This window comes from Qaidamihabitans albus (assembly GCF_016464705.1).
GTDB lineage: Bacteria > Actinomycetota > Actinomycetes > Mycobacteriales > Pseudonocardiaceae > Qaidamihabitans > Qaidamihabitans albus.
Genome location: NZ_JAEHOB010000013.1, coordinates 166,777 through 215,108 on the forward strand (window position 1 = coordinate 166,777; position 48,332 = coordinate 215,108).

The window sequence follows — 48,332 nt, forward strand, 5'->3', positions numbered from 1 at the left end:
ACGGTACAGAGTTGTTGAACAATCCTGCAAGACTCTTGTGGAACTTCGTTGTTAAGCTGGGCTGATGACCACCACGGACCCGTGGGTCGACCTGCTCGCGGGCGACCGTTCGCTGCTCGATCGCACGAGTACCGCCGAGCGGGTGGCCGACGTGCTACGGCAGCGGATCATCGAGGGGGCGCTGCCGCCCGGCACCCGGTTGTCCGAGGAGAGCGCGGGCCGCGCGCTCGCGGTCTCCCGCAACACGCTGCGGGAGGCATTCCGGCTGCTGGTGCACGAACGGCTGCTGGTGCACGAGTTCCACCGCGGCGTGTTCGTCCGGGTGCTGACCGCCGACGATGTGGTGGACCTCTACCGGATCCGGCGCATGCTGGAGACCAGCGCGGTGCGCCGCGCGGGCACCGCGGATGCCGAGCGGGTCGCCGCGCTCGACCACGCCGTCAGTGCCGGTGAGCTGGCCGCCGAGCAGGAGCGCTGGCGCGACGTCGGTACCGCGAACATGCGCTTCCACCAGGCCGTCGCCGGGCTCGCCTGCAGCCCGAGGGTGGATGAGACGATGCGGCAGCTACTGGCCGAGCTGCGCCTGGCCTTCCATGTGATGTCCCGGCCGCGGGAGTTCCACGAGCCCTATCTCGGGCTCAACCGGGATCTCACGGAGCTGATCGTCGCGGGCTCGACCGCCGAGGCCGAGCGCAGGCTGGACGAGTACTTCGACGCCGCCGAGACCCAGCTCGTCGACGCCTACCGGCAGCTCCCCCGCTGACCACCGTGTCCGCGCCCGGCGCGCACGCGTCCGCGTTCCCTGCACACGTGTCGCGCTTTCCTGGCAGGCCGACGTGCACGAAGCGCGGACACGTGTGCATGGCGTGCGGACACGCGTACGTGTCACATGGCGCGGTAGTCGCGCACCGGGTGGCGCGGGCCGAACCGCGGCCGGGTGTGCCCGGCCGTCTCCAGGTAGCGCACCGCCCGGTGCCGGTGCGGCGCGTACGGGGCCAGCACGGCGTGCATGCCCTCGTCGTCCAGCGGCTCGCCCACGAGCGCCCAGCCGACGACGGCGGGCACGTGGAAATCGCCGAAGCTGACGGCGTCCGGGTCGCCCCACGCCCGCTGCGCGATCTCCGCCGACGTCCAGACCCCGATCCCGCGGACCTGCCGCAGCCACTCCCGGCCCGGCACGCCTCGCAGTTCCACGGCCCGTTCCAGCCGCTCCGCCACGCGCGCCGCGGCAATCAACGTCGTGCGCCGGGTCAGGTCCACTCCGGACCGGTGCCAGTTCCAGTCCACAATGGAGCGGATTGCGGCCGGTGTCGGCGGTACGCGCATCCCGGCGGGTGCGGGCCCCGGCGCGGGCTCACCGAAGCGGCGGCACAGCTCCCGCCACGAGCGCCGCGCCTCGTAGCCGGTGACCTTCTGCTCCAGCACGCTGGGCACCAGCACGTCCCACACGCGACCGGTCGCGCCGAGCCGCAGCAGCGGCGACCGCCGCCTGGCCTCGGCGACGGCGTCGTGGTGCGCGACGAAACCCGAGTCGTCATCGTCGGCGCCGAGCAGCGCCGGCACACCCTCGAGCAGCGCTCGCGCGCCGGCGCCCCACGCCTTCACCTCGACCGCGCCGTCCCGGCGTGCCCGCAGCACCAGCGTGCCAGGGCCGTCGGCTGTGTTCGCGGTGAGCCACGCGTGCCCACCGTCGTCCAGCCGCAGGCAGGGATCGCCGCGCCCGCGCCGCAACGGGGCGAGCACCGCCGGGATGTCGACCGGGAACGGCGGCACCCACCGCCGGTAGCACTCAGGCATCGGAGGAGAACCGCACCGAGCCGTCGGGAAGCTCGACACCGGGCCACACCCTCGCCCCGTCGAGCAGCTCGCAACCGGCCCCGACCGAGGCGCCGTCGGCGAGGACCACACCGCGCAGCACGGTGCCGGCCCCGACGCGCGTCCCCGCGCCGAGCACGGAGCGCTCGACGACCGCGCCCTCCGCCACGCGCGCGCCGTCGAACAGCACCGACCCGGCCACCCGGGAACCCGGGCCGACCTCGGCGCAGGCCCCGATCGTCGAACCCCCGGTCACCGCCGCGTCCGCCGCCACGGCCGCGCCGTCGAGGCACAGCTGGTCACCCGCGGGCCCCGGCAGTGCCGAGGTCGGGGCGACGCCGCGCACGAGATCGGCCGAGCCGCGCACGAACGCCTCCGGCGTGCCGACGTCCAGCCAGTACGAGCTGTCGACGAAACCCTGCACGCGCGCGCCGGCGTCGAGCAGCCCCGGAAAGGTCTCGCGCTCCACCGACACCCGCCTGCCCGCGGGGATCGCCTCGATCACCGAGCGGCGGAAGACGTAGCAGCCCGCGTTGACCTGGTCGGTCGGCGGGTTCGGCGTCTTCTCCAGGAACGCGGTCACCCGGCCGTTGTCGTCGGTCGGCACCGAGCCGAACCGGCTGGGATCGGCCACGCGCTGCAGTTGCAGGGTGACGTCCGCCGCCGCCGCGCGGTGCGCGCCGACGAGCGCACCGAGGTCGGCGCCCGAGAGGATGTCGCCGTTGAAGATCACCGCGTCCTCGGCGCGGAGCTTTCCGGCGACGTTGCGGATCGCGCCGCCGGTGTCCAGCGGCTCGTCCTCGACGACGTAGTCGATCTCCAGGCCGAACGCCGAGCCGTCGCCGAAGTGCTCCTCGAAGACCTCGGCACGGTAGGACGTGCCGAGCACCACGTGCTCGATCCCGGCCGCGCGGATCCGGGAGAGCAGGTGCGACAGGAACGGCACGCCGGCGGTCGGCAGCATCGGCTTCGGCGCCGACAGCGTGAGCGGGCGCAGCCGCGTGCCCTTGCCCCCCACGAGAATCACGGCATCGACGCCGGGAACGGACGTCATCGCGAGCATCCCTCCATCTCTGACCCACCGACCGGCGACAAGCCGCGGGAAACGCTGACGGCGTGCGGCCGGAGGGCCTACCCTAGACAGCACAGCGGCGGCCCCGTTCGGAGAGGGCCTCGGGTGAGGTACGGGAGGCGAGGGCATGGACCCCCGCGATCGGGCGGACGCCTTGCTTTCCCGCGCGCAGGCGCGGGACGGCGTCGTCACGCCGGACAACATGACATCACCGATGGATGCCGCGAACACCCAGCAGATACCCAGATCCGTGGTGTCCCGGATCGACGAGCAGGACCCGGACAGCACCACGGTCCTGCCGTCGTCGATGATCGAGCAGTCGATGGCCGAGAGCGGCAGCCACCTGGACGAGTCGGAGCCGACCACCCGGCTGGACCTGCCGCCCTCCCGCGGGCCCGAGCCGGAGGTCGAGCGCACCGAGATCGGCGGGCTGATCCCGACGACCACCACCCGGCGCACCCAGTCGGAGCTCTCCCGCCGCCTCGACGGCCTGTGATCGTGCCCGTGGTCGCCGCCGCGCGGACCGGCGCTCAGCCCCGGCGGGTCTCCAGCCGCAGCCGGATCGCCAGCCCCGCGCGGACCAGCGCCAGCACCGGCCGCCACGCCAGGCCCCGGTGCCGGTCGGCCAGGTAGCGGTAGGCGCTCGCGTGGTGCGCGGCGAGCATCCGCGCGGACGCCTTCGAGGTCGCCTGGCCACCGATGTGCATCACGCCCGCCGACGGCGCGTAGACGTTGAGCCAGCCCGCCCTGCCCAGCCGGTCACCGAGGTCGACGTCCTCGAAGTACATGAAGTAGCGCGGGTCGAAGCCGCCGACCGCGTCGAAGGCGGTGCGCCGCAGTAGCTGGCAGGAACCGGACAGCCAGCCGGCGGTGCGCTCGGCCGGTTCGCCCTGCTCCTGCCGGTAGGCCCGGGTCCACGGATTGCCGCGCCACACCTTGCCGAACAGCGCGTGCCCGATGCCGCGGCCGAGCGAGGGCAGCAGCCGCGCGGACGGGTACACGGTGCCGTCGGGTTCGCGGATCAGCGGCCCGAACGCGGCGCCCCGCGGCCACCGTTCGGCGACGTCGAGCAGCTCGTCCAGCGACCCCGGGTCCCATTCCAGGTCCGGGTTGGCGACGACGACCCAGCCGATGTCGTCGCCGAGCACGGCGACGCCCCGGTTGGCGGCGGTGCCGTAGCCCAGGTTGCCGCCGGTGGACACCAGCCGCACGTTGTCGCGCTCGGCCGCCTTCTCCGGCGCGCCGTCGGTCGAGCCGTTGTCGGCGAGTACGACCTGCACGTCCCGCGTGGTCGCCTTGGCGAGCGTGTCGAGGAATCGCTCCAGGGTCTCCCCTGGCGAGTAGGTCACGATCACCACGGCGACCCCGTCGCCGTAGTTCTTCGGCTCGGTCACGCGGTCATTGTGCACCTGTCACTCACCGTGACTCCGTGGCGGGCAAGATGTGTCGATGACCGTGCACGCTTCCCGCTGCAGGTCACGTGTCGTGAGGGCGTACACGAGTTGGAACACCTGTTACGCAGTCACGAGCGGTGCGCGCGATGGCGATGCCACGCCTTCTCGTACGCCTCCCGGTGCCGCTCGGCGGTGCCGCTCCACGAGAACTCCTTGGCCCGCAGCTGCGCGGCCTCGGCGAGCGTCGCTCGCCGGGTCGGGTCGGCGAGCAGTTCGCCGAGCGCGGCGGCCACGTCGCCCGCACCCACCCCGCAGTAGGCCACCGCGTCGCCGCCGACCTCGGGCAGCGACAGCCTGCGGGTCGTCAGCACGCACGCACCCGAGGCCATCGCCTCCAGCACCGGCAGGCCGAAACCCTCGCCGAGACTCGGGTAGGCGACCAGCTCGGCCCCGCCGAGGAACCCGGCCAGCGTCTCGAACGGCAGGTAGCCGGCCCGGATCACGCGCAGCCGGTGCGGCACCGCGTCGAGTGCCTTCTCGACCTGGCTGTCCCAGCCGGGCTGGCCGGCCAGCACGAGCGCGGGCGGCTCGGCCTGGCCACCGACGGCCTCGGCGAAGCCCCGGATCAGCGCGGGCACGTTCTTGCGCGGCTCGAGCGCGCCGAGGAACGCGACGTACGGCGTGTCGCCGAGGCCGATCACGTCCCGTGCCGCGCGGATCTCCTCCGGCGCGGGCGGGTGGAACCGCTCCACGTCCACGCCGTGCTGGATGATCTCCAGCTCGGCGGTCCGCGTGCCGGTGACCCGCTCCAGCTCGCGCGCGGTCGCCACGCTCGGCACCACGCACAGCTCCGCGCGGCGCAGCGCGGTGACCGTCCACGCCCGGAAGAAGCGGGCCTTCACCGACGAGTGCAGCATCGCGTCGGTGAAGAACGTCGCATCGTGCAGCGTGACGACCGATGCCGCCCGGCCAGCGAGCGGCATCGTGTAGTGCGGCGAGTGGACGACGTCCACGCCCAGTCTGCGCACGAGCATCGGCAACGTCGTCTGCTCCCAGGTCAGCCGGGCCGTCCTGGTGGCGGTGGACTGGGCAGTGGGGACCACCGAGGCGTGCGGCGCGAGCTCGGCGTAGAGCCGGCCGTCCCTCGGCTGGCACACGACCGTGACGCGCGCACCGTCGGCGTCCAGTGCGGCCACGAGCGAGTCGACATAACGACCGACACCGCCTCGGTCCGCGGGTACGGCCGTGGCGTCGATCAGCACGCGTGGTTCAGCCACCCGTGCAGCCTACGACCACGGCCACGTCCGGTTGGTGGGAATCCGGCAAACTCCGCATCAGCGCACACCCAGGTGCAGCTCCCACACCGCCTCGGCCGCGCGGCGCCAGGTGAACTCGGCGGCCCTTGCCCGGCCGGCGGCGGCCAGCCCGGCGGCCAGCTTCTCCGAGCTCAGCACCTCCCCCAGCGCGGTGGCCAGTGCCGCGGCGTCGCCGCGCGGCACCATCCGGCCCGCTCCCCCGGCGACCTCCGCCAGCGCGGGCGCGTCCGAGTGCACGACCGGCACCCCGGCCGCCATCGCCTCCAGCACCGGCAGGCCGAAGCCCTCCGCGCGGCTGGGCGCGGCCAGCACGCTCGCCCCGCGCAGCACCGAGGCCAGCTCGGCGTCCGGCAGCCTGCCCAGCACGCGCACCCGCCCCTCGGGCAGCCCGTGCCGCCGGGCGAGGGCGTGCGGGTCGAGCCCGCCCCAGCCGGGCTGGCCGACGAGCAGCAGCGGCACGTCCGGCGCCGCCGACGACCCCGACAACATCGACATCGCCTCGACGAGCACGTCGATCCCCTTGCGCGGCTCGATCGTGCCGAGCGCGAGCACGTAGCGCGCGGGCACGTCGACCGGCACCGGCGACGGCAGCTCGGTGACCCCGTGCCCGGCCACCCGCACCCGGGCCGCGGGCTGCACGTACCCGGCCAGCTCACCGGCGACGGCCTCCGTCGGGACGACCAGCGCGTCGGCCCGCCGCGCCGCCCTGGCGATCATGGTCCGGTGCCAGCGGACCCCGCGCGGGGTGAGCGTCTCCGGATGCGTCCACGGCACGGTGTCGTGCACGGTGACCGACAGCGTCCGGCCACGGCCCGCACGCGGCGGGGCGAGCGGGGTCGGCGCATGCACGGCCGTACCGCCGGGCCACAGCGGCACCCCGGCCTGCCAGCAGGCGATCAGCGCCCGCGGTGGCAGTGGCAGCACGCGCGGCCCGCCCACGCCGTCGATCCGGGCGGGCCCGGTGTCGGCGTGCCGGGCGACCACGCTGGACACCGTCCAGCCCTCGGGCGTGGTCCTGGCGAGCGCACGCAGCAACTCGGCGGTGTAGCGGCCGGTTCCCCCGGGGACGGGCGCGAGGAGCTGCTCGGCGAGCACGACGAGTTCGGGCACCCCGCTATTCTGCTCCCCGTGCCCTCCACCACCGTCGTCGTCGTCACCTGGCGCGGCGCGGAACACATCGCGGAGTGCCTCGACGCGCTGGCCGCGCAGGATCGTCCACATCGGATCCTGGTCGTCGACAACGCCTCCACCGACGGTACGACCAGGCTGCTGGCGGCACACCCCGCGGCGCCCGAGGTGCTGCGCCTGCCGCGCAACGCAGGCTACGCGGGCGGGATCGCCGCCGCGCTGCCCCGGGTGCGGACGCCGTTGCTCGCCTGGCTCAACGACGACGCCGCGCCGGGCCCTGGCTGGCTCGCCGCGCTGGAGGACGCGATGCGCCCTGGCGTCGCGGCGGTGGCGTCCCGGCTGGAGCACCCGGACGGCACCGTCCAGTCACTCGGCGTGCGGCTGACCGCCGACGGGCACGGGGCCGACCTGCGCGCGCTGCCCGCAGGCACGGACCCGTTCGGCTTCTGCGGCGGCGCGGTGCTGCTGCGCACCGCCGCGCTGCGGAACGCGGGCGGGGTCCCCGCTCGCTTCTTCTGCTACTACGAGGACACCGACACCGCGTGGCGCCTGCGCCTTGCGGGCGGCCGGGTCGTAGCGGCTCCGGACGCCGGGCAGGCGCCGGGGACGGCCGTGCGGCACCGGCACGGCGCGAGCACCGTGCCCGGCTCGGCGCGGTTCCACCGCTGGAACGAGCGCAACCGGCTGCTCATGCTGCTGCGCTGCGCGCCCGCGCCGGTCGCGCTGCGGGAGCTGGCCCGCTTCGCCGCCCGCACGCTCGTGCTGCCCGTGCGCACGAGCAAACCGGACGCGGCCAACTTCCGGTTCGGGCTACGCTGCCGGGTCCTGGCCGAGGTCGGCGCGCTCCTGCCTGCGACACTGCTGGCGCGGCGGGCGATCGGCAGGCGCGCCAACGTGGGCCGGACCGAGGTCTGGCGGACCTGGGCCCGCGGCTAGTCTGAGGACCGGTGGGAAGGAGCGCGGCGTTGGCGCAGGGGGACACGACACATCCGCTGGTCTCGGTCATCGTGGTGAACTACCGCGGCGCCGGGGACACCATCGCCTGCCTGCGCGCACTCGCCGCGCACGACTACCCGCGGCTCGAGCTCGTCTGCGTCGAGAACGCCTCCCCCACCGACGACGCCCGGCGCATCAGGGCCGCGGTGCCGGACGTGCGGCTCGTCGAGTCCGCGCGCAACCTCGGCTTCGCGGGCGGCTGCAACCTCGGCGCCCGCGAGGCCCGCGGCACCGTGCTCGCCTTCCTCAACAACGACGCGCGCCCCGGCCCGGCATGGGTGAGTGCCGCGGTGACCACCCTGCGCGACGAGCCGACCGTGGCCGCGGTGGCCAGCAAGGTCGTCGACTGGGAAGGAACCTCGGCCGACTTCGTGGACGGCGGGCTCACGTGGTTCGGGATGGGCTACAAGCGACACGCGGGCACGCCGCTCGCCGACATCCCGGCCGCCGAGCACGAGGCGGCCAAGGACGTCCTGTTCGGCACGGGCTCGGCGATGTTCGTCCGCGCGTCCGTCTTCGCCGAGCTCGGCGGGTTCGACGAGCGCTTCTTCATGTTCTACGAGGACGTCGACCTCGGCTGGCGGCTGAACCTGCGCGGCTGGCGGGTGCGCTACGTACCGGAGTCGCTGGCCGTCCACCGGCACCACGGCACGATGTCCGAAGTGGACTCGCCGGAGACCGGCCGGGAGACCTTCCTGCTGGAGCGCAACGCGCTGGCCGCGCTCTACAAGAATCTCTCCGCCGAGAGCCTCGCCGCCGCGCTGCCCGCCGCGCTCGCGCTCACCGTCCGGCGCGCCACCGCCCGGGGTGAGCTCGACGCCACGCGGCTCGACCTGAGCCGTGACGCCGGGCCTGCCGAGACCGGTCCGGTGCCGCTGCCCCGTACCGCGCTCGCCGGGGTGCTGGCCGTCGACCAGTTCGTCGAGCTGCTGCCCTCGCTCGCCGCCTCCCGCGCCGCGGAGCAGGAGGCACGCGTGCGCACCGACGCGGACCTGCTGCCGCTGCTGCGCAACGCCATCGAACCGGCCTACCCACTGCCCCGCTACCTCGCGGCACACGACATCCTCGTCGAGGCCTTCGGCATCGAACGGGCCTTCGGCGCGCGGCGGAAGGTGCTGGTGCTCACCGGCGACGCGATCACCGAGCGGATGGCGGGCCCGGCGATCCGGGCGTGGAACATCGCCGGGGCGCTCGCGGCCGAGCACGACGTCCGGCTGGTCACGGTCAACCCGGTCGCCGACCCGCCGCCTGCGCCGTTCGCCGTGGGCGCGGCCCGCCGCCGCGATCTCACCGGGCACGTCGAGTGGGCCGACATCGTGATCCTGCAGGGGCACGTGCTGGAGATGACCCCGGCGCTGAAGAAGGAGCAGGCGCACAAGATCGTCGTCTGCGACCTGTACGACCCGATGCACCTCGAGCTGCTCGAACAGGGCAAGCGGACACCCGACGACCGGCGGGCCGCCGACCTCGCCGGGGTCACGAAGGTGCTCGACGCGCAACTGGAGCGCGGCGACTTCTTCCTGTGCGCGTCGCAACGGCAGCGGCACTTCTGGCTGGGCCACCTGGCCGCGCTGGGCCGGCTCTCCCCCACGCTCTACGACGCGGACCCCAGCACGCGGTCGCTGCTCGCGGAGGTGCCGTTCGGGCTGTCCCCACAGCCGCCGCGGCGCACCGGGCCGGGCCTGCGCGCGGCGTTCGACGAGATCGCAGGCACCGACCGGGTGGTGCTGTGGGCCGGCGGCGTCTACAGCTGGTTCGACCCGCTCAGCCTCGTCCGCGCCGTCGACCTGCTGCGCGAGCGGCGGCCGGACCTGCGGCTGGTGTTCCTCGGCATGCGCCACCCGAACCCCGAGGTCACCGGCATGGACATCGGCGCGCGGACCGTCCGGCTGGCCGACTCGCTCGGGCTCACCGGCAAGCACGTGTTCTTCAACGAGCAGTGGGTGCCCTACGAGCAGCGGCAGAACTGGCTGCTCGACGCCGACTGCGGGGTCACCACGCACTTCGAGCACGTCGAGACCACGTTCGCCTTCCGCACCAGGGTGCTCGACTACCTGTGGGCAGGGCTGCCGATCGTCACCACCGACGGCGACGCGTTCGCCGATCTGGTGCGGGCGGAGCGGCTGGGCGTCGTGGTCCCCGCCGAGGACGCCGGCGCGCTCGCCGACGCGCTGGAGCGCTGCCTCTACGACACCGAGTTCGTGGCCGCGTGCCGGGAACGCATCGCCGAGGTGGCGCAGCGCTTCACCTGGCCGCGCGTGCTCGAACCGCTGCTGGAGTTCTGCCGCGACCCGCGGCCCGCCGCGGACCGGCTGCCGGGCACCGCGGCTCTGGCTCCGGCCGACCCGGTACGCGGCAGGGAGCTCCTGCGCCGCGACCTCGCACTGGTCCGGGAGTACCTCGCCGAGGGCGGGCCCGCCGAGCTCGCCCGGCGAGCCGGTGGGCGGGTGCTGAAGCTGGCGCGCCGCGGACGCCGTCATGCCTGACGGGAAGGACTGACGACATGACGTCCGAGCCCCGTGTCGCGCGCGCTCAGGCGGGCACCGAACGGCCGCTGCGCGTGCTGCTGGACGGCACCCCGCTGCTCGGTGCCCGCACGGGGATCGGCCGCTACACCGCCTCCCTCTCCGAAGAGCTCGCCTCGATGCCCACTGTGGATACTCGTGCGGTGGCCTTCACGCTCCGCGGCTGGCGCAGGCTGCGCAAGGTGCTGCCGCACGGCGCGCGGGCCCGCGGGATGCCGGTGGCCGCGCGGGCGCTGCGCGCGATGTGGCTGCGCTCGACGTTTCCCCCGGTGGAGTTGTTCGCCGGTCCAACCGACGTCGTGCACGGCACGAACTTCGTCCTGCCCGGCACGTTCCGTGCGGCCGGTGTGCTCACGATCCACGACCTGGCGTTCCTCGACGCGCCGGGCGAGCTGCCGCCCGGTGACCGGAGGCTGCCCGAACTGGTGCTCCGGGGCGCCCGGCGGGCCGACGTGATCTGCACCCCGACCGCGGCCGTGGCCGACGCGGTGGCCGAGCGGCTGGACATCGACCGCGGCAAGATCGAGGTCACCCCGCTCGGCATCGACGCGGGCTGGTTCACCGGCAGGCCGCCGAGCGAGCAGCTCCGGGAACGGCTCGGCCTGCCCGCCCGGTATCTGCTGTTCACCGGAGCCGCCGGGCCGCGCAAGGGACTGGACTGGCTCTCCCGCGCGCACGCCGCCGACCCCGGGCTGCCCCCGCTGGTTTTCGCCGGGCCCGGCCCGTTCCCGGCAGGCGGGCGCTCGCACCACCTCGGCTATTTGTCCGATGTGGACCTGCAACGGGTGGTCGCCGGCGCCGCGGCGCTCGTGCTCCCTTCACGGGACGAGGGCTTCGGGCTGCCGGTGCTGGAGGCGATGGCGTGCGACGTGCCCGTGGTGTGCACCGACGTGCCCGCGCTGCGCGAGGTGTCCGGCGGGCTCGCGGCGCTGGTGCCCTACGGCGAGGTGGACGCACTGGTCGAGGCGCTGCGCGCGGCGGTGGACGACCCGCACGCGGCCTCCACCTCGGCGACCCGCCGGGCACACACGGCGAGCTTCACGTGGCGCCGCTGCGCGGAGGCCACCATAACGGCTTACCGCAGGGCCGCCGCGCGCTCGTGACCCCTATCATTCCGCGGGTGAGCACCTACGATGATCTTGACGCGTTCGAGCACCTGGACACCTCCGCCCTGCCCCAGCGTCAGCAGCGAATACTGGCCACGATCCGGGACTGGGTGACGAGGTACGGGTACTCGCCGAGCACCAGGCAGATCGGTGACGCCGTCGGCCTGCGATCGTCGTCGTCGGTGTCGAGGCACCTGACAAGCCTTGAGGAGCAGGGATTTCTCCGGCGCAGCACCACGATGTCCCGGCCGATCGACGTGCGTGCTTTCCTGCGGGGGCCCGGTACGCGCGAGCCTGCCGACGACTCGGTGCCCGTGCCCGTGGTCGGCGACATCGCCGCGGGAAGTCCCATCTCGGCCGAGGAGCACGTCGATGACGTGCTGACGCTGCCGAGGGAGATCACCGGGCGCGGGAACGTCTTCGGCCTGCGTGTGCGCGGTGACTCGATGATCGACGCCGCCATCTGTGACGGCGACATCGTCGTGGTGCGACAGCAGTCCGAAGCGCATTCGGGCCAGATCGTCGCCGCGATGATCGACGACGAGGCCACGGTCAAGGTGTATCGCCGCCGCAACGGGCACGTCTACCTCGAGCCGCGCAACCCGGAGTACGACGTCATCGACGGCGACGGCGCCGTCGTCCTCGGCACCGTTGTCACGGTGCTGCGCAGCGTCTGACGGAACGCGCCGACAGGGTGCGCCGAACGTACCCCGCCGCGAGGAGCGCGGCGCTGGGCAGGAAGTAGAGCCCCAGCAGTGCGATCCCCAGGAATGCCCACGCTGCGAGCGCCACCGCCCCGAGCGCGGCGGCAGGTGACTGGTGGCGCCGCGGCAGCAGCAGAGGGGCGCTGGCGACCAGCGCGGGAGGCGCCACGATCAACAGAGTGCCCGGTTCCAGCAGTACGGTCAGCACGATGGCGGCGCACCACGCGTATGCAGCGGCCGCGACGGTCCAGGGTGCGGCGCGAAACCCACGGACCAGTGCGCTCACCTCCGGCACTCCCCTGGCTGGTCCGGACTCGCGGACAGGTCCTCAGCACCGCGCAGGGCGTCCCCGTGCCGCTCGGCGAACTCGGCCAGCGCCTCCCGCCACGGGCGAAGCGGCGTCAGGCCGGCTTCCCGCCACGCGGTGCCGGAGAGCACCGAGTACGCGGGACGCGGCGCGGACCGCGGGAAGTCCTCGGTGCGGCACGGGCGGACCCGCTCCGGGTCGGCGCCGAGCTCCTCGAAGACGGCACGGGCGAGCGTGTACCACGTCGCCTCGCCGGCACCGGTGCAGTGCAGCACCCGGCGGGCGGGACCGTCGCCGTCCGCGACCCGGCCGGCGAGCTCCAGCAGTCCGGCGGCGAGATCCGCCGACCAGGTCGGCGTGCCACGCTGGTCATCCACAATGGACACCGAGTCGCGCTCACGTTCGAGCCTCGCCACGGTACGGACGAAGTTGCCTCCGTGTGCGCCGTAGACCCACGCGGTGCGCACGATCCACGCCCGCGCACCGGAGCCGAGCACGGCGTCCTCGCCCGCGGCCTTGGTGCGCCCGTAGGCGCTGCGCGGGCCGAGGGGGTCGTCCGGCTCGTAGGGCCGGTCCGCGTCCCCGGAGAAGACGTAGTCGGTGGACACGTGCACCAGCGGCACGCGGCGGGACGAGCAGGCCGCCGCGAGCACCCTCGGCCCGTCGGCGTTGACGGCGAACGCCCGCTCCTCGTCCTGCTCGGCCGCGTCCACCGCGGTGTAGGCGGCGGCGTTGATCACCACGGGCAGCCGCCCGGACTTCCGTGCGCCGGTGGCCAGATCGGCGACCGCCTCGACGACGGCGCCCGTCTCGGTCATGTCCAGCTCGGCCCTGCCCGGCGCTGTGACCTCGGTATCGTCGCCGGACAGGGCCGCGAGGTCCCTGCCGAGCTGACCGGTGCCCCCGGGCACGAGAACTGCGAGTCGGGACAACGTCGATCACCTTCCAGTGAGGACGGCACGGTTCTTCAACGGCTCCCACCACGCCCGGTTGTCCGCGTACCAGCGCACGGTGTCCGCCAGGCCGGTGTCGAAGTCGATCCGGGGACGGTAACCCAGCTCGGTGCGGATCTTGGTGATATCGACCGAGTACCGCCGGTCGTGCCCCTTGCGGTCCTCGACCGGGCGGACCATCTCCCAGCCCGCGCCGACCGCGCTGAGCAGCCGCTGCGTCAGCTCCCGGTTGGTGAGCTCGGTACCACCGCCGATGTTGTAGGTCTCGCCCGCGCGGCCGCCGTCGACGACCAGCTGGATGCCGGAACAGTGGTCGTCCACGTGCAGCCAGTCCCGGACGTAGAGGCCGTCGCCGTAGAGCGGCACCGGCTCGCCGTCGAGCAGGTTGGTGACGAACAGGGGGATGACCTTCTCGGGAAACTGGTACGGACCGTAGTTGTTCGAGCACCGGGTGACACATACCGGTAGCCCGTAGGTGCGGTGGAACGAGCGGGCAAGCAGATCCGACGACGCCTTGGAGGCCGAGTACGGCGAGTTCGGCTCCAGTGCGTGGTCCTCCGACCACGAGCCCTGCTCGATCGAGCCGTACACCTCGTCGGTGGAGACGTGCACGAACCTGCCCACCCCGGCGTTGAGCGCGGCCTGCAACAGAGTCTGCGTGCCGACCACGTTGGTGAGCACGAAATCCGCGGATCCGGCGATGGAACGGTCCACATGCGACTCTGCCGCGAAGTGCACGACGAGGTCCACGCCGGCCATCACCTTGGCGACCGCCGCGGCGTCGCAGATGTCGCCGCGCACGAAGCGCAGGCGGGGGTTGTCGGCGACCGGGGCGAGGTTGTCCTCGCAGCCGGCGTAGGTGAGCTTGTCGAGCACCACGATCTCGGCGTCACGCAGCGTGGCGTACTCACCGGACAGCGCCTGCCGTACATAGTGCGACCCGATGAACCCGGCACCCCCGGTGACCAGGACCCGCATCTTCATCCCTCCCGCGTCGATCCGCGCAGTCTGCCACGCCCTCGTCCCTTGAAAACGCAACATCCAGGCAACGTTTGTCGATCCTACGGACGTGTAATGCACAGATCAGTAATGTGGAGGCCGGAACCGGGGACTGGGAGGAGCGCGCGTGACCGACGGGGCGCGGGAACCGGGCGGCACGACGGTCCACCGCCGGCGGCCGCTGCGGATGTTCGCGTTCCTCACCGGCAAGGCGTTCCTCACCCTCATCTCGGTGACCGTTCTCACGCTCACCTGGTACGGCTGGCAGTTCGTCGGAGACATCAACGAGGGCGTCACCACCACCGATGTCTTCGGCTCGGAGCCGGAGGCCATCCCGCTGGACGGCGCGATCGACATCCTGCTGGTGGGCCAGGACAGCCGCACCGACGCGCAGGGCAACCCGCTGCCGCGCGAGGTGCTCGACATGCTGCACGCCGGCGAGGCCGACGGCGAGCGGCAGACCGACACGATGATCCTCGTGCACATCCCGCAGGACGGCAGGCGGGCCGTCGCGATCTCGTTCCCGCGCGACTCGCTGGTCGAGCTGGCCGGCGGCTACGGCACCCACAGGCTCAACAGCGCGTTCGTCTACGCCTACAACGACACGGCCGAGACGCTCCAGCAGCAGGGCGGGCTGGCGCCGGCCGAGATCGACGAGCGGGCCAAGGTCGCAGGCCGGAAGAACCTGATCGCCACGATCGAGCAGTTCATCGGCAAGCCCGGCATGATCGACCGCTACGCGGAGGTGAACCTCGCGAGCTTCTACGAGATCACCAAGGCGCTCGGCGGCATCGAGGTGTGCCTGAAGGAGCCGGTGAACGAGCCCAAGTCGGGGGTGAACCTGCCGGCCGGGCGGCAGGAGGTGGAGGGCGTGCAGGCGCTGGCGTTCGTGCGGCAGCGCTACGGCCTCGAAAACGGTGATCTCGATCGCATCGCGCGCCAGCAGGCTTTCCTTTCCGGGCTCGCCCGCGAGGTGCTCTCGACGGACGTGCTCACCGACCCGGGCAAGCTCTCCGACGTGGTAGCCGCCGTGAAGAAGTCCGTCGTGCTCTCCAGGGACTGGGACCTGCTCGAGTTCGCCGGGCAGATGCGCGGCCTCTCCAGCGGTGACGTGGAGTTCCACACGATCCCGGTGCTGGGTAACGCGATGGTCGGCGGCGCGGCCGTGCTGGAGGTCGACGTCGAGGAGGTCCGCGCGTTCGTGGACCAGCTGGTGTCCGACGGTGCGGCACCGGAGACGGAGACGACGACCGCGCCCGGCGAGGCCGCCGAGTTCACCGTCGAGCTGTTCAACGGCACCGGCGACGCATCGCTTGGCCCGGAAGTGCGGGGACTGTTGCAGGAGAGAGGTTTCCAGGGCGAGGGATCAGCCATTGTGGATGTCCGGGAAAGCACCGTCGTGCGGCACGCGCCCGGCGAGGCCGTGGGCGCCGAGGCGCTCCGGGAGGCGCTCGGCGAGGAGGTCCGGACCGAGCCCGACAGTGCCGTGGAGGCGGGCAGCCTCCTGGTTCTCCTCGGCACGGACTTCGAGCTCGGGCCCAGCGAGGAGGCCCGCTCGGGTTTCGCAGGCAAGGCGCCCGTCCGGCAGAGCACGGCCGCGTCCGCCACGGCCGGGGCCGATGCGCCGGAGGACGAGCCCATCACCGCAGGCGACGTGCCCTGCGTGCACTAGCCGAGTCGCCGGTCTGCGCACCGCGGATGTCACGCACGCTCTAGGCTGAGCAGTCGGGAGCACGCGCGGGGCGGGGAGGTAACGAGCGTGGACGAGGGCGACGAGAAGAAGCCGGACAGAACGACATCATTCACCCCTACGCCGTACCCGCGGCCGCGTGCGGAACCGGAAACCGGCCGGTCCGGGCGGGCCCGCTCGGCGGCCCGGGTGGCCAGCAGGGTCGTCGTCGCCCTGGCCTCGGTGCTCGCGCTGCTCGCCACCGGGTACGCCTATACGACCCTGGACGAGATCGATGACAACGTCCAGACCACCGACGCGCTGCAACAGAACGACGACGTCGAGGCGAAGGCGCCGCCGCAGGACGACGGCGCCACCGACATCCTGCTCGTCGGCGCCGACGCCCGCACCGACATGCAGGGCAACCCGTTGCCGCTGGACGTGCTGAAGACGCTGCGCACGGAGAGCAAGAACGGCGTGAGCACCGACACGTTGATCATCCTGCGCATCCCCAAGGACGGCGGGAAACCGACGGGCGTCTCGATCCCGCGGGACACGTGGGTGGACGTCCCGCAGGGCGGCCGGGACAAGATCAACTCCGCCTTCGGCGTGGCGAAGGCTGCGGCGGCCGCCCGGCTGCGGGCCGAAGGCATGACCGACGGCGCCGAGGTCGAGCGTGAGTCCGACCAGGCGGGGCGCCGTGCGCTGGTGCGGACCGTGCAGGACTTCACCGAGATCCGCATCGACCACTACGCCGAGGTGAACCTGCTCGGGTTCTACCTGCTCACCGAGGCCCTCGGCGGCGTGACGGTCTGTCTCAACAACGCGACCGCGGACAAGGACTCCGGCGCGAACTTCCGCGCGGGCACGCAGGTGGTCTCCGGCGGCGAGGCGCTCTCGTTCGTGCGGCAGCGCAAGAACCTGCCCAGGGGCGACCTCGACCGGATCGTCCGCCAGCAGGCGTTCCTCGCCTCGGCGCTGCACCAGGTGCTCTCCACGGGCACCCTGACGAACTCGGACAAGCTGAACAGCCTCACCGACGCGGTGCGCCGCTCGCTGGTGCTCGACCCGGACCTCGACCTGCTCAAGTTCGCCGACCAGGTGAAGGGCATCGCCTCGGGGGACATCGAGTTCGTGACCATCCCGGTCGAGGCGGTGGGCGCGCGCAGCGCCGACGGCCAGAGCATCGTCGAGGTCGACGTGCCGAAGGTGCGCTCGTTCGTTCGGGGCACGGTCGGCGCGGGCGGCACGGCGGACCAGCCTGCGGCCGGTGCGGGTGGTGGCTCGGCGCCCGGCTCGGCCCCGCGGCAGATCACCGCCGACGGTGTCGCCTGCGTCAACTAGCCGTGTCCGCGCCCCGCGCACGCGTGTCCGCGCCCCGCGCACGCGTGTCCGCGCCCGGCGGACATCGGTGACCAACAACTATCGTCGTAGCCGTGAGCCTGACCGAGCATCTCCTGCGCCCCCTGCTGACCTCCTCTGCCGCCCGCCCGCTGATCACGCACTACGACGACGACGCAGGGAGCCGGATCGAGCTCTCGGTGGCCACGCTGGCGAACTGGGCGGCGAAGACCGCCAACTGGCTGGTCGAGGAGTTCGACGTCGAGCCGGGTGACGAGGTGGCCGTGGACCTGCCCGCGCACTGGCAGACCGCCGGGGTGCTGCTCGGCGCCTGGTGGTGCGGTGCGCACGTGGTCGAGGACGGCTCCGGTGCGCGAGTCGCGTTCGCCGCGCCGGAGGCCGGTGCGCGCCGGGCGGCGGCCACCGCGATCGTCTCCCTCGACCCGCTCGGCCGGGGACTCGGCTCGGCTCCGCCGGACGGAGCATTCGACTACCTCGCCGAGGCACGCCTGTCCGGCGACGAGTTCTCCCCGCTGTTCCCGATCCCGGGTGATACACCGGCGCTGCTCGGCACGACGGTGGACGACCTGCTGGCGCGGGCGCGCGAGCGGGCCACGGCGGCCGGGATCGGCGCGGGTGACCGCGTGCTGTCGACGCGGGAGTGGACGCTGCCGGAGGGGGTGCTCGACGGCCTGCTGGCGCCACTGGCGGCGGGCGCGCATCTGGTGCAGGTCAGCAACGCCGTGCCCGGCAAGCTGGATGACCACCGGGAAGCCGAACGCACCACGGTGAACCTGAACTGACCGTCGTCTGCGTGCCCCCAATGCGGCATCGGTTGCGTTGAACGCGACCAACGCCACATTGGGAGCATGCGAATCCGGCGGTGTGGCACACGAGCCGACGGGGATTGGAGAGTCAGAGGGCCTATGGATTCCCTCAGATCGATTTTCGGCGCAATGTGCGGAAACTGGCAGGGTTCGAACGGCTTTCGGTTGCTCCCTGCCGACAGCATGCGTGCCCTGCCGGCCAGCGCCCAGCTGACGACCGCAGCCGCAGGATAGGCGCTGTCCATGGCCTATGCATGGCAACATCCCGAGGACGGGCCCCAGGACGGCTTGCTCGTCGTCAGCTCGGACACGGACAGTCATGAGGCGGTCAAGGCCGCGTGGGTCGACAGCTGGCATCAGGCGCCGGCGATCGTACTGCTGCGTGGCACCGTCAGGCATGGTGAGGTTGAGCTGTCGTACAACTACGACGACGGTGCTGGGTGGATCATTTCCTTTGCATCGGGAACCGAAGGCGATTTCCACCTGGCCATGTACAACGTCGTTCCGAACGCGCACGCCACTACGGATCTACCCGCAGGCCCCTACCTGGTCATGACGGCAGAGCTCGAGCGCGCATAAGCTTCGCACCCTCCTGGAGCGGTTCTCCATCACGATCCGCTCGGCTCCGGGCTCGGCGACATCCTCGGCCTCTCCCCGATGACATCGACCAGGACGGCTTTCCGGACGATCAAAGAGCCGTCATGGTCAACCTGTCACTTGAGCAGCTGCCTTGCCATCACCAGGCGCTGGATCTGGTTGGTGCCCTCGTAGATCTGAGTGATCTTGGCGTCGCGCATCATGCGCTCCACCGGGAAGTCGCGGGTGTAGCCCGCGCCGCCGAAGAGCTGCACCGCGTCGGTGGTGACCTCCATCGCGACGTCGGAGGCGTAGGACTTCGCGGCGCTGGCCATGAAGCTCGCCCGCGCGTCACCGCGCTCGGTGGCCGCGGCCGAGGCGTACACCAGATGCCGGGCCGCCTCGATCTTGGTACCCATGTCGGCGAGCATGAACTGCACGCCCTGGAACTCACCGATCGCCTTGCCGAACTGCTTGCGCTCCTTGACGTAGCCGACCGCGGCGTCGAGCGCACCCTGAGCGATGCCGAGCGCCTGCGCGCCGATGGTCGGGCGCGTGTGCTCCAGCGTGCGCAGCGCGGTCCTGAGCCCGGTGCCGGGCTCACCGATGATGCGATCGGCCGGGATCACGCAGTTCTCGAAGTGGATCTCGCACGTGGGCGAGCCCTTGATGCCGAGCTTGCGCTCCTTCGCGCCGACCGAGAAGCCGGGGTCGTCGGCGTGCACCACGAAAGCCGAGATGCCGTCGGCCTTCTTCTCCGCGGCGGGATCGGTCACCGCCATCACCGTGTACCAGCTCGACTCGCCGGCGTTGGTGATCCAGCACTTGGTGCCGTTGAGGATCCACGAGTCGCCTTCGAGGCGGGCGCGGGTGCGCATGGAGGCGGTGTCCGACCCGGCCTCCCGCTCGGAAAGCGCGTAGGAGGCCGACGCCTCGCCCGCGGCGATGGAGGGCAGCACGAGCTTCTTCACCTGGTCGGACGCCGCCAGCAGGATCGGCTGGGTGGCCAGCTTGTTCACGGCCGGGATCAGGGACGCGGACGCGTCGACGCGGGCGACCTCCTCGATCACGATGCAGGCCGCGATCGCGTCGGCGCCCTGGCCCTCGTACTCCTCCGGGATGTGCACCGCGTTGAAGCCGGCCTTCACCAGCGCGTCGCGCGCCTCGACCGGATACCGCTCGTGCTCATCGACCTCGGCGGCGTAGGGCGCGATCTCCTTCTCCGCCAGCGCGCGCACCGCGGCACGCAGTTCCTCGTGCTCCTCCGCGACCTGATAGAGCCCAGGACCGTCGGTCACCTGCGCCACCCTTCTCGAGACAGTCGATCAGCAGCGTCCATGTTAGCGGTCGTTCACAACGTCGTCCTTGTGTCGTTGACCGCACTTTCAATACTGTCGGGTGATGCCGAGCACATCGACGTCGCGGCCCCCCGGTCTCCCCGCCTCCCTGGACTATCCCGAGGTATCGGTCGGTTCCCTACTGGCCGGCGCGGCGGCCCGCTTCGGCGACCACATCGTTTTCCAGCACGGCGAGCAGCGGATGACCTACGCGGAGCTGTGGCGGTCGTCGTGCCGCTTCGCGAACGCGCTGCGCGAGCGGGGCATCGGCAAGGGCGACACGGTCGCCCTGCACCTGCCGAACTGCCTCGCCTTCCCCGTCGCCTACTACGGCGCCCTGCTCGCGGGCGCCACCTTCAGCCCCGCCAACCCGCTGCTGCCGGCTCGGGACCTCGCGGCACAGCTCGCCGACTGCGGCGCCGCCGCCGTGGTGACCTTCGGTCCGGTGGCCGGCGCGCTCGCGGGCACCGGCGTCGGGCTGGTGATCGTCTACCGGCCGGCCGAGCAGGGGCACCTCGACTTCGACGAGTTCCACGCGGGCGCACCCGAAACGCCGCCCGAGACGAGCATCGACGTCTACCAGGACCTGGCGCACCTGGCCTACACCGGCGGAACCACCGGACGGTCGAAGGGTGTCCGCCTGCCGCACCGCAACGTCGTGGTCAACGCGTTGCAGTACGCCTGCTGGGGCACGGGCTCGGTACCGGTACTCGACAACGACGGCAACCCGACGCTCGATCAGATCGGCAGCGAGGAGGAGTGGCCGAGCAGGATCGGCACCGGCATCGGCATCACGCTGACGCCCTGGTTCCACGCGATGGGCACGATCGGCGCGCTGAACGTGTCCGTGCTCGGCGGCGGCACCGGTGTCCTGCACGACCGTTTCGATCCGCCGTCGTACGTGGCCGATGCCGAGCGGCTGGGGGTGACGTCGATGAGCGGCGCCCCCGCACTGTTCGCCGCGCTGCTGGCGTGCCCGGAGTTCCACACCAGCGACCTCTCCGCGGTGCGCATGATCACCTCGGGGGCGGCGCCGATGCCGCACGAGATGATCAACGCGCTCCGCGCCCGCTTCCCCGACGCGGTGATCGCCGAGGGCTACGGGCTGACCGAGGTGACGATGGGCGCCACCCTCTCCCCGAGCTGGCGCTCCGGCACGCGCAAGGTCGGCGCGGTGGGCGTGCCGATCTTCGACACGGAGATCAAGATCGTGCCTGCCGAGGGCGGCGAGGAGCCGCAGCCGCCGGACACCCCGGGCGAGGTGTGCGTACGCGGCCCGCAGGTGATGCAGGGCTATCACCACCGGCCGGAGGAGACGGCCGAGGTGCTGGTCGACGGCTGGCTGCACACCGGCGACATCGGCGTGCTCGACCAGGACGGCTATCTCTCGATCGTGGACCGCAAGAAGGACATGTTGCTCTACAAGGGATACAACGTGTACCCGCGCGAGCTGGAGGAGCTGCTGATGAGCCTGCCGGAGGTGTCGACGGCCGCCGTCGTCGGCAGGCGCGCCCCGGAGGCGGGCGAGCTGCCGGTGGCGTTCGTCGTCCGCGCGCCGGGCCACGAGCAGGCCGAGCCGGACCGCCTGATGGAGGCCGTCAACTCCCAGGTGGTGCCGTACAAGCAGCTACGGGAGCTGCGGTTCGTCGAGTCGATCCCGGTTTCCGCCGCCGGGAAGGTGCTCAAGCGCGAACTCCGGGACCAGCTGACCTGAACGCTCGTGAGTGCGTACACGAGTTAGAACTCGGGTACGCACTCACGAGCGTTGACCTGGCCACGCCGCCAGCGCGGTGTCGACGATGTCGTGCAGCTCCGTACGGGTGGCGCCGTCACGCGACTGGATGGACAACCCGTAGAGCACCGTGTTGTAGAACGCGGCGAGCGCCGTGGTGTCCGTCCCCGCGGGCAGGTCGCCCTCGCTGACCCCGCGGTCGAGCCGCGCCCGCAGCATGGCCAGGTCCTCGCGGCGCAGCCCGGCCAGGAACTCGCGGACCCCCTGGTTCTCCTCGGTGCAGTTGGCGGCGCCGAGGACAACCAGGCAGCCAGGAGGGGTGGCCGGGTCGGTGTAGGCGTCGGCGCTGATCCGGAGCAGGGCCTCGACGGCGCGGCGCGCGGTCGGCTCCTCGTGCAGCATGCGCCGCGGCACCGCGCCCTCGGTCTCGTTGTAGAGCGCCACCGCCTCGCGGAAAAGCGCCTCCTTGCAGGAGAACGCCGCGTAGAGGCTCGGCGAGCCGATGCCCATCGCCGTGGTGAGGTCGGTCATGGACGTGCCCTCGTAGCCACGCTCCCAGAACAGCCGCATCGCCGTACGCAAAGCCGCGTCCCGGTCGAAGCGGCGCGGGCGGCCTCGTCCCGGCATCCCACACCCCTTTCTGTGTCGGCCGTTACATATTACTTGACCCGGCCACCCGGTGCCGCGTACCCATTTATATATCAACCGATACATAAATGAGGTGGAACATGATCGAGGGCAGAGCGGCACTGGTCACGGGCGGCAGCAGGGGCATCGGCGCGGCGGTCGCCCGGCGCCTGGCCGGTGAAGGAGCCGACGTCGCGGTGACCTACGTCGACTCGGCGGACGACGCGGAGAAGGTCGTCGCCGACATCACGGCGCTGGGCCGCAGGGCGGTGGCGATCCGCTCCGACAGCGCCGACCCGGACGACGTCACCGCCGCCGTGGAACGCACCGCGAGGGAGTTCGGCAGGCTCGACATCCTGGTCAGCAACGCCGGGATCTTCCCGAACGGGCCACTGGCCGAGATCACGGCGGCCGACATCGATCGCACGCTGGCCATCCACGTGCGCGCGGTGCTGCTCGGCGCGCGGGCGGCCGCGCGGCACCTCGGCGACGGCGGCCGCATCATCGCCGTCGGCAGCAACCTCGCGACCCGCGTCGCGCACGGCGGGACCACGCTGTACTCGGCGAGCAAGTCGGCGCTGATCGGCCTCACCAGGGGGCTCGCCCGCGAGCTCGGCCCGCGCGGCATCACGGCCAACGTGGTCGATCCCGGCTCCACCGACACCGACATGAACCCGGCCGGCGGTGCCCACGCCGGCGCGCAGCGGGAGCTCACCGCCCTCGGCCGGTTCAACCACCCCGAGGATGTCGCCGCCGCCGTCGCCTACCTGGCCGGCGAGGGCGGTCGCAACATCACCGGCACGTCGATCCTCGTCGACGCGGGCGCGAACGCGTGAGGACGCCCGCCGTGGCCTGGGCCGTCCTCCTCGTCGCCGCGCTCCTGGAACTGGTGTGGGCACTGGCGCTGAAGCAGGCCGACGGGTTCAGCAGGCTCTGGCCCAGCGTCCTCGGCGTCGGTGCCGCGGCGGTCAGCTTCGTGCTGCTCACCTTCGCCCTGCGCAGCCTGCCCGTGGGCACCGCCTACGCCGTCTGGGTGGGCGTGGGCGCCTTCGGCGTCGCCGTGCTCGGCATCGTCGCGCTCGGCGAGAGCGCGTCGCTGCCGCGGCTCGGCTTCCTGGCGCTGATCCTGGCCGGCGTCATCGGGCTGCGGCTGGTCGAGGACTGAGCTCAGTCCAGCTTCGCGCGCAGGGCGGCGTCCTTGTCGAGCACCAGCTGTCCGAGATCGGCCTGGAAGCGGACCATCCGCTCCCGCAGGGCCTCGTCACTCGCGGCGAGCATCCGCACGGCCAGCAGGCCCGCGTTGCGCGCCCCGCCGACCGACACCGTGGCAACCGGCACCCCGGCCGGCATCTGCACGATCGACAGCAACGAGTCGAGGCCGTCCAGGTACTTCAGCGGCACCGGCACGCCGATCACCGGCAGCACGGTCGCCGAGGCCACCATCCCGGGCAGGTGCGCGGCACCACCCGCGCCCGCGATGATCACCTTGAGACCGCGCTCCGCGGCGGAGCTCGCGTAGTCGAGCATCCGCCGCGGGGTGCGGTGCGCCGAGTACACCCCGACCTCGTAGGGCACCTCGAACTCGTCGAGCGCCTGCCCGGCGGCCTCGAGCACCGGCCAGTCCGAGTCGCTGCCCATGATCACGCCGACCACAGCGGTCACGTCGTCACTCCTCAGTGGATCTCGTAGCCGTCGAGCCATTCGGCGTGCGAGAGCCAGTGCGCGGCCAGCCGGGCCCGCTGCCGCAGCTCGTCGGTCAGCTCGCCGAGCAGGTTGACGTGCCCGAGCTTGCGGCCCGGCCGCTCGCCCTTGCCGTACAGGTGCACCCGCGCGTCCGGGAACCGGGCGAACAGGTGGTGCAGCCGCTCGTCCGGCCGCATCGCCGGGGTGCTCGGCGCGCCGAGCACGTTGGCCATCACCGTGGGCGAGAGCAGGTCGGTGGCGCCGAGCGGGTAGTCCAGCACACCCCGCAGGTGCTGCTCGAACTGCGAGGTGCGGGAGCCGTCCATCGTCCAGTGCCCGGAGTTGTGCGGCCGCATGGCCAGCTCGTTCACCAGCAGCCCGCCGTCGGTGTCGAACAGCTCCACCGCGAGCACGCCCGCCACGCCCAGCTCCTCGGCGATCCGCAGCGCCAGCTCCTGTGCCTCGTGGATCTGCCGGGACATCAGTCCCGGCGCGGGCGCGAGCACCTCGGTGTTGATGCCGTCCCGTTGCACGGTCTCCACCACCGGCCACGCGGCGCCCTGGCCGAACGGTGAGCGGGCCACCAGCGCCGAGAGCTCCCTGCGCATCCGGACCTTGGCCTCCACCAGCAGCGGTGTGCCCGCCTCGAGCAGCTCGGGCACGAGCCCGCGCGCGTCGGCGGGCGAGTCGAGGCTCCACACGCCCCGGCCGTCGTAGCCGCCGCTGGCGGCCTTGAGCATCACCGGCCACGAGTGCGCCTCACCGAACTTCAGCACGTCCTCCACACCGGACACCTCGGCGAACGGCGGCCCGGGGAAGCCGTGCGCGGCCAGCCGCTCGCGCATCAGCAGCTTGTTCTGGGCGAAGGCCAGCGCTCCGGGGCCGGGACGCAGCACGAAACCCTCGGTGGCGAGCGTCAGCAGGTGCTCGCCGGGCACCTGCTCGTGGTCGAACGTGAGCACGTCGACGCCGCGCGCGAACGAGCGCAGCGCGGCCAGGTCGGTGTGGTGGCCGTACACCACCTCACCGGCGACCAGCCCCGCCGAGTCGTGCTCGCCTGCCGCGAGCACGCGCAGCGACTGGCCGAGCGAGATGGCGGCCTGGTGGGTCATCCTGGCGAGCTGGCCGCCGCCCACCATGCCGACGACGGGGAGTCCGGTGCGAGTGTCCATAGCGAGCCCAGCTTAAACGCGGGCCAAAGGCCGGGTGCCTGCCCGCCACCTGCGCAGCAGCCACCGCCCCGCGAGCACGGCGGCGAGCCCCACCGGGACGAGGAGGTAGGCGCTGCCGAGCACGTACTCCCAGAAGGCCCAGTGCAGTTCCACGTTGCGGCCGTTCGGCAGCGCCAGCAGCACGCAGCTGACGAACACCACGACCACCGCGCCCGCCGCGAGCCAGCGCCGCCAGGCCGTGGCGGGCGTGGTCTCGGGCAGCCGCGACACCAGGACCACCAGCAGCGGCACCGCCCAGACCCAGTGGTGCGACCAGGAGACCGGCGAGACGAGGAGCCCGTAGAAGGCCGTGACCAGCAGTGCGGGCAAGGCCTGCCCACGCCGGTGGAACCGCAGCATGAGCCAGATCGCGGGCGGCGCGAGCACCGCGCCGATCGCCAGCGCGGCCCCGGACGCCCACGGTGCGAGGTCGGTGACGCGGTTGAGCAGGCCGTTCAGCGACTGGTTGCCGGCCCAGTGCATCGGGCCGATGCGGCCCTGGTCGGAAACGGTGTGCGTCCAGAACCGGATGGTGTCGCCAGGGATCAGCAACAGCATCAGGCCCTGCAACGCGAAGAACGTGGCCAGTGCCCGCAGCGCCTCCCGCCACCGGCCGGTGAACAGCAGGTGCGGCACGAAGATCAGCGGCGTCAGCTTCACCGCCGCCGCGATCCCGACCAGGACGCCGCCGAACCGGCTGCCCCTCGCCGACACCACCAGCACGTCCAGCACGATCAGCGCCATCAGCAGGAGGTTGATCTGGCCGAGGAAGATCGTGCGCCAGACCGGCTCCAGCGCGAGGAACACCACGGAGAAGATCAACGTGGTGCGGGCGGGGGACGCCCAGCGCGGCAGTTCGCCGGAGCGCACCGGAAGCGCGCTGATCGCCACCCGGATGACCAGCGCCATCGCCAGCACCGAGAGCGCGGCGAGCACACCCCAGGCGACCTGGACGGGCAACACCGCCAGCGGCACGAACAGCAGGGCGGCCGTCGGCGGGTAGGTGAACGGCAGCAGTGCCCAGAACGGCTCGGGCCACAGCGTCGTGGACTCGTAGAGCGGGTCGCCGTTGAGCAGGATCACCGCACCCGCCCGGTACACGGCGCTGTCGACGCCGAGGTGCCAGTCGAACAGCCAGCCGAGGACCCCGGCGAGGACGGCGAGCGTGGGCACGGCGACCAGCAGCAGCATCGACCGCGGCCGCATCGACAGCCTGCCGAGCGAGTCACGCAGGGACAGCCGCGGCGGCCCGCCGGGCGGGGGCCGCTCGGCGTTCTCGCGCGCGACGGGCACAGTGCTGCTCACCGCACCAGGAAATCACGAAACGGAGCCGGCGCGTCCACAAGCCCCCAGCTCCGCCCTCGTGAGTGCGCACGCGAGTTAGAACTCGTGTGCGCACTCACGAGGCGGCCGGCCGCACTGGTGGGTCAGTTCCTGCTCAGGCGGTCGAGCAGCTCGCAGGCGGCGCCGTGACCCGCGGGCAGCCGCACGACCCTGATCCGCGGGCCGGGCAGCTCCCGCAGCAGCCGGTCGACGCCGGCCCGCNCGGCCGGCCGCACTGGTGGGTCAGTTCCTGCTCAGGCGGTCGAGCAGCTCGCAGGCGGCGCCGTGACCCGCGGGCAGCCGCACGACCCTGATCCGCGGGCCGGGCAGCTCCCGCAGCAGCCGGTCGACGCCGGCCCGCTCGGCCAGGGCACGCCGCAGCGATACCGCCCGCGTCGCCAGCCCGCCATCCCGCGGCACCACGGCCGCCACCGCCGACGCCCCGAGCACGACCAGGCTCTCGCCACCGTCGAAGGCGCCCCGGAGGGCGTCGGCGGCGAGGATCATGCCGGTCAGCCGCGTCCACCCGGCGGCCCCCGCGAAGTCCATCGACACCACGACCAGGGCGTGCCCCTCGGAAACCGGCCTGCGGTCCCGCTCGGCCTGCCGGTAGAGCTCGCCGAGCCGCGTGCGCAGGTACGGCAGCGTCGGCAGCCCGGTCAGCGGGTCGGTCACCTCCGCCCGGATGACCTGATCGAGCGCCACGTCCGCCCATGCGACGGCCGTCAGCCGCAGCAGACGGGCGGGGGTGGCGTCCACGTCGGGCGCGACGAACCCGTCCGCCGCGTCCGGGTCCTCGAGCACCGCGTGCAGCGCCGCCAGGTCGGTGAGCGTCTCGGCCAGACCGGCTCCCGCCGCCGCCCTGGCGCGGCCGAGCCCGGCCAGCGCGACATCCGGCGTGCCTCGTCCGAGCACGGCCGCACACACCGCGTCGACCTCGGGCAGGCCCCAGTCGCTGGGAAACCGCCAGCCGGAGGCGAGGCTCGCGGTCCGCCACCGCGCTCGCAGCGCCCGCAGCGAGCGGTCCCGCAAGGCCCTGTCCAGGGCGGACCGCCGCCCCGGCCCCGTTGCCCCCTCCTCCGGATCGGGCAGCGCGCCCTTCACCGGCACGTCCACTGACCACCGTCCCTTTCCCCGCTGATCGTCCACCGTCGAGGAGACGTACCGGCGCCCGTTCCGTGACGGCGCTCCCGGGAGCGGTCTCAGGGCATCGGGTGAACTCGTTGGGCTCTCCGGGTCATCGCCGCACCCGCCAGGTGACGCACCCGGGCTGCTCCGTCACACTTGGCGTTACTCGACCTCTAGGTAGGTGAGTACCGCTTCGAGAGGAGAACCGTGTCCACCGTCCCCGCCGATCTCAGCGGCAAGAGCGATGCCGAGCTCATCGCGTCGGTCCGGGCCGGAAAGATCGCGGCGTACGGCACCCTCTACGAGCGGCACAGCACCGCCGCGCACAACCTCGCCCGCCAGCTGACCCGCTCCCCCGCCGAGGCCGACGACCTGGTCTCCGAGGCGTTCGCGAAGGTGCTGGACACGCTGCGCGCGGGCAAGGGCCCGGACAGCGCGTTCCGCGCCTACCTGCTGACGGCGCTGCGGCACACCGCCTACGACAAGACCCGCAAGGACAAGCGGCTCGACCTCAACGAGGACATGACGGCGGTCGGCGGCCCGGCGGCGGAGGCGCTGACGGTGCCCTTCTCCGACACCGCGGTGGCCGGGCTCGAACGCACGATGGCCGCCAAGGCGTTCGCGCGGCTGCCGGAACGCTGGCAGGCCGTCCTCTGGCACACCGAGATCGAGCAGCAGTCGCCCGCCGAGGTCGCGCCGATCCTCGGGCTGACCGCCAACGGCGTGTCCGCGCTCGCCTACCGCGCGCGGGAGGGGCTGCGCCAGGCGTACCTCCAGGTACACCTCGCCGAGACGTCGGCGGAGCGCTGCCGGGCCACCGCCGACCGGCTCGGCGCGTGGACCCGCGACGGACTCTCCAAACGGGAGCGCGCCCAGGTCGAGACCCACCTCGACGAATGCGACCGCTGCCGCGCCCTGGCCGCGGAGCTGGCCGACGTCAACGGGGCACTGCGGGCGATCGTGGCCCCGCTCGTACTCGGCGGCGCGGTGCTCGGCTACCTGGCGGCGGCAGGCGCGACGAAGGCCTCCGCGGCCACCGCGGGTGCCGCCGCTGTCGGCGCCGGCGCCGCCGCAGGCTCGTCCGGTGGTGCCGCGGCGGGCGCGGCCGCGGGTGGCCCGCGCCAGTTCGTCGGCCTCGCCGCGTCCGGGGTGGCGATGGCCGCCGCGGTCGCCGTCGCGCTCACCGCGGGCGGCGGACAGCAGATACCCGCCGCGCAGCAGCCGCCGCCACCGGCGACCGAGGCCCCGGCGGCGCCGGAGCCACCGCCGCAGCAGCCCGCGCAACCACCACCGGCGCCCGCGCCCGAGCAACCCGACGTGCCGCCCGCTCCCCTGCCGGAACCCGGACCGGCTCCCGCCGTGCCGCCGCCACCACCAGCTCCGGAGCCACCACCACCGGCCCCGGAGCCCGCGGCCGACCCGCCGAAGGTCACCGCGCAGGCACCGGCCGAGACGATCGAGCTCGACCCCGGCAGCGGCTCACCGGTCGACGTACCGATCACCGTCCGCAACGACGGCGGCACGGCCTCCGACCCGGTCGTGGTCACGCTGGCGCTGCCGGAGGGCGTGCGCGCCGAAGGCCCGCCCTCCGGTGGCGGCGGCGCGCCACTCGCCGCGGCCGGGCAGGCGCCGCGCCAGTCCGGGCAGGTCGCCGAGACGGTGGCCTGCCCCGGTGGTACCGGCACCGTGCGGTGCAGCACGCGCGAGGGCCTCGAACCGGGCGAGTCGGCCGTCCTCCGGTTCCGGCTGGTCGCCGACGAGAACGCCGAGCCGGGACAGGTGACCGGCACCATCGACTCCGGCAGCCCGGTCGAGGTGTCGATCAACATCCCGGTCACCGTCCGGCAGCCGGACGCGGTGACTGTCCAGGCGGCCACCGCCTTCCACCCGTGGAGCCGGGTGGTGCACGTCGCCGTGCGCAACACCGGCCCCCGGCCGGGAGACACCACCGTGTCGGCGGACAAGGCGGCGCACGCGATCATCGGCGGTGCGGCCGTGGACTGCGGCCCCGCAGGCCAGCTTCCGTGCACCAGCCGGGAACAGCTGGAGCCGGGCGAGGACCTGCACCTGTGGATTTCGTTGCGGCCGACACCCGCACCGAAGACCGAGGTCGTCGTCACCGCCACGCTCGGCAACGCGACCGACTCGGCGGCGGTGTCGTTCGACTGCCAGGGCCCGTGGTGGTGCCACTGGCCGGATCACCCCGGCGGGCGGCACCCGGCTCCGGAGACGACCGAGCCCTCCGTCCCGGTCACGCCGGAGGTGACCACGACGACGCCGGCGGAATCGCCCACGACGAGCACCGAGGCACCGAGCGGCCCGCCGACCACCGCACCGACCACAACGCCGACCACCGAGCCCGCCGAGCCGGAGGAACCGATCGAGCGGCCCGAACCACCGGCCCCACCGGCACCACCGGCACCGCCGTCCGAGCCACCGGGCCAGCCGGGGAAGCCGAAACGGGGCCTCTGGGACTGGGTGCCCTGGCTCGGCTGAGTGCCCGTTCCGGCCCCGCGGATTCACCCGTTTGCGGCGAGCGGCCACCCCGACTGCGTAGACTGCCGGGGTGGCCGTTGTCGAAACCGTCCTCACGCGCCTGCCCGAGCCGCTGCGCTCGGTGCTGGTCAGGCACCGGGAGCTGCTGAAGTTCGGGGTCGTCGGCAGCACCACGTTCCTCGTCGACAACGGCATCTGGTACCTGCTCAAGCTCACCGTGCTGCAGGACCGGCCGACCACCGCGAAGGGCATCGGGGTGATCATCGCGATGATCGTCTCCTACGTGCTCACCCGCGAGTGGTCCTTCCGCACCCGGGGCGGCCGGGAGCGGCCGCACGAGGCCGCGCTGTTCTTCCTGATCAGCGGCTTCGCACTGGCTGTGAACCTGGTCCCGCTCTACGCCTCGCGCTACGCGCTCAACCTCGAGCAGCCGCACGTCTCCCTGCTGGTGCAGGAGACCGCCGACTTCGTCAGCGGCTCGGTCATCGGCATGCTTGCCGCGATGCTGTTCCGCTTCTGGGCTCTGCGGAAGTGGGTGTTCCCTGACGAGCTCGGCCAGCGCCGCCGCGACGACGAGCGCGAGCTCGACCGGGTCGGCTGAGCGCTCAGCGCGGCGTACGTTCCGGCGGCCAGCGCACGTCCGCGACGTCGGCCGGGGTCGGCACCCGCAGGAACAGGCTGAACGTCGCGGGCCGCTTCACCGAGAGTTCGAGCCTGCCCCCGTCGGCCTCGGCCAGCGCACGGGCCAGCGCAAGCCCCACGCCGGTCGAGCCGGCGCCGGAGAATCCCCGCTCGAAGATGTGCGGTGCGAGCTCGTCGGGCACGCCGCCACCGGTGTCGCTCACCTCGACCACCACGGTGCCGTCGGCATCACCGCGGCGGGCGGTGACCGTGACGGTGCCGCCGCCGTGCCGCAGCGCGTTGTCCAGCAGCACACCGACGACCTCCCGCAGCCGGCCCGGCGTCGCCCGCACCATCGGCGCACCCGAGACGCGCACCCGCAGCGCGCGCCCCTCGGCCCGCAGCAGCTGCCGCCACTCACCGGCGATCTCGGGCAGCACGGCGGGCAGGTCCACCGGCTCGGCACCGACCTCGCTGGCGGCCCTGGCCGCGGCCAGCAGCTCGTTCAGCGCCTCGGCCAGCCGGTCGGCCTGCTCCTGCGCGGCCCGTGCGTCCTCGGCGACCTCGGAGTTCGGGTGCACGGTCAGCGTCTCCAGCCGCAGCTGCAGTGCGGTCAGCCTGCTGCGGAGCTGGTGGGAGACATCACCGACGAGCTGCCGTTCCCGCTGCACCAGCTGGGCCAGCGCGGTGCCGGACGCGTCGAGCGCCTCGGCGACCATGTCCAGCTCGCCGACCCCGTAACGGCGCGGATCGGGCCGGAAGTCGCCGCCGCCGAGCCGCGCGGCCCGGCCCGCGACGTGCCGCATCGGTCTGGCGAGGCGCTGCGCGGTGACCGTGGCCACGATCGTGCCGATGCCCACCGAGAGCACCACCAGCAGCACCACGGCCACGGCGACCTGGGTCTGCCTGGTCCGCAGCTGCGCGGCTGGGATGGCCAGCTCGACCGTGCCGCCCTTGGCGATCGGCACGCTCTCCACGATGACGTCCTCACCGGGGTCGGTGCCGTAGCGCAGCTCCGTGGCGCCGGGCCGCTCGACGGTGAGCCGGCCCGCCCTCGGCACCGCGGCGCGCACCTGGTCGAGGTCGAGCGGCCGTGCGTCGGCGAGCTGGTCGTCGAGGATCGCGGCGATCCGCTGGGCGCTGGACGCGAGATCCTCACGGGCGAGGTTCTCGACCAGCAACAGCCCTGTCACGCCGAGCGGGATGCCCAGCGCGGCGCCGGTGACCGCGACGGCGAGCAGGATGGCGAGCAGGATGCGGCGGCGCACGGTGTCACTCGGCGTTGAACCGGAAGCCCACCCCGCGGACGGTGGCGATGCGTTCCCCTTCGCCCGCCTTCGGGGCGCGGCCGGTGGCCTCCTCGATGGCCACCGCGAGCTTGCGGCGCAGCCACGACATGTGCATGTCCAGCGTCTTCGAGGTCTTCGACTCGAGGTCGTTCCAGACCTCGGACAGGATCTCGTCCCGGCTCACCACATGACCCGCCCGGCTCATCAGCACGCGGAGGAGCTCGAACTCCTTGTTCGCCAGCGGCACCTCACGGCCATCGACCGTCACCAGCCGGGCACCGACGTCCATCCGCACGCCCCCGGCGTCGAGCACCTCGGGCACGCGCCTGCGCAGCAGGGCCCGGATGCGTGCCAGCAGTTCCGCCAGCCGGAACGGTTTGGCCACGTAGTCGTCGGCGCCTGCGTCGAGGCCCACGACGAAGTCCACCTCGTCGGTGCGCGCGGTCAGCATCAGTACGGGCACCTCCGCGCCACTCGCCCGGAGCCTGCGGCAGACCTCGAGGCCGTCCATGCCGGGGAGACCGAGATCGAGGACCAGCACGTCCACCCGCTGCCGCGTCGTGACGTCGAGCGCGGTCGGACCGTCGGCGACCACCTCCACCTGGTAACCCTCGCGTTGCAGTGCCCGGGACAGCGGCTCCGCGATCGCGGGATCGTCTTCGGCAAGTAGGACCGTGCTCACCTCGCCAACTCTACGGCGCGGGGGCATGAAAACATCGTGACCGTGTCCCCGTACAACGCCGATCTCACCCTGGCGGGCAGGCTCGCCGAGGCCGCCGACAAGATCACCGTCGCGCGGTTCCGCGCCCTCGACCTGCAGGTAAGCCGCAAGCCCGACCGCACTCCCGTCACCGACGCCGACACGGCGGTCGAGGACGCGATCCGGGAGCTGCTCGCGGCCGAGCGGCCCGCCGACACGGTGGCAGGCGAGGAGCGGGGCGGCTCGGCCACCGCGCCGGGCCGCATCTGGGTGCTGGACCCCATCGACGGCACCAAGAACTTCCTCCGCGGTGCGCCCGTGTGGGCGACACTGATCGCCCTCGTCGAGGACGGCACGCCGGTGGTGGGAATGGTCAGCGCGCCGCTGCTCGGGCGGCGCTGGTGGGCGAGCGCGGGTGGCGGGGCTTTCTCCCGCGACGAAGGCGGCGAGCGGCGGCTGTCGGTGTCCGCCGTGTCGGACCTGGCCGACGCCTATGCCTCCACCACCGACCTCGGGTCCTGGGGGGAGTACCGCTCGCGCGAGGCGTACCTGGCCTTCGTGGACGCGTGCTGGGAGACGCGCGCCTTCGGGGACTTCTGGCAGCACTGCCTGGTCGCGGAGGGCGCGATCGACATCGCCGCCGAGCCGATCGTGAACCCGTGGGACGTCGCCGCCGCACAGCTGCTGGTCACCGAGGCGGGCGGACGGTTCACGGACCTCACCGGAGCGCCCCGGTTCGACGGCGGCTCCGCCCTCTCCAGCAACGGCCACCTGCACGACGCGGCACTCGCTCACCTGCGCGTGCCGTGACGGCGACAGCTCAGGCGGCTCAGGGCAGCACGCCGACGGCACCGCGGGCCACCTGCGCCCACGCCAGCCTGCCGAACAGGTAGTGGCAGGCCACCTGCTCGTTGGTGAAGCGTGCCCAGTCGTAACGGTTGCCCTGCTCCCGCCAGAACACCTCCCATGCCACGTCGCCCTCCCCGGCAGGCGCTTCGGCGCGCAGCAGGCACCACGTGTTGTCGGCCTCGCCGCCGATCGAGACCACCTCGTGCGGCACACCGACGGCCTCCAGCCAGCGCACGATCGACTCGGTGTTCATCGCTGTCCAACCTCCTCGAACGTCATGTCGGCCAGGTAGCCCAAGGTCACCAGCTCGGCGGCCGAGTAGACGGCGCGGAGGCGCTCGCCGCCGCCCGGCTGCCCGAACCAGCCTGCCGAGACGGCCCGCCACATCGGCACCTCGCGGCGCACGCGGTAGCGGCGGTACCCCGCTTCGAGCGACGACGGCGGCAGCGAGCGCGCGGCGAACGGGGTCGCGTCGGCGGCGAACACCCGGCCCAGCGCGGTGCCGAACCTGTCGAGCAGCGTCCCCTCGGCCAGCAGCACCGGCTCGCCCTCGGCGGAGCCGCCCTCGGGATAGCGCTCCCCCGGTGGCCACGCGTACTCCGGCGGCTCACCGGCGGACACCAGGTAGCGGCGGTCCCACTCGCGTTCGTGCATGCCGCCGAGCGGGTCGTACTCCGCGGTGAGTGCTTCGGGCGGGCAGGGCAGGACCGCCCTCGGCGGTGGCGCGGGCTGGCGCCAGCCGTTGCGCAGCCACGCGAGCGCGTGCCCGGGGTCGATGACGGCGGAGCGCGGGTGGTCGTGCGGCGGGAAGCGCAGACCGGCCGCGTAGTCGGTGTCGCCGTCCGGCACGGGGAGCTGCCGCGCCGGCCGGTCCGAGGCCACCGGCAGGTGCCCGATCGGGAACATGTGCACCAGGAACAGGGCGATGACGCTCTGCCGCTCCTGCCGTGGCGAGCCGACCGGCACCGGCGCGGCGGGCGGCTGCGGCCGTACGGGTTCGGGCGGCCTGCCCTGCGGCGCGTACGGCCGGGGCTGCCCGCGGGTGTCGGCGGGCTCGTTTCGCGGCGCCCAGTGCGCCCCGGCCGCCGGGCCTGGATGGCGCGCGTGCTGCTGGTACTGGTGCTGCTGCCCCGCGAACCCGGCCACGGGCGGCGCGGCGCCGCCGGGCATCGGTGCACCGCCCGCGGCGCCGTAGGGCGGCGCGGGTGCCGGGCCCAACTGCTGGCCGGGAAACTGTGCCCCCGGCTGCGCGGTGACTGGGGGCGGCGCAGCCGGTACGCCCGGCGCGGCAGCGCCACCGGTGAAGCCGGACAGGGTGGTCTGCGCGGGCGGGGTCGGCACGCCCTGGGCGAGCGGGACACCGGCGGGCGGGGTCGGCACGTCGTCGAACCCAGCCGGTGAGAGGAAGCCGCCGTAGTTGCCGCGCGGCGGCGTCGGCGCCACGGCGAGCGCGATCGGCCCGGTGCCCTCGTCCGCCGCGGGCGGAGCCGGTTCCGGTGGGAAAGGCTCCGCGGGGACGGGTTCCGGCAGCACGGGCGACCGCGCGTGCTCCCCGCCGGTGAGCCCGTCCGCTGCGGGCTCGGCCGAAACCACCGCCGGGTCCACGGTGGACAGCCCCGCTTCCACCACGGTCGCGGGCAGCCCGGTGGTCGCGCTCAGCAGGCCGGACTGGCCGTCCGCGCCATGTGCGCCCGGGTTGACGTTCAGCGGCTCCACGGCCGCAGGCCGCTCGCCGGGCCCGACGGCGTCCACCAGCCCTTCCGTGGCCGCGCCCAGGTTCGCCGCCGTGCCGCGCAGCGCGGTGTCCAGCCCGAGCAGCGCCGTGGGATGGCCCGCATCGGCGGCGCTCACCGCGGCATCCCGGTTCTTCGCCGCCTCGACGAGCTGGCGTACCAGCTCGGCCTTGGTGGCGCCGACCTGCTCGGCGGCGTGCTCCAGCCGCTCGGCCGCCTGCCCCGCACCGCGTGCCGTGCCGGTCAGGTGTCCGGTGTCGGGGTCGACGAAGCCCGACCACATCCGGCCGGCGGCCTCCGCGGCCGGGCCGGACATCGCCCCGAGCGCGCCACCCGCCGCGGCGTCGGCGTCGGCCGCGAGCGCGCCGAGCTCCCGCTCCGCCTCCCGCCACGCCGCGGCCTGCGCCAGCAGCGCGTCCTCGTCGGCCTCCGGCCAGCGCAGACCGGTGCGCTCGGCGACATCGGCCAGCTCGGCAGGCAGCTCGATCCCCATCCCGGTACCTAACGCGCCGAGCCGGCGTCGGTGACGTCGCCGCTCGCCCGCTCGTCACCCGCGCGGTAGGCGCCCGCGGCGTCGGCGAACCGGCCGCCCACGTCGTGGAGCTCACCGGCGAGCGCGTCCAGCCGCGCGAGCAGCTCGGCGGCGGGCTCGGCGTGTGCGGCCGCGAAGCTGCGTCCGACGGCATCGCCGCCCCACGGCGTGCCTGTCTCAGCCAGCGCTCGCCGCAGTTCGGCGCTCACCCGGCCGGCCCGCTCGGCGAGTCCCGTGAACTCCGCCGCACGCGCACCCAGCCGGTCGGCGTCGACCCCGAACCCTCCGCTCATCGGGACCTCGGCCATTCGGCCTCGTCGAGCCACCGCTGGTCCTCGAAGCTCTCGTCGTCGTCCTCGGGAACCTGCTCGGCGGTCAGCTCGGCGGCGCCGAGATCGGCGGTGCCGAGCAGCAGTGCCTGCGGGTCGGTGCCCGCGGGAAGCGCGGGGGCCAGCACCTCACCCGCTCCGGCGAGCGCCCGCACCGTGGCCGCCCCCGTGACCCGCACGATCTGCGCGGCCAGCTCGGCCGGCCGGTAGCGCTCGTAGGTCTCCTCCGCGATCACCAGGCCGGTGAGCGTGCCGCGCGCACCGACCGTCGCGGTCACCAGCCCGTCGTCGCTGGTCGCCGACTCACTGATCGACGCCAGCTCGCGGTGCACGCAGGCGAGCTGCTCTCTGCTCCGGTGATAGTCGGCGAGTAGTTCGTCCACCTGTGCACGATGTTCGCTCACGGCACTCTCCCCGACGTCGACGGTCTGCGTTACAGCGGTCGGCGAAGGTCCGACGCAGCGGGCGCCCGCGCGGTTCCGGCCGTGACGGCAGTGTTGCCCCGGCGCCCGGCTCGGCATCGCGCTCAGCCACCGAGGGCCCTGACGACCCGGGACGGGCTGGGCCGGCCCAGCCGCTCGGCCATCCAGGTGCTCGCCGCGACGAGCTCGCCGAGATCGACGCCGTGCTCGATGCCGAGGCCGTCGAGGAGCCACACCAGGTCCTCGGTCGCGAGGTTCCCGGTGGCCGACTCGGCGTAGGGGCAGCCACCGAGCCCGCCCGCGGAGGAGTCCACGATGGACACCCCGCGCCGGAGCGCGGCGAGGGTGTTGCTCAGTGCCTGGCCGTAGGTGTCGTGGAAGTGCACGGCGAGCGAGCCGGTACCGACGCCCTCGGCGGCGAACGTGTCCAGCAGCCGCTCGACCTGGCCCGCGGTGGCCACTCCGATCGTGTCGCCGAGGGACAGCTCCGAGCACCCCAGTTCGAGCAGCCGCCTGCCGACCCGCACCACCTGCGCGGGCGGCACGGCGCCCTCCCACGGGTCCCCGAAGCACATCGAGAGGTAGCCGCGCACGTCGAGGCCCTCCGCCCGCGCCCTGGCGACCACGGGCTCGAACATCGCGAACTGCTCGTCGAGGCCGGAGTTGAGGTTGCGCCCGGCGAAGGTCTCGGTGGCGCTGGCGAACACGGCGATGTGCCGCACCCCGGCTGCGAGGGCCCGGTCCAGCCCCCGCTCGTTGGGTACCAGCACCGGGTAGCGCACGCCCGGCCGCCGCGGGAGACCGGCGAGCAGCTGCTCCGCGTCGGCCAGCTGCGGCACCCACTTCGGATGCACGAAGCTCGTGGCCTCCAGGGTCCCCAGGCCCGCGGCGGCGAGCCGGTCGAGGAACTCCAGCTTCACCTCGACCGGCACCACCGCCTGCTCGTTCTGGAGCCCGTCGCGGGGGCCGACCTCCCAGATCGTCACGCGCGCGGGCAGGTCGTCACCGGCAGGAACCCGTTCGGGCAGGCCGAGTTCACGTGCACCCATACCGCTCAGCGCCTCCGCCCGCGCGGCTGCGGGTGGTCCGGCCCAGGGTCGGGCATGCCGGGGTCGGGACCACCGGGGACATAGTCGTCGTAAGGGTTGTCGTTCACCTGGCGGTAGATCATCGTGTGCACCCGTTCGACCCTCGGGATGTCGTCGAACTTGAGGGGCTCGTCGGAGGCCGACTCGATGATCAGCGTTCCGCAGCCGAAGACGCGGTCGAGCAGCCCGTGCTCGAACCGCACGCTGTTGATCCGCGCCATCGGGATGTCGATGCCGGTACGCCGGATCACGCCCTCGCGCGCGATGACCCGGTCGGTGGTGACGATGAAGTGGGTGGTCCGCCAGCGCACCAGCGGGACGAGGACCAGCCAGACGAGCAGCAGCAGGCCGACGGCGCCGACGGCGATCAGCCCGACGAGGTCCCACGGCGGCGTGGCCTCCCGGACGAGCAGGGCGAGCCAGACACCCAGCCCCAGCGTCACCAGCAGCACCAGCACCGGAAGCACCAGCATCTTGAAGTGCGGGTGCCGGTGCACGACGACGAACTCGTCGTCACTGAGCAGATCGTCTGGATAAGCCACCTCGGACACTCCCGGCGCTCGTGCTTGTCGAGGTGTTCACCGTACCGCGCGTGACCACCGGCAACACGCCTCCGCTACTCCACGGCGGGGCGCAGGTGCACGACGTCACCGGCGAACACCGTCCGCCGCTCGCCCCCCGCCAGCTCGACCAGCAGCGCTCCCGCCGGGTCCACGTCGACGGCCCGGCCGATCAGCGCCTTGCCACCGGCGACGGTGACCTTCACCTCCTGGCCGAGGGTGGCGCAGTGCGCGCGGTAGTCGGTGAGCAGCCCGGCCTTGCGGAGATCGCCACCGGCGGCCCGCCACCGCCGCTCCCGTTCGTGCAGCGCCGTCAGCAGCAGCCGCGCCACCTCGGTCCGGTCGGTGGTGCTCGCGCCCAGTTCGGCAAGGGAGATCGCGGGCAGGCCGCCCGGTCCCGGCCGCACCTGCTCGCGACCACGGCGCACGTTGATCCCGACACCGAGGATCACGGCGAGCTCGTCGCTGGCGACCGCCTCGGAAAGGATGCCGGCGCACTTGCCGCGGCCGTCCCCCGCGAGGACGTCGTTCGGCCACTTGAGCACGACCCGCGCGCCGAGGCGGCTCGCCAGATCGACGAGGGCAAGGCCCGCGGCGATGGCGAGCGAGCCGAACCCGGCGAAGGGCACGTGCTCGGGGCGCAGCAGGACACTGCAGTAGACACCGGTGCCCGCGGGCGAGGACCAGGTGCGGCCCCGCCTGCCGAGACCGGCGGTCTGCTCCTCGGCGAGCAGCACGGTCCGGTCGGCCGCGCCCTCGGTGACGGCGGCGCGCAGGTCCGCGTTGGTCGACCCGGTGCTGGCCGTGACGTCCAGCGCGGTGTAGGGGCCGACCGGACGGACGAGCTCGGCGCGCAGCCGCGCGGCGTCAAGGGAAGCCATGTGGCTCACCCTATGACCCGGCGTTGCCTACGCCACACGCGAATCGGCGTCTTGGTGGTTAGGCTGCGGATCCATGAGCAGCGCGACGGAGCCGATCGGAACGCCCCCCGCAGAAGAGCCGGACATCCACACCACGGCCGGCAAGCTCGCCGACCTCTACCGACGCTACGACGAGGCGGTACACGCGGGTTCGGCGCGGGCGGTCGAACGCCAGCACGCGAAGGGCAAGAGGACCGCCCGCGAGCGCATCGACCTGCTGCTGGACCCCGGGTCGTTCGTCGAGCTGGACGAGCTGGCCAGGCACCGTTCGACGAACTTCGGCCAGGACCGCAACCGCCCGTACGGCGACGGCGTGGTGACCGGGTACGGCACGGTGGACGGCCGCCCGGTGTGCGTGTTCAGCCAGGACGTGACGGTCTTCGGCGGCTCCCTCGGTGAGGTCTACGGCGAGAAGATCGTCAAGGTGATGGACCTCGCCATCAAGACCGGCCGCCCGATCGTGGGCATCAACGAGGGCGGCGGTGCCCGCATCCAGGAGGGCGTGGTCTCGCTCGGCCTGTACGGCGAGATCTTCACCCGCAACGTCAAGGCGTCCGGCGTGGTGCCGCAGATCTCGCTGATCATGGGGGCCAACGCCGGCGGGCACGTCTACTCGCCCGCGCTGACCGACTTCGTGGTGATGGTCGATACGACCTCGCACATGTTCATCACCGGCCCCGACGTGATCAAGACGGTGACCGGCGAGGAGGTCACCTTCGAGGACCTCGGTGGCGGCCGCACGCACAACACCAAGTCCGGCAACGCGCACTACCTCGGTTCCGACGAGGAGGACGCGATCTCCTACGTCAAGGAGCTGCTGTCGTTCCTGCCGGGCAACAACCTCTCCGAGGTGCCGGTGTTCGACGCGCCGGAGCCGTCCGGCGAGTCGATCCCGGACGGCGTGAGCGACACCGACCGGGAGCTGGACACGCTGATCCCGGACTCGCCCAACCAGCCCTACGACATGCACGAGGTCATCACCCGCGTCGTCGACGAGGGTGAGTTTCTCGAGGTGCACGAGCTGTTCGCGCCTAACGTGATCGTCGGGTTCGGCCGCGTCGACGGGCACAGCGTCGGCATCGTGGCCAACCAACCGACCCAGTTCGCGGGCTGCCTCGACATCGACGCGTCCGAGAAGGCGGCGCGGTTCGTGCGCACCTGTGACGCGTTCAACGTGCCGGTGCTGACGTTCGTGGACGTGCCGGGCTTCCTCCCGGGCACCGACCAGGAGTGGAACGGCATCATCCGGCGCGGCGCGAAGCTGATCTACGCCTACGCCGAGGCGACCGTGCCGCTGGTCACCGTCATCACGCGCAAGGCCTACGGCGGCGCCTACGACGTGATGGGGTCGAAGCATCTCGGCGCGGACGTGAACGTGGCGTGGCCGACGGCGCAGATCGCGGTGATGGGCGCGCAGGGCGCGGCGAACATCGTGTACCGCAAGACGCTGGCGAACGCCGCCGAGGAGGGCAAGGACGAGGCGGCCATCGAGGCGCTGCGCAACGAGCTGATCCAGGAGTACGAGGACACCCTGTGCAACCCGTACGTCGCCGCCGAGCGCGGGTACGTGGACGGGGTGATCCCGCCCGCACATACGCGCGGCTACGTGGCGCGCTCGCTGCGGATGCTCCGGGACAAGCGGGAGAGCCTGCCGCCGAAGAAGCACGGCAACATCCCTCTGTGACCGCCCTCGTGAGTGCGCACACGAGTTAGAACGCCGGTATGCACTCACGACCCCGTCGAAGGGTTCCGATGAGCGACGAAGACACCCCGTCCCGGCCGCTGCTGCGGATCGTGCGCGGCGAACCGGACGACGCCGAGCTCGCCGCGCTCACCACCGTGGTCGCCGCACTGGCGGCGACGGAACACGATCCCGGCAGGACACCCGCCCGGTCGCGGTGGGGCGACCCCGCCGCACGGGTGCGCGGGCCGCTGCGCCCGGGCAACGGCGCCTGGAGGGCCTCGGGCCTGCCGGGCTCCGGCTTCTGAGAGGAGCGCCCGAGAGCCGGAACAATGCCTGGTCAACGGTCGTGAGTGAGGAATCGAGTTCTAACTCGGCCGAACACTCACGAGAGGTGACCAGGCGGTAACCTGCGCCACGTGCGTTTCGTGCTCGCCTCCGCGTCCCCCGCCCGGCTCGCCGTGCTCCGCGCTGCGGGCATCGACGCCAGCGTCATGGTCTCCGGTGTCGACGAGGACGCCGTCGCCGCGACGCTGACCGACCCCGGACCCGCCGAGCTGGTCACCGCGCTGGCCTCGGCGAAGGCGGCGGCGGTGGCCGAGACAGTGGCCGGCGGTGAGTCCGACTCGGTGGTCGTCGGCTGCGACTCGATGCTGTCGATCGGCGGCGAGATGGTCGGCAAGCCGGGGACGGCCGAGGTCGCCCGCAAACGGTGGGCCGCGATGGCGGGCGGCAGCGGTGATCTGCTCACCGGGCACGCGGTGACCCGTGTCGAGGGCGGGCGCCGGGTCCGGGAGGCGACCGGCACCCAGAGCACCCGGGTCCGCTTCGTGGCGCCGGACCCCGACGAGCTGGAGGCCTATCTCGGCACCGGCGAGCCGCTCCAGGTGGCGGGCGCGTTCACCCTCGACGGGCTCGGCGGCTGGTTCGTCGAGGGCATCGACGGCGACCCGTCCAGCGTGATCGGGATCAGCCTGCCGCTGACCCGGCGCCTGCTCGCGGAGGTCGGCGTGCGCGTGGTCGACCTCTGGCGACCATGAATTGCGGAGGAACCGCGTGAGCTCACGCAGGTACCACTTCGCCGCCGGCTACCTCGCGGTGCTCGGCATCGTCGCCTGCTTCACCGCGCTCACGGTCGACCAGTGCGGAAACCCCGCCGGCGCCAAGTACGCCATCCTGTTCGCCGCGATCCTGTTCGTCACCGCGTACATGGGCTATGTCCGGACCCGGCCGCGAAGAGATGCGACGGCGTTCGAGCACCGCCCGGTCGGCCACGGTGGAACGCCGTGCCTCACCGTGCCCTGTTCCAGCCGTCGGCTGGTACGGCTCGCTCGGCACGCTGCTCCTGCTCGTCGCGCTCTTCGCCGTCGGAGCGTTCGACGCCACGGGCGGCGGTCGGATCGCCCTCGGCGGCGTGGCGGCTGCGCTCAGCGGCTACTTCGTCCTCGTCGCGCTCGGCAGGGTCGCCCGCGGCCGGATCGAGCGGTCGCCCGAGGGCATCTATCAGCGCAGCTGGAGCTTCGAGGTCTTCCTTCCCTGGCGAGGTGTGGTGCGCCTGGCGCCCCGGGGCGAGGACGGTCAGGCGATCTACGTCGTCGGCTTCGGCAACGCGCCGTGGCACCGGCGCAGGTTCGTCAACCTCGGCCGCAAGGACAGACCGCTGACGACACCGGGCATTCACATCCCGGGCAACGTACTCGCCGTCGATCCCGCGCTGGTGTACCACCTGCTCGGTTACTACCTGGACAACGCCGCCGCCCGCGCCGAGCTGGGCACCGAGGCGGCCCTGCGCCGGGCCCGCGCGGCGGCGTTCGGCTGACCGCGCTCACGGGCACTCGCGCAGGTCGCTCTCCCGTAACCGGACCTCCGGCCAGCCGCGCAGCTCGTCGGGCGACTCGTACTGGTAGGTGCAACCGAGCAGGGCTCCGCGCAGGTCCAGCACCTCCGCCAGCACGGGAGCCTCCTGGCACGCGGTGGCGCTCTCCACCTGGCTGCACTCGTGCCGCACGACGATCACCTCGGGGGCGCCGTCACCGGCCACGTCGTCCAGCCCGATGCTGCCCGCGTCGGAGAAGTAGGGACGCTCCGCGGCGCGCCAGCTGCCATCCCGCCACACCTGCACCTCGCCGACCATGCCGCCGTCCAGCGGACCGCGGACGAGACACACCGGATCGGCCGCCGCCACGCAGTCGAGCGAGTCCGACGTGAGCTGCACCCCCATCGCGGTGATCGCCGTCTCGGCGACGATGCCGGCCGCGGAGCCGCCCGCTCGGAGCCGGCCGGTCCCGCCGTTCCCGTCGGCGAGCAGCTCCATCCTCAGCCCGCCGACCTCGGTGGAGGCCAGCACCTGGCAGGGCTCCGCGCCGCAGTCGGCGGCCCCGACCGACTCGGCGGCGTCCACCGAGGGCTCCGGGATGCCACCCCCTGCTTCCGGCCGCAGCACGAAGGCCGTCACCAGCGCCCCCACCGTGACCAGGGCGGCCAGCAGGGCGGTGACCAGCACCGGCCGTGGAACCGACATGTGTTCTCCCTCCGCACCCACGCGCTGCCCAGAGCGTAGAAGGCGACCGGTGGACAAGCACCTGAAGATCGCGCAGAGCGCACGTCTATGTTGGGAGCGTGACGAATCCCGCCCTGCCTCCCGTCGTGTACCTGCCCACCGGTGACCGCTCCGGCGACGAGACGTCCGTCGAGCTGCGGCGCACCGAGGACGGCCGCACTGCACTGCTGGCCTACTCGGCGCTCGACCGGCTCGTCGACGGCTGCGGTCAGCACCAGCCGTGGGCCATGGTGCGAACCGAGCACCTGGACAAGCTCTACGAGGCCCATCCCTACGACGTCATCATGCTCGACGGCGCGATTCCGGAGGAGCTCCGGCACCCTCGCCCTGGGGCGTGAGGCTCCTCTCACCACATGTGGCGGCCTCGGCTCGTAGACTGCTGCGAGGCCCGCCGGTGCGCCCGAGGGTGCGCGGCGACTCGGCAGCGCAGCAACAGGAGGTAGCGTGCCCGAAGCAGCCAGCGTCACGAAGGTGCTCGTCGCGAACCGGGGTGAGATCGCCGTTCGCGTGATCCGGGCGGCCAAGGACGCCGGACTCGCCAGCGTCGCCGTCTACGCCGACCCCGACCGCGACGCACCACACGTGCGGCTCGCCGACGAGGCGTTCGCGCTCGGCGGCGACACGGCGGCCGAGAGCTACCTCGTGTTCGACAAGCTGCTCGACGTCGCCAAGCGCTCCGGCGCCGACTCCGTGCACCCCGGTTACGGCTTCCTCTCCGAGAACGCCGACTTCGCGCAGGCCGTGATCGACGCGGGGCTCACCTGGATCGGCCCGAGCCCGCAGGCCATCCGCGACCTCGGCGACAAGGTCACCGCCCGGCACATCGCACTCAAGGCGGGCGCACCGCTGGTCCCCGGCACGAAGGACCCCGCGGCCGGTGCCGAGGAGATCGTCGCGTTCGCCGAGAAACACGGCCTGCCGGTGGCGATCAAGGCGGCCTTCGGCGGTGGCGGCCGCGGCCTGAAGGTCGCCCGCACCAAGGAAGAGATCCCCGAGCTGTTCGAGTCCGCCACCCGGGAGGCGATCGCCGCCTTCGGCCGCGGCGAGTGCTTCGTCGAGCGGTACTTGGACAAGCCGCGCCACGTCGAGGCGCAGGTGCTCGCCGACAAGCACGGCAACGTGATCGTCGTCGGTACCCGCGACTGCTCGCTGCAGCGGCGGCACCAGAAGCTGGTCGAGGAGGCGCCCGCCCCGTTCCTCACCGACGAGCAGCGCGCGACCATCCACTCCTCGGCGAAGGCGATCTGCAAGGAGGCCGGCTACTACGGCGCCGGCACGGTCGAGTACCTCGTCGGCGTCGACGGCACCATCTCCTTCCTCGAGGTCAACACCCGGCTCCAGGTGGAGCACCCGGTGTCCGAGGAGACCACCGGCATCGACCTGGTGCGGGAGCAGTTCCGCATCGCCGAGGGCGGCACCCTCCCGTTCACCGGTGACCCGGTGCCGCGCGGCCACTCCATCGAGTTCCGGATCAACGGTGAGGACGCGGGCCGCAACTTCCTGCCCGCCCCGGGCACCGTCACGCGGCTGGTGTTCCCCGAGGGGCCCGGCGTCCGGGTCGACTCGGGCGTCGAGACCGGCAGCGTGATCGGCGGCCAGTTCGACTCGATGCTGGCCAAGGTCATCGTCACCGGTGCCGACCGGCGGCAGGCCATCGAGCGCAGCCGCCGGGCGCTGGACGAGATGGTCGCCGAAGGCCTCGCCACCGTGTTGCCCTTCCACCGCACCATCCTGAACGATCCCGCGTTCGTCGGCGACGACACCGGTTTCTCGGTGCACACCCGCTGGATCGAGACCGAGTTCGACAACACGATCGAGCCGTTCACCGCGCCAACCGCCCCCGAGGAGGAGGCGGAGCCGAGGCGGAACGTGGTCGTCGAGGTCAGCGGCCGCAGGCTCGAGGTGTCCTTGCCGGGCGATCTCGCCCTCGGCGGCAACGGCGGCGGCGCCGCCAAGGCCAAGCCGCGCAAGCGCGGGCGGGGCGGCAAGACCGCCGTCAGCGGTGACGCGGTCACCGCGCCGATGCAGGGCACCATCGTGAAGGTCGCCGTCGAGGACGGCCAGCAGGTCGAGGCCGGTGAGCTGATCGTGGTGCTGGAGGCCATGAAGATGGAGAACCCCGTCACGGCACACAAGGCCGGTACGGTCAGCGGCCTTGCCGTCGACGTCGGCGCCGCCGTCAGCCAGGGCGCCGTGCTGCTCGAGATCAAGGACTGACGACCTCTCGCGATGAAGCCGTACGATTGACGCGTGGGCGTCGATCGACCGGAGTACCGACTCAGTGACGCTGAGCGGCAGGAGGCGCTGGACGCGCTCTCGGAGCACGTCCGGACGGGACGGCTCGACATCGTCGACTTCGACGAGCGCTCCGCGAGGGCCAGCGCGGCGAAGGTCCGCAGCGACCTGGAACCGGTGTTCACCGACCTGCCGGAACCTCGGCCCAGCGTCCTGCGCACCTTCCGCACCCTGCCACCGCAGGTGCCGCCTGCCGAGCCGGCCCCGCCCTGGCAGCGGCGGCTCGCGGCGAGCGCCGTACCGATCGCCGCGGTGATCGCGCTGGTGCTGTTCTTCACGATCATGCGCGGCATGGTCTTCGTGTTCCTGCTGCCGGCGGCCGTGGCGCTGCTGGCCGGGCTCTCGGGCAACCGGCGCCGCCGCTACTGAGGGACTCCGCGGGACTCCGCGCCTAGGATCACAGCCGTGGAACCGGTCGAGATCAACGCGGGTGGCTACTACCTGCGGCAACTGCGGGCCGACGAGCTGATGGACGACCGCCCCGCCATGCTGCGGGCGTTCGCCGATCCGGAGATGCGCCGGTTCGTGCCCGACATCGTGCTCGCGACGCTCGCCGACGCCGACGCCTACGTCGCGCTACGTGCCCGCCAGTGGGAGCACGGCGAGCGCTGCTCGTGGGCGGTTGCCGAGCCGACGACCGGGGACCTGCTCGGTGAGGTGGGCCTGAAGAACCTCGACCTCGGCACCCACATTGCCGCCTCGGCCGAGGCCGCGGTGTGGGTGCATCCGGCAGCCCGCGGCCGCGGTGTCGCGGCCACCGCGCTCGGCGCGGCCCTGCGCTTCGGCTTCGGGGCGCTCGGCCTGCATGTGGTCCGCTACCGGCACCACCGCGACAACGAGGTCTCCGCCGCGGTCGCGCGGCGGTGCGGCTTCCGGTACCGCGGCCCGGTCGGCCCGGACGACGAGGAGTGGACCCGCGGCCCGGAGCCCGCCTCGTGACCGCGCCCGGCGTATTCCTCGACCGGGTGCTGGACCGGCTGCGCACCGGTGGCTCGCGGACCGCTTTCGTGCGACACGGCACGGCGACCAGCTACCGAGCGGCCCACGACACGCTGTTCCGGTTGCACGGCGCGCTGGCCACCGAGGGCATCGGCGAGGGCGATGTCGTCGCGGTGCTCGGCGGCAACCGGCCTGAGACGGTCCTGGTGCAGCTCGCGGCGCAGTCCCGTGGTGCGAGCGTGCTGCTCGTGAACGCCTCGGCGAGCACGCCCGACCGGCGTTCGGCGCTGGTCGCCGCGGGGGCCACGGCCCTCGTCGTCGACCCCGAGCGGGACGCCGGGGAACTGCCCGGCGCACACCGGACGCTCTCCCTGGACCGGCTGGCCTGCGGGCCGCCGCTGGAGCCCGCACGAGCGGCCTCGGTGCACACCATCTTCCCGTCCGGCGGCACGACCGGGGCACCGAAGCTCATCGGGCATCGCGGTATCTACGAGGGCATGGCGCACATCTTCGAGCCGGATCCGGGCGGGCCGAACCGGGTACTGGTGGTGGCGCCCGTGTCGCACCTCACCGGCAACTGCACCGTGCTCGGCGGGCTGCTCTGCGGTGACACCGTGGTGCTGCACGAGGGGTTCGACGCGGGCGCGGTGCTGCACGCGATCGGCACGCAGCGCATCACGCACCTCTCGCTGACGCCGCCGCGGCTGGCCGAACTGCTCGACCAGCCGGCTCTCGGCGAGACCGACCTGTCGAGCGTGCGGCAGCTCTCGCTCGGGGCGAGCCCGCTGCCCGCGCGCAGGCTGCGCCAGGCGCTGGCGGTGTTCGGCCCGGTCGTCGGCCAGGGTTACGGGCTGACCGAAGCACCGATGATCGCGAGTATCTCCGCGGCGGAGCTCACCGGCCACACGGGCAGGCTGGAGTCGGTGGGCCGGATCGTGCCCGGTATGGCGGCCAGGGTGGACGGCGATCCGGTCGGCGAGGTGCTGGTGCGCGGGCTCGCCCTGATGGAGGGCTACGTCGGCAGGCCGGAGCTCACCCGGCGCTCGTTCAGCGACGGATGGCTGCGCACCGGCGACATCGGCCGCTTCGACGACGACGGCTACCTGTATCTGCTCGACCGGCTGGACGACGTGATCGTCGCCGGCGGGCACGGCACCAAGGTGTACTCCACCGTCGTGGAGGACGCGCTCGTGAGCCATCCCCTCGTCCGCCAGGCCGCGGTTTTCGGTGTTCCCGGCCCCGGCGGCGAGGGCGAGCGGGTGCACGCCGTGGTGGTGACCGGGCCGGACGCGCCGGACGCCACTGAGCTGCGGGCACACGTGCGCGACCTGCTCGGGCAGGAGCACTTCGTGCCCGCGGGCGTCGAGTTCACCGGCGCGCTGCCGCTCACCCCGGTCGGCAAGGTGGACAAGAAGGCCCTGCGCACACCGTACTGGGCCGGCCTGTCCCGCGGGATCGCCTAGGAGCAGCAGAGCCGGTCGACGCTCGTGAGTGTCTACGCGAGTTCTAACTCTGTGTTGTGTCTCAGGACTTCGGTAGCACATATGTC

The 48,332-nt window shown here is 72.9% G+C and carries 50 protein-coding genes; 25 read left to right on the top strand and 25 right to left on the bottom strand.

Annotation, left to right across the window (positions count from 1 at the left end; translation table 11 throughout):
• Positions 1-64 precede the first annotated feature (64 nt).
• A complete protein-coding gene (locus tag JAP66_RS23420; RefSeq protein ID WP_199433968.1) occupies positions 65-763 on the top strand; it encodes a GntR family transcriptional regulator in 699 nt (232 codons plus the stop codon).
• A 122-nt stretch (positions 764-885) separates the two neighbouring features.
• On the opposite strand, the gene JAP66_RS23425 is transcribed toward JAP66_RS23420, so the two are convergent.
• Both JAP66_RS23425 and manB read right to left on the bottom strand, forming a co-directional pair.
• Entirely contained in the window at positions 886-1,797 is a 912-nt protein-coding gene (locus tag JAP66_RS23425) for a DNA-3-methyladenine glycosylase family protein (RefSeq protein ID WP_199433969.1), read from the bottom strand.
• On the bottom strand, positions 1,790-2,869 hold the full coding sequence (gene manB, locus JAP66_RS23430; RefSeq protein WP_199433970.1) for a mannose-1-phosphate guanylyltransferase: 1,080 nt from the start codon (positions 2,867-2,869) through the stop codon (positions 1,790-1,792). Before manB ends, JAP66_RS23425 begins: the two co-directional genes overlap by 8 nt.
• Before the next feature lie 145 nt (positions 2,870-3,014).
• Here manB and JAP66_RS23435 point away from each other — a divergent pair, with 145 nt between their 5' ends.
• Positions 3,015-3,383, top strand: a complete 369-nt coding sequence (locus tag JAP66_RS23435; protein ID WP_199433971.1) for a hypothetical protein — start codon at positions 3,015-3,017, stop codon at positions 3,381-3,383.
• Between the two features lie 34 nt (positions 3,384-3,417).
• Here the strand turns inward: JAP66_RS23435 and JAP66_RS23440 are convergent, their stop codons facing one another.
• From JAP66_RS23440 to JAP66_RS23450, 3 genes are all read right to left on the bottom strand, one after another.
• Positions 3,418-4,281 carry a glycosyltransferase family 2 protein gene (locus JAP66_RS23440; RefSeq protein ID WP_199433972.1) on the bottom strand — a complete coding sequence of 288 codons (864 nt, stop codon included), beginning with the start codon at positions 4,279-4,281 and terminating at the stop codon, positions 3,418-3,420.
• A gap of 128 nt (positions 4,282-4,409) precedes the next feature.
• On the bottom strand, positions 4,410-5,543 hold the full coding sequence (locus JAP66_RS23445; RefSeq protein ID WP_199434033.1) for a glycosyltransferase family 4 protein: 1,134 nt from the start codon (positions 5,541-5,543) through the stop codon (positions 4,410-4,412).
• Positions 5,544-5,615: 72 nt separating this feature from the next.
• Positions 5,616-6,707 carry a glycosyltransferase family 4 protein gene (locus tag JAP66_RS23450; protein WP_199433973.1) on the bottom strand — a complete coding sequence of 364 codons (1,092 nt, stop codon included), beginning with the start codon at positions 6,705-6,707 and terminating at the stop codon, positions 5,616-5,618.
• Positions 6,708-6,725: 18 nt separating this feature from the next.
• On the opposite strand from JAP66_RS23450, the gene JAP66_RS23455 reads away from it, so the two are divergent.
• The 4 genes from JAP66_RS23455 to lexA are packed head-to-tail and all read left to right on the top strand — an operon-like array spanning position 6,726 to position 12,029.
• Positions 6,726-7,661 carry a glycosyltransferase family 2 protein gene (locus JAP66_RS23455; RefSeq protein ID WP_199433974.1) on the top strand — a complete coding sequence of 312 codons (936 nt, stop codon included), beginning with the start codon at positions 6,726-6,728 and terminating at the stop codon, positions 7,659-7,661.
• Between the two features lie 29 nt (positions 7,662-7,690).
• Complete coding sequence (locus JAP66_RS23460) at positions 7,691-10,207, top strand: glycosyltransferase (protein WP_199433975.1); 2,517 nt, start codon at positions 7,691-7,693, stop codon at positions 10,205-10,207.
• A gap of 17 nt (positions 10,208-10,224) precedes the next feature.
• Complete coding sequence (locus tag JAP66_RS23465) at positions 10,225-11,349, top strand: glycosyltransferase family 4 protein (RefSeq protein ID WP_199433976.1); 1,125 nt, start codon at positions 10,225-10,227, stop codon at positions 11,347-11,349.
• 17 nt (positions 11,350-11,366) lie between these two features.
• On the top strand, positions 11,367-12,029 hold the full coding sequence (gene lexA, locus JAP66_RS23470) for a transcriptional repressor LexA (protein WP_199433977.1): 663 nt from the start codon (positions 11,367-11,369) through the stop codon (positions 12,027-12,029).
• Here the strand turns inward: lexA and JAP66_RS23475 are convergent.
• Genes JAP66_RS23475 through rfbB form a run of 3 tightly spaced genes read right to left on the bottom strand, consistent with a single transcriptional unit; the run spans position 12,007 to position 14,294 of the window.
• Positions 12,007-12,342, bottom strand: coding sequence for a hypothetical protein (locus JAP66_RS23475; protein WP_199433978.1), 336 nt, complete (start codon positions 12,340-12,342; stop codon positions 12,007-12,009). The two genes, lexA and JAP66_RS23475, sit on opposite strands and share 23 nt — an antisense overlap.
• Positions 12,339-13,295 carry a dTDP-4-dehydrorhamnose reductase gene (rfbD, locus tag JAP66_RS23480; protein WP_199433979.1) on the bottom strand — a complete coding sequence of 319 codons (957 nt, stop codon included), beginning with the start codon at positions 13,293-13,295 and terminating at the stop codon, positions 12,339-12,341. Before rfbD ends, JAP66_RS23475 begins: the two co-directional genes overlap by 4 nt.
• Positions 13,296-13,301: 6 nt before the next feature.
• A complete protein-coding gene (gene rfbB / locus JAP66_RS23485) occupies positions 13,302-14,294 on the bottom strand; it encodes a dTDP-glucose 4,6-dehydratase (RefSeq protein ID WP_199434034.1) in 993 nt (330 codons plus the stop codon).
• Positions 14,295-14,502: 208 nt separating this feature from the next.
• Between rfbB and JAP66_RS23490 the strand changes: the two genes are divergently transcribed.
• The 4 genes from JAP66_RS23490 to JAP66_RS23505 all read left to right on the top strand — a co-directional run bounded on the left by JAP66_RS23490 (position 14,503) and on the right by JAP66_RS23505 (position 18,731).
• Positions 14,503-15,987, top strand: coding sequence for an LCP family protein (locus JAP66_RS23490; protein WP_199434035.1), 1,485 nt, complete (start codon positions 14,503-14,505; stop codon positions 15,985-15,987).
• Between the two features lie 45 nt (positions 15,988-16,032).
• Complete coding sequence (locus tag JAP66_RS23495; RefSeq protein ID WP_199434036.1) at positions 16,033-17,328, top strand: LCP family protein; 1,296 nt, start codon at positions 16,033-16,035, stop codon at positions 17,326-17,328.
• A 92-nt stretch (positions 17,329-17,420) separates the two neighbouring features.
• Complete coding sequence (locus JAP66_RS23500) at positions 17,421-18,128, top strand: TIGR03089 family protein (protein ID WP_199433980.1); 708 nt, start codon at positions 17,421-17,423, stop codon at positions 18,126-18,128.
• Positions 18,129-18,395: 267 nt separating this feature from the next.
• Positions 18,396-18,731: a hypothetical protein gene (locus JAP66_RS23505; protein WP_199433981.1), complete on the top strand. Its 336-nt coding sequence runs from the start codon at positions 18,396-18,398 to the stop codon at positions 18,729-18,731.
• A 134-nt stretch (positions 18,732-18,865) separates the two neighbouring features.
• Here JAP66_RS23505 and JAP66_RS23510 read toward each other — a convergent pair whose 3' ends face one another.
• Positions 18,866-20,035 carry an acyl-CoA dehydrogenase family protein gene (locus JAP66_RS23510; RefSeq protein WP_199433982.1) on the bottom strand — a complete coding sequence of 390 codons (1,170 nt, stop codon included), beginning with the start codon at positions 20,033-20,035 and terminating at the stop codon, positions 18,866-18,868.
• 94 nt (positions 20,036-20,129) lie between these two features.
• Here JAP66_RS23510 and JAP66_RS23515 point away from each other — a divergent pair, with 94 nt between their 5' ends.
• Positions 20,130-21,779: a class I adenylate-forming enzyme family protein gene (locus tag JAP66_RS23515; RefSeq protein WP_199433983.1), complete on the top strand. Its 1,650-nt coding sequence runs from the start codon at positions 20,130-20,132 to the stop codon at positions 21,777-21,779.
• 42 nt (positions 21,780-21,821) lie between these two features.
• Here JAP66_RS23515 and JAP66_RS23520 read toward each other — a convergent pair whose 3' ends face one another.
• A complete protein-coding gene (locus JAP66_RS23520; protein WP_199433984.1) occupies positions 21,822-22,424 on the bottom strand; it encodes a TetR/AcrR family transcriptional regulator in 603 nt (200 codons plus the stop codon).
• Between the two features lie 101 nt (positions 22,425-22,525).
• Between JAP66_RS23520 and JAP66_RS23525 the strand changes: the two genes are divergently transcribed.
• Together JAP66_RS23525 and sugE are read left to right on the top strand one after the other, a co-directional pair.
• Positions 22,526-23,260, top strand: a complete 735-nt coding sequence (locus tag JAP66_RS23525) for an SDR family NAD(P)-dependent oxidoreductase (protein ID WP_199433985.1) — start codon at positions 22,526-22,528, stop codon at positions 23,258-23,260.
• Positions 23,261-23,271: 11 nt separating this feature from the next.
• On the top strand, positions 23,272-23,589 hold the full coding sequence (gene sugE / locus JAP66_RS23530; RefSeq protein WP_199433986.1) for a quaternary ammonium compound efflux SMR transporter SugE: 318 nt from the start codon (positions 23,272-23,274) through the stop codon (positions 23,587-23,589).
• 2 nt (positions 23,590-23,591) lie between these two features.
• Here sugE and purE read toward each other — a convergent pair whose 3' ends face one another.
• From purE to JAP66_RS23550, 4 genes are all read right to left on the bottom strand, one after another.
• Entirely contained in the window at positions 23,592-24,086 is a 495-nt protein-coding gene (gene purE, locus JAP66_RS23535; protein WP_199433987.1) for a 5-(carboxyamino)imidazole ribonucleotide mutase, read from the bottom strand.
• Positions 24,087-24,097: 11 nt separating this feature from the next.
• Positions 24,098-25,279, bottom strand: coding sequence for a 5-(carboxyamino)imidazole ribonucleotide synthase (locus JAP66_RS23540; protein ID WP_199433988.1), 1,182 nt, complete (start codon positions 25,277-25,279; stop codon positions 24,098-24,100).
• 12 nt (positions 25,280-25,291) lie between these two features.
• Positions 25,292-26,524, bottom strand: a complete 1,233-nt coding sequence (locus tag JAP66_RS23545) for a glycosyltransferase 87 family protein (RefSeq protein WP_199434037.1) — start codon at positions 26,522-26,524, stop codon at positions 25,292-25,294.
• Between the two features lie 360 nt (positions 26,525-26,884).
• Positions 26,885-27,757, bottom strand: a complete 873-nt coding sequence (locus JAP66_RS23550; protein WP_372449007.1) for a GGDEF domain-containing protein — start codon at positions 27,755-27,757, stop codon at positions 26,885-26,887.
• A 219-nt stretch (positions 27,758-27,976) separates the two neighbouring features.
• Here JAP66_RS23550 and JAP66_RS23555 point away from each other — a divergent pair, with 219 nt between their 5' ends.
• Complete coding sequence (locus JAP66_RS23555) at positions 27,977-30,265, top strand: sigma-70 family RNA polymerase sigma factor (protein WP_199433989.1); 2,289 nt, start codon at positions 27,977-27,979, stop codon at positions 30,263-30,265.
• A gap of 70 nt (positions 30,266-30,335) precedes the next feature.
• Positions 30,336-30,866, top strand: a complete 531-nt coding sequence (locus JAP66_RS23560) for a GtrA family protein (protein WP_199433990.1) — start codon at positions 30,336-30,338, stop codon at positions 30,864-30,866.
• A 4-nt stretch (positions 30,867-30,870) separates the two neighbouring features.
• Here JAP66_RS23560 and JAP66_RS23565 read toward each other — a convergent pair whose 3' ends face one another.
• Positions 30,871-32,154 carry a sensor histidine kinase gene (locus JAP66_RS23565; RefSeq protein ID WP_199433991.1) on the bottom strand — a complete coding sequence of 428 codons (1,284 nt, stop codon included), beginning with the start codon at positions 32,152-32,154 and terminating at the stop codon, positions 30,871-30,873.
• A gap of 4 nt (positions 32,155-32,158) precedes the next feature.
• A complete protein-coding gene (locus JAP66_RS23570) occupies positions 32,159-32,884 on the bottom strand; it encodes a response regulator transcription factor (RefSeq protein WP_199433992.1) in 726 nt (241 codons plus the stop codon).
• A gap of 9 nt (positions 32,885-32,893) precedes the next feature.
• Between JAP66_RS23570 and hisN the strand changes: the two genes are divergently transcribed.
• Positions 32,894-33,685 (top strand): histidinol-phosphatase, encoded by a 792-nt coding sequence (gene hisN / locus JAP66_RS23575; RefSeq protein WP_199433993.1) that lies wholly within the window; start codon positions 32,894-32,896, stop codon positions 33,683-33,685.
• A gap of 19 nt (positions 33,686-33,704) precedes the next feature.
• Here the strand turns inward: hisN and JAP66_RS23580 are convergent, their stop codons facing one another.
• From JAP66_RS23580 to JAP66_RS23610, 7 genes are all read right to left on the bottom strand, one after another.
• Positions 33,705-33,977 carry a hypothetical protein gene (locus JAP66_RS23580; RefSeq protein ID WP_199433994.1) on the bottom strand — a complete coding sequence of 91 codons (273 nt, stop codon included), beginning with the start codon at positions 33,975-33,977 and terminating at the stop codon, positions 33,705-33,707.
• On the bottom strand, positions 33,974-35,950 hold the full coding sequence (locus JAP66_RS23585) for a TNT domain-containing protein (RefSeq protein WP_199433995.1): 1,977 nt from the start codon (positions 35,948-35,950) through the stop codon (positions 33,974-33,976). The genes JAP66_RS23580 and JAP66_RS23585 overlap by 4 nt, the downstream gene beginning before the upstream one ends.
• Before the next feature lie 8 nt (positions 35,951-35,958).
• Positions 35,959-36,282, bottom strand: coding sequence for a hypothetical protein (locus tag JAP66_RS23590; protein WP_199433996.1), 324 nt, complete (start codon positions 36,280-36,282; stop codon positions 35,959-35,961).
• On the bottom strand, positions 36,279-36,722 hold the full coding sequence (locus JAP66_RS23595; protein WP_199433997.1) for a YbaB/EbfC family nucleoid-associated protein: 444 nt from the start codon (positions 36,720-36,722) through the stop codon (positions 36,279-36,281). Before JAP66_RS23595 ends, JAP66_RS23590 begins: the two co-directional genes overlap by 4 nt.
• 122 nt (positions 36,723-36,844) lie before the next feature.
• Positions 36,845-37,789: a hydroxymethylglutaryl-CoA lyase gene (locus JAP66_RS23600; protein ID WP_199433998.1), complete on the bottom strand. Its 945-nt coding sequence runs from the start codon at positions 37,787-37,789 to the stop codon at positions 36,845-36,847.
• 5 nt (positions 37,790-37,794) lie between these two features.
• The gene (locus JAP66_RS23605) at positions 37,795-38,370 is read right to left on the bottom strand and encodes a PH domain-containing protein (protein WP_199433999.1); all 576 of its coding nucleotides are present in this window, start codon (positions 38,368-38,370) and stop codon (positions 37,795-37,797) included.
• A gap of 74 nt (positions 38,371-38,444) precedes the next feature.
• A complete protein-coding gene (locus JAP66_RS23610) occupies positions 38,445-39,269 on the bottom strand; it encodes a biotin--[acetyl-CoA-carboxylase] ligase (protein WP_199434000.1) in 825 nt (274 codons plus the stop codon).
• 73 nt (positions 39,270-39,342) lie between these two features.
• Between JAP66_RS23610 and JAP66_RS23615 the strand changes: the two genes are divergently transcribed.
• From JAP66_RS23615 to JAP66_RS23625, 3 genes are all read left to right on the top strand, one after another.
• Positions 39,343-40,992: an acyl-CoA carboxylase subunit beta gene (locus JAP66_RS23615; RefSeq protein WP_199434001.1), complete on the top strand. Its 1,650-nt coding sequence runs from the start codon at positions 39,343-39,345 to the stop codon at positions 40,990-40,992.
• A gap of 68 nt (positions 40,993-41,060) precedes the next feature.
• On the top strand, positions 41,061-41,297 hold the full coding sequence (locus JAP66_RS23620) for an acyl-CoA carboxylase subunit epsilon (RefSeq protein WP_199434002.1): 237 nt from the start codon (positions 41,061-41,063) through the stop codon (positions 41,295-41,297).
• Between the two features lie 111 nt (positions 41,298-41,408).
• Positions 41,409-42,029 (top strand): Maf family protein, encoded by a 621-nt coding sequence (locus JAP66_RS23625; RefSeq protein ID WP_199434003.1) that lies wholly within the window; start codon positions 41,409-41,411, stop codon positions 42,027-42,029.
• A gap of 22 nt (positions 42,030-42,051) precedes the next feature.
• Here JAP66_RS23625 and JAP66_RS23630 read toward each other — a convergent pair whose 3' ends face one another.
• The gene (locus JAP66_RS23630; RefSeq protein ID WP_199434004.1) at positions 42,052-42,264 is read right to left on the bottom strand and encodes a hypothetical protein; all 213 of its coding nucleotides are present in this window, start codon (positions 42,262-42,264) and stop codon (positions 42,052-42,054) included.
• Between the two features lies 1 nt (position 42,265).
• Here JAP66_RS23630 and JAP66_RS23635 point away from each other — a divergent pair, with 1 nt between their 5' ends.
• Positions 42,266-42,808: a hypothetical protein gene (locus JAP66_RS23635; protein WP_199434005.1), complete on the top strand. Its 543-nt coding sequence runs from the start codon at positions 42,266-42,268 to the stop codon at positions 42,806-42,808.
• Positions 42,809-42,814: 6 nt separating this feature from the next.
• Here JAP66_RS23635 and JAP66_RS23640 read toward each other — a convergent pair whose 3' ends face one another.
• Positions 42,815-43,510, bottom strand: coding sequence for a hypothetical protein (locus tag JAP66_RS23640; RefSeq protein WP_210770531.1), 696 nt, complete (start codon positions 43,508-43,510; stop codon positions 42,815-42,817).
• Between the two features lie 98 nt (positions 43,511-43,608).
• Between JAP66_RS23640 and JAP66_RS23645 the strand changes: the two genes are divergently transcribed.
• The 5 genes from JAP66_RS23645 (at position 43,609) to JAP66_RS23665 (ending at position 48,246) form a co-directional block, all read left to right on the top strand.
• Positions 43,609-43,887 (top strand): SAV_915 family protein, encoded by a 279-nt coding sequence (locus JAP66_RS23645; RefSeq protein ID WP_199434006.1) that lies wholly within the window; start codon positions 43,609-43,611, stop codon positions 43,885-43,887.
• A gap of 106 nt (positions 43,888-43,993) precedes the next feature.
• Positions 43,994-45,766, top strand: a complete 1,773-nt coding sequence (locus JAP66_RS23650; protein ID WP_199434007.1) for an acetyl/propionyl/methylcrotonyl-CoA carboxylase subunit alpha — start codon at positions 43,994-43,996, stop codon at positions 45,764-45,766.
• A gap of 33 nt (positions 45,767-45,799) precedes the next feature.
• A complete protein-coding gene (locus tag JAP66_RS23655) occupies positions 45,800-46,213 on the top strand; it encodes a DUF1707 SHOCT-like domain-containing protein (protein WP_199434008.1) in 414 nt (137 codons plus the stop codon).
• A gap of 36 nt (positions 46,214-46,249) precedes the next feature.
• The gene (locus JAP66_RS23660) at positions 46,250-46,783 is read left to right on the top strand and encodes a GNAT family N-acetyltransferase (protein ID WP_199434009.1); all 534 of its coding nucleotides are present in this window, start codon (positions 46,250-46,252) and stop codon (positions 46,781-46,783) included.
• Complete coding sequence (locus JAP66_RS23665) at positions 46,780-48,246, top strand: class I adenylate-forming enzyme family protein (RefSeq protein ID WP_372449008.1); 1,467 nt, start codon at positions 46,780-46,782, stop codon at positions 48,244-48,246. The genes JAP66_RS23660 and JAP66_RS23665 overlap by 4 nt, the downstream gene beginning before the upstream one ends.
• Positions 48,247-48,332: the final 86 nt, after the last annotated feature.

Coding starts and splice junctions, on each gene's coding strand:
- JAP66_RS23420 (WP_199433968.1), top strand. CDS start 65: ATGACCACCACGGACCCGTGGGTCGACCTGCTCGCGGGCGACCGTTCG.
- JAP66_RS23425 (WP_199433969.1), bottom strand. CDS start 1,797: ATGCCTGAGTGCTACCGGCGGTGGGTGCCGCCGTTCCCGGTCGACATC.
- manB (WP_199433970.1), bottom strand. CDS start 2,869: ATGACGTCCGTTCCCGGCGTCGATGCCGTGATTCTCGTGGGGGGCAAG.
- JAP66_RS23435 (WP_199433971.1), top strand. CDS start 3,015: ATGGACCCCCGCGATCGGGCGGACGCCTTGCTTTCCCGCGCGCAGGCG.
- JAP66_RS23465 (WP_199433976.1), top strand. CDS start 10,225: ATGACGTCCGAGCCCCGTGTCGCGCGCGCTCAGGCGGGCACCGAACGG.
- rfbB (WP_199434034.1), bottom strand. CDS start 14,294: ATGCGGGTCCTGGTCACCGGGGGTGCCGGGTTCATCGGGTCGCACTAT.
- JAP66_RS23490 (WP_199434035.1), top strand. CDS start 14,503: ATGTTCGCGTTCCTCACCGGCAAGGCGTTCCTCACCCTCATCTCGGTG.
- JAP66_RS23505 (WP_199433981.1), top strand. CDS start 18,396: ATGGCCTATGCATGGCAACATCCCGAGGACGGGCCCCAGGACGGCTTG.
- JAP66_RS23515 (WP_199433983.1), top strand. CDS start 20,130: ATGCCGAGCACATCGACGTCGCGGCCCCCCGGTCTCCCCGCCTCCCTG.
- JAP66_RS23520 (WP_199433984.1), bottom strand. CDS start 22,424: ATGCCGGGACGAGGCCGCCCGCGCCGCTTCGACCGGGACGCGGCTTTG.
- JAP66_RS23525 (WP_199433985.1), top strand. CDS start 22,526: ATGATCGAGGGCAGAGCGGCACTGGTCACGGGCGGCAGCAGGGGCATC.
- JAP66_RS23540 (WP_199433988.1), bottom strand. CDS start 25,279: ATGGACACTCGCACCGGACTCCCCGTCGTCGGCATGGTGGGCGGCGGC.
- JAP66_RS23545 (WP_199434037.1), bottom strand. CDS start 26,524: ATGCGGCCGCGGTCGATGCTGCTGCTGGTCGCCGTGCCCACGCTCGCC.
- JAP66_RS23570 (WP_199433992.1), bottom strand. CDS start 32,884: ATGCCCCCGCGCCGTAGAGTTGGCGAGGTGAGCACGGTCCTACTTGCC.
- JAP66_RS23580 (WP_199433994.1), bottom strand. CDS start 33,977: ATGAACACCGAGTCGATCGTGCGCTGGCTGGAGGCCGTCGGTGTGCCG.
- JAP66_RS23585 (WP_199433995.1), bottom strand. CDS start 35,950: ATGGGGATCGAGCTGCCTGCCGAGCTGGCCGATGTCGCCGAGCGCACC.
- JAP66_RS23590 (WP_199433996.1), bottom strand. CDS start 36,282: ATGAGCGGAGGGTTCGGGGTCGACGCCGACCGGCTGGGTGCGCGTGCG.
- JAP66_RS23600 (WP_199433998.1), bottom strand. CDS start 37,789: ATGGGTGCACGTGAACTCGGCCTGCCCGAACGGGTTCCTGCCGGTGAC.
- JAP66_RS23610 (WP_199434000.1), bottom strand. CDS start 39,269: ATGGCTTCCCTTGACGCCGCGCGGCTGCGCGCCGAGCTCGTCCGTCCG.
- JAP66_RS23615 (WP_199434001.1), top strand. CDS start 39,343: ATGAGCAGCGCGACGGAGCCGATCGGAACGCCCCCCGCAGAAGAGCCG.
- JAP66_RS23620 (WP_199434002.1), top strand. CDS start 41,061: ATGAGCGACGAAGACACCCCGTCCCGGCCGCTGCTGCGGATCGTGCGC.
- JAP66_RS23640 (WP_210770531.1), bottom strand. CDS start 43,510: ATGTCGGTTCCACGGCCGGTGCTGGTCACCGCCCTGCTGGCCGCCCTG.